Genomic DNA, 57,671 nt, shown 5'->3' on the forward strand with positions numbered 1-57,671 from the left:
TCCCGCGGTCTGTTAAAAGGAGCAGATTTGACATCCTTTATCAAACGAAGCGTGAATATGATTTAATTGGTAACCAATACCGATAATTTTTATCCAATTCGGGAGCAAAAAGAGAGGTGTGAAAACATCTCTCTTTTTGCTTAGGATAGATTATACCCCATTAATTCAATCTTGCTTCAATTTCTTTGGTAATATCCTCTTTTGGAGCATTATGTAGTAATATCTTTCCTGTGGGATCCAGTAATGTGTAGGACGGTAAAAAAGGAATCATATATTGCGTTGCAATACGAGCAGGCATATTCTTCACTGGAAAATCATCCGCCACCTGTATCCACGGCATATTTTCTTGTTCTAATGCTTTTCGCCAATCGCCCCAACGGCTATCGTTTGTTATCCCCACGATCTCTAACCCCTTATCCTGATACTTGTTGTACAATTCTTTCCAGTGGGGTATAGCTTGTCTACAGGGTACGCACCAACTTGCCCAGAAATCCAGCAGTACATATTTTCCGCTAGTAGAGGAAAGAGTAAACTCGGTGCTGTCCGGTTTTAATGCCGTAAAATCTGGTGCGATGTTTCCTGGTTTCAGTGCAACACGTTGTTTGAGATTAGTATCTAGCAATTTGTAGTACGGTGAAGACAATGCTTCTTCTCGGAACCTACCGATGATGGACTCCATTTTTTCCAAGGAAATATCTTCATTAAATTGATAATGATTCCAAAACAAATACGCACTCACCACAGAAGAAGGATTGATGTTTACAAAACTATCAATGGCGTTCTCTTCCCACGCGCGAAATAGCGTACGAATGGAATCACTCTCGTTACGTAAAACCGTCTGTTGCTCTTCCGTCGCCTTTCCAAATCGTTTATTCAGGTCTGCAAACGCCGCTTTAAACGCTGCATTTTTTGGGTTTTCTTCAAAAGAACGATAGAGATCATGGCTCTTAGATCCTTGCACAGTGTAGTTCTTTATGCCAGCTCCTTTGTCGCCTCCATACCCTGTATAATCCCAATATTCTGCTCCGGTAGTATCCGCTATGATCTTTATATCATTGTTTTCCATAAAGAGGTTAAAACGCCAGTTTCCGGGCGTAATAAGAATAGTCATCATTTCCGGATTATCCAACTTCCCGCTCAATACAAAGGAACCATCTGTAAATTCCAAACTATCAACAGTCGTAGACGTACGATCTTCTCTGTTTGATTTTATCAGTTTAACCATTCCACTGTCGACACCACTTATCGTGCCGGTTACGTTATACTCGTTTTTTTTCTCCGGTGTACAGGCAGCAACTGCCAAGGCCAGTAACGTCATTAAACCGACTCCCTTCACTAATTGTTTGTTGATCATCATATTAGTTGTTTGTATTTTAAATAGCTACAAGCATACGCTATAAACCGTAAGCTTATTGCGTATGCCCATAGCTTTATTTTAATTAAACAGTTCTTCTAATTTTCTAGACAGCATCGCTCCACGGAGGTCTTTGGCAATAATTTTGCCCGCTGGATCCACCAATAGCGAACTTGGAATGGCGCGTATACCATAATAGGTGGATACCTCGTTTTCCCATCCTTTCAAATCAGAAAGTTGTGTCCATGGCATCCCATCGTCTTGGATAGCTTTTTTCCAGCGGTCACCATCATTATCCAACGATACCCCAACGATTGTAAAATTTTGATCCTTAAATTTATTATAATCTTTAAGCAAATTCGGATTTTCTGCACGACAAGGACCGCACCAGCTCGCCCAGAAATCAATTAATACATACTTTCCTTTAAAATCAGCAAAATGGACCGGGTTCCCGTCCGTATCGTTTTGAGTAAAATCTAATACCGTTTCTCCTATGGAGCTACGTTTTAATATAGACAGTCGTTCTGCCAATGCCTTTCCTTTATCAGCTTGCTGCATAGCGGGGTCTAATAGGTCATAAAGGGGTTTCACCTTTTCATAAGATCCCATACCTGCACGATCATCAACCATATCCAGGCTGAAATAACTTTGAGGATAAGCCGCAATATACTGGGTTGCCCGTTCTGCTTTTGCCTCACGGATTTCCGCTAACTTTTCTTCATTTTTTCGTTGTTCCTCCAGTGAAACCTTTCCCCATTGTCGATAGATGGGTGCTTCTTGGTCAGTAAGGTCTTTGATAGATCGCTCATAGGCATAGGCCTCATCTTGTAGCGAAGAACCGGTCACGTTCAACTTATGCAGCGAATCTGCTGTTCCTGTTATGTTAATATTACGGTTTTCAGCAAAGAATGTTGCACGGAAGTTAGGAAACCAGACAGCTACTTTCTGCGGTTCCCGCAGTTCTGCCTCCCAAGTAAACTGTCCATTCTTAGTCTGTACCGTATCCGCCTTGTACTTTTCCCCCGAGCGATAATGGAATACCAACTCACCATCTTCCAGACCGGTGATGTTTGCATTTACGGTTGCTTTTTGGGCAAAGGTACTACCAGCGACTACGAGCAGCGCTATTGTCATTTTAATTTTGTTGTTCATCTTTTTTGTGTATTTGTGATTCAAATATCTCTTTCAACTTTTTGTCCATGGCGATATCGTCTTCGCCATCTCCGCCATATCTGCCGATAATGATACCATTCGGATCAACCAGAATTTTTGTGGGTAGTGTACTGATTCCAAACTGATCAGAAATTGAATTGGAACGATCAAACTTTCCGTTTTCATGTTTCAATCCCCTTAAGACATGTTTCCAGATATGGATCTGATCTTGCTCTACCGCTTTATGCCAGGCATCAGGGTTACGATCGTCATCGGAGACGCCTATAATCTCAAAGCCTTTGCTACTGTATTTATTGTACAAGCTTATGAGGTGAGGATTACCTTTTCTACAAGGCACACACCAGCTTGCCCAAAAATCCAACAGCACATATTTTCCGCTAAAATCTGTCAGTGCTAAAGGGTTGCCGTTAATATCAGTACTGCTAAATTCAAAAGCTTTGCTCCCGGGCGATCCACCTTTTATCTCTTTTATTTCTTTCGCTATTTCCTTTCCATAGCCGCTGTTTTTAACTTGATCCGACAGGCCTCCATACAACTCTTCTAATTCGTTTAGTTTTGAGCCGGCAATCATAAACCTCAATAGATAGGGGCTAATAAAAGAATCCGGATTTTTCTTAATAAAATCCAGATCGATCTGTTTCATCCTATTATTAAAGGGAGTGAAGTTCTCTCGGTAATCATACGATGCCTCTTGTAAAGTTTTTACTTTTTCTTCCAATGCTTTTAGCTCTTTTTCTGCAGCCTTGTATTGGTCAAATAGACGACTGTACTCTTTACTAACTGCCTCCATTTCCGATCTAATTGGTGCTTTATCAGCATGCAGTTTAGTCCAATCATTCTGCGTTTTTGAACCTTTTACAATAGCATCTCCAAATTTATCCTTTTCCAATTTTACGGTCAGGTTCTTCGGCTCTAAATAAATACTGGTCAAATTAGCATTATCTGAAGTCATCGGACCTTTATACAAATACAAATTAGCCATGATCGGTTCGCTAATCGTGCCATGGAAAGTGAATTTGTTCTTCTCAATCCTAGCACTATCCGTCAGGCGTGTACCTTGTGCATCGTTGTAGCTTATGTAGATATAGGGTACATCGGCATTTTCTATTTCACCCTTTAGTTGGAACTTCTGCTGTGCTTTTGCCGTGACAAGGATTAAGATAAATGGCAATATTAACATGACGTTCTTCTTCATAAACACTGATTTTATTTTCGACTTTTTCATCTATAAATATTAATTCTTTTTGTAGTTCAGATTTTTGACAATTTTTAATAGGTATTTTGTTCAAATTCTCCTCTTGTTTTATTTACTTCCAGCTGATTTATCGGAACAGCATAGCGACGGCTCTTTAACGGTAATGTGTAGGTTTTAGGTACTGCTTTATTGGCAACACCGTTTTCATATTCATAGAAATCTCTTGAAACGATTATATCATCGATGGTGGTGGCGGTATAGGCAAAGCGACGAATATCTCCCCAACGAAGAGAGAATGGAAATTCCCGACGACGCTCTGCCAAGACTTTCAAAAGCGCATCTTCTGCATTCTCAGCTGTCAATGTACGTCCGGTATGTGCCTGCATCCTGTTTGTCCTTAATTGATTGACGAGGGTCATAGCACCAGCGACATCGGGAGAAGACTTTCGTACCAATGCTTCAGCTTTATTCAGCATCACTTCCTGAATCGTGACACCTGCCAACATAAACCAACCGCCAAATGCGTTGGTGTACGAACGAACCTCTTTGGCATAAGTCGGTGCGTACCTCCGAACTTCATTCAGAAAAAACCATTTATAGCGTACGTCATTCGTTTTGTCAAACATATCCAAAAGAGATGGAGATGCTATCAGCATACTCGGATGCTTATAAATCACTCTTATAAAGAATGACTCATTCCAGTTAAAATAGGTAGGCGCAGCGTAGTCCGTGATCTCGCTGTATGCTATCGTATATGGAGGGTTATCGAAGATAACAGGCGTGCCCGGTCCTAGCGTGTTATAATCTTTTAGTTTAATGATTCCGGTATTATCTAGTGCCTGATCGGCTGCGGCAATCACCTTATCCCACTCTTCTTGGTATAAATATAAGCGGGATAGCAGCGCATTCACAGTAGCCTTGTTATCCGCACGATAAGTCGTGGTAGGCTTATTTTTTGTAGTATTTAAGGCTTCAGCGAGATCCGATTCAATCCAATTATAGGTGTCTTTGAGCGACATTCTTGCCATGCTTTGCTCCGGTGACGTCGATGTTTTATAGGGCAATCCTAATTCGTCGAAATGATCAGAATGATAAGGTAGGCAATAGTAGGTTGCCAGCATAAAGTTACTATAGGCTCTTAAAAAGTATGCTTCAGCTTTTATCTGGGCTTTCAAGGCCGCATCTCCGCTTACTTGATCCACATTTTCAAGAATCAGGTTGGCTTTGTAAATTTCACCATAACTATTATTCCAGTGCATATCGCTTGGCCTATTTGCCACTTCCTCGATACCGAATACGTAATGGGGAAGTCCGGATGATGCCGTAAGTGCACTGGGATATACCTCAAACAAATCGAGTGGCAGATCGTAATTATCCGTAGATGTAAGATCGGTAAACCGAAAGTTTTCCGTGTAATTTGGAGCATCGAGCAATCCGACTAATTGCTCGATACGTTCGATTGGTTCACTTGTACTCTTTGTCGGAGACTCACTCAAAAATTTTTCACACCCCGTAAAAATTATCATCATGATCCCGGCAGTTATAATAGGGAAAATATAATTTTTCATCATTTTTCTTTTTTAGAAGTTAACGTTAAACCCAAGTAAATACGTAGTTGTCGGAGGAAGCGTGCCAGGCAACCATTCGGGGTCATAGCCTCGGCTATTTGACTGCCATATACAGCCTAAATCTCTCACCTGAGCAAATAAATTAACACTCCCTATATTAACCCGGTCTGTTAATGTTTTAGGGATTTTGTATTCTAAATTCAATTCTTTTAGTTTAATAAATGACGAACTTTCGACCAACGTATTCAGTGATGATGTATAGAAAGACCAGTTACTGAAATTTTCAGAATTGGCTTCTGGCCAAGCGGGGATATCAGGAGAGCCGTTTAACACGTCATTCACAAACATAGGAATGATATCTTTTCCCAGCGTCAACATCGGATAGGTGAATGTGGGATTGCGGAATTTACCTCCAAAGTTACCTACAAATAGAAACGAAAAATCAAATCCATATCCGCTTAATGTTCCTTGCCAACCTGCACTATGCGGGCCAACCATTGGACCGCTGTATACCAAATACCCATCATCATAGTTAGCAACAGCTATTCCTGTTCCTGTCATGGGATAGGTTTCGTCGTCGCCTATTCTACCAAGTTGTGGCTGGCCGTCCTTCATACCGGCATATATATACGACCACATGGCTCCTATAGGATAGCCTTCCGTAAAAGCCCGGCCGGCAGCAGCGTTCTGACTTTGAATACTCGGGTTATACAAACTAGTTACCTTATTTTGATTGTATGCATAGGTCAATTTAGTGTTTAATGAAATTGCAGATTCACCAGGATTAGTGTTTACGCCAAGTTCAACTTCAAACCCTTTGTTGGAAATGCCGGCTTGATTGATTCTTTGCGTTACCAAGCCACCATTGATGGTCGGTTGAGGGACGTCTCCTAGAATATCTATTCCTCTTTTATTATATACATCAATACTACCGTATAAGAGGTTGCTAAAAAGAGCAAAATCGACCCCCGCATTAATCGTCTTTGTGCGCTCCCAACGCAAAAGCGGGTTACCTTGACGGAAACTTCCCGTATATGTACCTGTATTTAAGGAGGGTGTTTGGCTCATGGTAATAAGTGTTAGCGGAGAGGTGCTTTTTTCCACATTTCCATTGAATCCATAGGTAAGACGTAAACTCAGGCGACTCAGCCAATATGCTGTTGACTCCATAAAATCTTCCCTAGAAGCATGCCACAAACCACCTATTGACCATAGTGGTGCCCAACGGTATTTTGGGTCGTTAGTGATCAGGTTGGAAGCATCACTTCGGGCGCTTCCGGATACACTATACTTATTGTCGTATGTATAAGATGCGTTTCCAAACACCGATACATAACGATCATTGCGGTAGTCAAAAGAAGTTTCATCTATATTATAGTCTGTCCGTTGACGGGATTTTGGGGAACCTACAGCTTGATCGATATACCAGAAAGCACTTTGGTTGAGTTGAGGCAGATTTGTTCCCATAATATTTTTCAACTGTACGACGCCTGCAACAGAACGCCCGCCAAAGGGTAGTGGTGACATCCGGTTTGTCTTATCATCGTAGCCCCAAACCCAGGGATGGTTTGTTCCTTCCATCCCGTATTCAGAAATTTCAGCCCCTGCAAGTGCTGTTACCACATGTTTATTAAATGATTTATTGAAATTCAGTTGATTTCTCCAAGTATAGTTGCGATTAGATCGGTCGGTAGTTTGCAAGATACCACCTTTGGGAATAAACTGTTTGTTCACCTGTTGATTTATCTGATCATAATCTACAATAAAATTGACCCAGTCGCGAGCATAATAACTGTCTTCCATATAATAATGTCTGGTTTTACCCAAGTTATATTCATATTGGAGCTTTGAATCCAAGGTAAACCCGTCCAAAAGCTTGAAAGTCAATCCAGTTTGAAAGCGCGAATTTAGCTCTGTGGCAGCTAATGAGCGCGCTCGTGTCTCCCGAAGAATATTGTAATCCCAATCTTCGTATGGAAGTGTACCTCTTATTTTGTCATATTGTTCCCTATTTACGCCCATTAATTGTGTGGCGTAACTCCCATCTTCATTTAATATTAACTCGTAAGGTGATAATAATCGTAATTCGTTCATCGTGGGGCCGTTATTCTCCGATTGTACATAGTGTATATTCGTTGCAAAATTAAAATCCAACCATTTGAATATTTTGGCTTGGGCGCTGTAATTCATACGCCAACGATTAAGGTTGTTTTCAATCACGTTTCCGGTGTTACGCTCGTACATAACCGAAAATACATTTTGGATACGGTCATTAGCAGATGAAATACTAAGATTGTATTGCTGTAAAACGGGATTTTGCAAGAGGTGATCTTTGATCTGTTGCCGATTATCGGACCTGCTCAACTCGTTAAGTCCCGCCTCCATTTCTTCCATAGATATGGAACCTTTTTCATAGTGTTGGAACAGATATTCCTTTGCCAGAGAGTACGGCCTAGCCAATTCACTAAAAGAATTGGAATAGGTATTTGCGTACCATTGATTTTCGTACGCCATGCGTTCCCACGCCACCTGGTCTGCAGCAGATGCAGTAGTAAGTGCTGTAGATAAATCTATCTTTCGACCAATACGGGTCATCACATTCGCATTCACATTTAATCTTTCTTTTGCTTTTTTAGTCACCACGACGATAACACCATTGGCCGAACGCGCTCCCCATATGGAAGCAGCCGCAGCATCTTTTAAGACAGTAACGCTCTCTACATCATTTGGATTAATATCTCTAAAACCATTTTCTACAGGAAAGCCATCTACCACGACGAGTGGTCTAGCGTCCGCATAAAGCGATGTTACTCCGCGAATGGTATAATTTATAGAACCATCTGCATTTTCGCTTCCTTGCATACCGGCCACGGATCCAAGCAAAGCAGTTGAAAGGTCAGGGGCATGTCTCCTTTGAATAGTTTTGCTATCAATGACATCATAAGAACCAGTCACTCGTTCTCCAGAAATGGATTGATACCCTGTATTGACTACCGTCACTTCATCTAGATCATTACTTACTGGCGTTAGCTTTATGACCAGATTATTATTTCTACGGAGTTGGGCATCTGTTATCGTAATCTCGTGTACCTCAAAACCAAGATAAGTCGTGGACACAACATCACCTGATATTACCCCCCTCAGTATGAAGGTTCCATCATCTGAAGTCAACATGACCACCTGCTTTCCTTTTATTTTCACCGTAGCCCCTACTAGTGGGGCACCCTTATCATCTAGTACCACGCCAGATATTACGTTTTGCTGCGATATAAGTTGATCATCTTTTGATCGTTCCGAAGAAGATATCGTCTGTTTGGTCAACACCACCGAACGCCCCTCGATCGAATACTGTAAATCTCTCCCTTTGACAATTGCTTGGATAGCCTTCTCTAGCGAAACATTCTGCACCTGCACATTGATATTTTTCACTTCGCGCAGTATATTCCCGTCCAAAAGGAAATCATACCCCGTTTGTTCGCGAAGCTGTTTAACCACGGTTTCCAACGAGACGTTCCTTTGGCTTAAGGTCACCCGTTGGCCAAAAGTATGGGCAGAGACCTGGACGAAGGCGATTGTCATCAATACAATAGTTAATTTCATAATGTGTAATACTTTAGGTGGCAACAACCAACGCGATGCCCTATTATGAAAAGTATATTTTTTCATATATTTGATATGGTTAAGTAATTCTATAATATAAATTGTTAGTTCGTCACGACAATGGATCCGGATACTTAGCTGATTAGCCGTAAGGTGGGGGTACACTTTGCGGCCTTTTCATATCCTGTCCTGAATGTTATTAAGGTTTATCTCTTATCTTCTTCATCTGTTTTTTTAGTTTAGGTTTTCAAAAATATCTGTCTCTTATTTTATTAATTTGCACGCCTTACGACAATCTTACGCCCTTGGATGGCAAAAGTTACCTTATTGGTTCGCTCAAGTTGTCGTAAAACCATGTCGAGCTCGTTGGAGCGGGACACATAGCCCCATAATATAATTTCTTTGGGAGCATTTGGTTCAAAGTCCAATTCCAAATCATACCAGCGTGCGATTGTTCGCATAACTGTTTCCAGACTACCATTAAACTTAAAGTATCCATTTTTCCAAGCCACCATTGCCTCCAAATCTACCTCTTGAACAGTCAATTTTCCTCCGGTATTCACTGCCTGCTGACCGGGAGACAGCTCACGTGTTCCTTTTGCCGTTATGATCCGAACTCTACCCTCCAACAGAGATGTCTTTATCTGGTCTTCGTCACTATATGCATTGATATTAAAATGTGTACCCAAAACCTGAACCGTTTGATTTTTCGTTTCTACGGTAAAAGGTCGCTTGTCTTTGGAAATCTCAAAGTACCCTTCACCTTCCAGCTTTACTTTTCGGTGCTGTGTAGAAAAGGTAAGTCGCGAAGATGCATTCAGCCATACTTTGGATTTATCCGGTAGCACGATCATATAGGTTTCGCCTTTGGTTGTGGTCAGGATATGGGTGCTTTCGGAGGACTCATGGGCTGTTTCTCCCTTTACTTCGTATACTACAAATCCATCTTCGGATTTGGAGATACTGATGCCCGACTCTTTGGCAAGCTCACCATCGGAAGCAGCGGTCAGTTTGATCTGCTTTCCGTCCGAAAGGGTCAGCGTAGCCCCTATACCCCCTGGCTTGATCATGGTCGTACTATCCCCAGTAGCAAGTTGGAAATTGTCTGGAGCAGAATAGTTCAAGGCGTAATAGACCGCTGTAAACGTGAGCAATACCACAATGGTTGCAGCTACCTTGACCCAGGCATAGCGATATAAAGATTTAGGCGTATCAGTTACCGAAATCGCGTCCCATATTTCAGATTTTATCCGTTCATAATCTTCTCCTTTGGCTTCTCTCATCTTGTCCAGCGACATGCCTGCATACCACTGCTCGACCAGCGATTTCTCCTGTTCATCGGCTGTACCCTTTAGGTATTTGGTCAAAAGTGCCTTTCCTACTTGTTTGTCCATATCAGATCTGTAAAGTGCTTTTCTAAAGGCACTTTATTGTAATACCTTTTAAACAAGGGTATGGGGTAGAGGAAAATAAAAAAAACTTAATTTTCCCTAAAGAGAGCTAAGAGTAATATTCCTAAAGAACTATAGTTAGCCAGCTTACTTTTCAAGATACGTAGTGCATATTGAATTTGTTTTCTGACCGTAGCTTCACTGATCTGTAGCCTTGCAGCAATCTCTTTGTGAGAAAGGTCTTCCAAACGGCTTAATTGAAATACTTCGCGCATCTTGAGAGGAAGTTTGGCGATTTCTTCCATCACGAGCAGCATCAGCTCTTTCTCGTCCAGCTTATCCAATGTATCATAACTGACTGTAGAACTGTATTTGCCGAGCTCGGCAAGGTAATCACTTTTCGTTTTGCCTTTTTGGATCAGTTTCAACACCCGATTTCGGGACGCCACGTACAAGTAACCACTTAGATTGGCATCGTCCCAAAGGTTGTCGGCGTGCGTCCATATTGCGGTAAACAATTCTTGTACCAGGTCCTTGGACATCTCCTCATCACGAAGTATTTGATTGACTTTGTAATAAATTGGCATGGCATATCGATCGTAGATTTCAGCGAAGGCTTCCTTATTTCCCTCTTTTAAAAGAGAAACCAGTTCTTTGTCTGTTGCTTCTTTGTAGTTTGCCATATTTAAGTATCAGACATTCTTTGATATAGAACGATCTTTAATAACGATGTTTTCTTTAACCACATAGAAAGATAGCTTTTTTGTCGTATACGGAGAAAATGATCCTATCAGCCTTATTTATGTGATAGGTACAAAGATTAGAAAATAATCGTTAAACACAAAAAAGCCAGACATATCTTGGGGCCCTATTATCCCTTCAGCATGTCTTTCCGAAAAGCAGTTGGCGTTATCCCAAATTGTTTCTTGAAAGCTGCAGCGAAATAAGCAGCCGAGGAAAAACCTACTTTTTCAGCCACCTCGTTGATATGCAAACCATCCAGCAGGAGGTGCTTGGATTTGGTTAAACGACGTTGGAGAAGATATTCGTTTACACTACTGTTTAATAGATTCTTGGTCTTGCGATATAACTGTACGCGCGAGATATTCAGCACTTGTGCAATATCTTCTACACTGAGTGATTTTTCCCCGATACGTTCTTCGATAACCATGTCTAAACTTTGCATAAACCGTTTATCTTGTGCGGTATGTTGTTTTGCATCCGTTGCCGTTTCACCCCGTTCTAAAATACTCGTGTAATGATCTTTCAGTTGTCGCCGAGAAGTGATAAGATTGGTAATCACTGCCTTTAGGTGATCGACACGGAAGGGTTTAGTGAGGTAGGCGTCCGCCATCATACGCATTCCTTCGATTTTACTTTCTTCCGTATCCAGCGCACTGAGCAATAGCACCGGGGTTTTATTAAACTGCGGACTGTTCTTGACCATTTTTAATAGCTCCAAGCCACTTCCATCGGGCAACATGATGTCACTCACAATTAAATCGGGATAACTTTTCTCCATTTTTGCTAGCGCATCTACATAGCTTTTGGCAAATAGCAGATTATATTCTTTCTCCAGAATATCCCTCAAGAACAGACGGATATCCGGATGGTCGTCAACAACCAAAATATTAGCCGCTTTACTAGAATAAAAAGAAGCAGTTTCCTCCTGAAGTTCCTCCACATTTACGATGGTCTCTCCGCGTTCCGTTTGTCGTTCGGAAGCATGGTCTAATAACCCTTTCTTTTCGTCATCTAACAAATGTAGATGTCCCGTTGGCAAACGTAACGTAAACGAAGAACCTACTCCTTTTTTACTGCTTACGGTCACTTGTCCATGATGAAGTTCGACAATCTCTTTCACATAGGCCAAACCAATACCCGAACCAGAAAGGTGTTGTTCGCCTTGATAAAAATTGTCAAAGATATAGTCTATATCCGTAACGGATATACCACTTCCATTATCAACGACCCGAATGTATAGATAATCGCCGAAAGTATTTTCTTCTACGACGACGCTTATCTTTCCACCCGGTTCCGTAAATTTGAACGCGTTTGATAAGAGGTTGGAGAGTGCCTGCTCCATTAAATATTCATCAATCCAGATCTCTTTGAGTGGTGTTTTGCTGATATAACTTAACGATATACGTTTCTTTTGTGACAGCGGTTTAAAGCTTGCCAATACCTGCTGAACAAAAGCATCAATCTTTACGGGGGCAGCCCGCAGCTTTCTTTTGGCGTTGTCCAGGCGGTGAATGTCAATCAGATCGGTAACGAGGTTTTGAAGTTTCTTTGCATTCCGTTTGATACGTGCCAGTTGGTCTGCGCCATTAGAAGATAAGTTTTTCTCTTTTTCCAACTCCTCCATAGGGGCAAGAATAAGCGTAAGCGGTGTCTTAAATTCGTGGGATACATTCGTGAAAAACTTACTTTGCGCTTCGGAAGCAGCCCGTATCTGTTCATTCATCTCCACAATCTGTTGCTGTTGCGAAAGTATTTCCTGGTTTTGTTTTTCAAGATGCTTGTTTTTCTCCCAGTTGCTTTTGATAACGATAATCGAAATTCCTCCAAACACCACTGCTAGCACCAGACTTGTTATCAGAACATTTAGCGTTGTCTGTTGATTTCTATATATTTTATTCTGTTCAACAATAAGCTCTTGCCGCTTGTCTATATCCTTTTGTTGTTCCTGTATCTTGTTGGATTGCAACATCATGAGTCCTGCATTATCTTGATTGATGACAACCGTTCCTAGGATATTATCTCGTTTATAGGGTTTACGTTGCAAAATAGCCATCGCGGTACGAATAGCTTCCGTGCCACCGGTAGGGTAAAGCATAGAAGCGAATAAGGTTCCCTTCACAATCTCCGATAATCCATTGCCTTCGCCGGGAAGTGCATCAATGCCAATCACCCTTTTGTTGTATTCACCTGCCTCTTGAAGCGCTTGGGTAACACCAAAGGCCATTTGGTCATTAAAAGCCAGAATAATATCCTGTTCGAGAAGTTGCTCAATATGTTCTTTAGCTTGTGTATAGGCGGTCTGTCTTTCCCAGTCACTTTGTATTTCGACGCCCACACGAACAATACCCGAGCTATCCAACGCATCGAGTAACCCCTTCCTTCGCTCGATAGATGCCGATGTACCTTTCAGTCCCGTGACTATACCTACTTCTCCTTTTCCGTTGAGTGTATGTACAATAAACTGTCCGGCGAGTTTACCAATGGCGAGATTATCCGCACCAACATACGCATTGTATAAACTAGAGGATGTTTTACGGTCGGTGACAATCACCGGAATATTTTTTTGAAAAACAGAATCAACAATTGGCGTTAATGGTTCGGCTTCATTTGGCGAAACAATGAGCAAATCAATGTCGTGTTCGAGCAACTCTTTGATTTGCTGTGCCTGCATTTGGTTATCCCCGCCAGCGTCGCGGTAGATAAATTCGATGTCAGGATAAAACGAAAGTTCTCTTTTCATCTCATCCAACATCGTTTCCCGCCATGCATCATCACCGATACACTGTGAAAAAGCAATGGTAAACTGCTTATTATTTTCACTTGGCCGACAGGCCTGGCACGATAGAAACACCATGACAGCAAAAAAAACGTAAAGCTTCGACATTCCCCTGTTTTTGAATTTTCTTGACAATATACATCATTTTGTTTTTTCCTTAACAAAAGAACAAAGCTTAGTGTTTGAAATACACATTTTGTGAGGTGTTGAGATATGAAACAAAATCTAAAGAATCGGTTTAAAATTCATATAATCAAGGATTCGTTTTTTTTATAAACTATTGTAATATAGTTTTTTATGTTATTTTTTCTTCTGATACAAATTTGATGTAATTTGTTAGCTATTATTTTAAGCAGAGATAAGGTTCATGTTAATTTTGGATTAATCAGTTGTAAATAAAGTAACATGAACAAAAACACAGTTTTGGCCTGGTCATTCGTCGTGGCCTTAGGCGGATTTTTATTTGGCTTTGATACAGCCGTTATCTCCGGCGCGGAAAAAGCCGTTCAGATATTCTGGTCTCTCAGCGAATTTCAACACGGTTTAACGATGGCTATCGCCCTGATTGGAACCGTTATGGGAGCGGCAATGGGTGCTTATCCCTCTGATAAACTCGGTCGTAAAACCACTTTATTCCTAGTAGCAGCACTCTATTTCTTCTCTGCCATCGGTACAGCGTTGGCGCAAGATTGGAACACTTTTATCCTTTTTCGCTTTTTGGGTGGGATAGGTGTAGGGGTGTCATCCGTGACAGCTCCTATCTATATATCCGAGATTTCTCCTGCTAAATCCCGCGGGAAATTGGTAGGATTATTTCAGTTCAATGTCGTATTGGGGATATTAGTGGCTTATTTATCTAATTATTTTATCGGCCAAGGCGGCGAAGAATCCTGGCGTTGGATGCTTGGTGTACAAGCGTTCCCAGCCCTCATTTTCTTTATCTTAATTTTCTTCGTACCAGAGAGTCCGCGTTGGTTGTTGTTGCACCGTGGAAAAAAAGCGGAAGCAATGACTATTATGCAGAAAGTAAGTGGTGAGCAAGCAGCGCACGATATTGAACTGATATTGAAAAATCAGCAAAAAACGCAGACAAAAGGAGAGGGGCGTTTGTTTTCCAAAGCCAACAAGCTTCCTATCATATTGGTCGTTTTATTTGCCGTATTCAATCAAGTATCGGGTATCAATGCCATTATTTATTATGCGCCTCGCGTTTTTGAAATGGCAGGATTGGGTGCGCAAAGCTCCCTATTGTCTACCGTTGGAATTGGTTTAGTTAACTTTGTTTTTACCCTGCTGGCCATCAATTTTATCGATAAGGTCGGACGACGTAAATTAATGTTTATTGGGTCGATAGGAATGATTGCAGCCTTATCGCTGGTATCGTATGCTTTTTTCTCTGGGGTTATAGAAGGCATGACCGTAACCATCTACCTGATGCTGTTTATAGCTTTTTTTGCGTTTTCACAAGGGGCGGTAATATGGGTATTTATATCGGAGATTTTTCCCAACGATGTACGAGCCAAGGGGCAGACATTGGGAAGTTTAACCCATTGGATTATGGCGGCGATTATCACATTCTGTTTCCCTGCACTAACTGAATTACTAGGAGGAGGTTATACGTTCTTGATTTTCGCCGGCTGTATGGTTTTACAGCTCCTGTATGTGTGGAAACTGATGCCGGAAACCAAAGGAAAATCGCTCGAAGATATGGGAGATACCATGCCGTTGCATTAATTGGAAAAAACAAGATGAAACACGAAATATTAAATATCAAAGGTGTATGTTTTGGAGAAGTGCTCTGGGACAATCTACCTACTGGCCGAAAATTAGGTGGTGCACCGTTGAACGTGGCGTATCACTTAAATAAGCTGGGTATCCATACCGATATGCTTACACGTGTAGGTGATGATACTGACGGAGAAGACATTATCGCGCTGTGCGAGGAATTGGCTATTCCCTTAACATTGTTCCAAAAAGACAGTAAATATCAGACATCGACTGTAGAAGTTCATATCGATGAAAACAAGGATGTGCGTTATGAAATCGTTTTTCCTGTTGCCTGGGATAACATTGCGTTAGGAGAAAAGGAAATAGAAGCTGTGTCTAACGCTGATTTTTTCGTGTTCGGTAGCTTATCGACACGTAATAATATCAGCTACCAAACGCTTCAAACGTTAATAAAAGCAGCGAACTATAAAGTGTTGGATGTGAACTTACGTGCGCCGCATTATACAAAAGAGCGCATCTTTGAATTACTCTATTATGCTGATCTGGTGAAGATGAACGAGGAAGAGTTGGGCTTTGTAGCGACGTGGTTGGGATTACCGGATATGGATACCGACGCCATAAAAGCCGAAGCTGTCATGACCACATTTGGTGTCAACGAGCTTATCGTGACGTACGGGGCCAAAGGGGCTATTTATCATTCATGGTTGGGAAAATTTTCCTATCACTTTCCAGCATTAAGAGTCGAAGTGAAGGATACGATTGGTAGCGGCGATTCTTTTCTGGCAGCTTTTCTGTCGCAGCGTTGCCGACAGGATAAACAGGCAACGCCGGAGGAAATGTTGGAATTCGCCACGACGCTAAGTGCCTTTGTTACGCAAAGCACGGGAGCATGTCCGAGTTATGATGCATCGACTATCAACAGGTTTGTATGGTTGAATTCATTAGACAACATCAAATATTGAACACACTAAATAAACAATAAACTTAAATATTTTATCTATTAACAAGCAACCGATTATATGTTTACAAAAAAGAAAGCAATCCTGCTTTTGTACATGGTTCTTTTTTCTGTTGCCGGCTTTGCACAGCAGGTAACACTTCAGGGAAGAGTGACAAACAGCAGTACAGACGTGCCCATAGTGGGCGCATCTTTAGTGGTCAGTGGAACGGAACAGGCCACACAAACGAATGAAAACGGGGAGTTCACGTTGTTGCTAACCGGTAATAACGTTTCTCTGGAAGTATCTTATGTGGGATATGAGACGCAAACCGTTGCCACAGGAAACACTAGATTTATGGAGATTCGCTTGGTCAGCGTAGAACAGGGATTGGAAGAAGTCGTGGTGACGGGTTACCAAACCGAACGTAAAAAGGACATTACCGGGGCGGTAAGCGTGGTGAATTTGAAAGATATCAACCAACAAGCTACCGGTAATGCGATGAAATCTTTACAAGGCAAGGTTCCTGGCGTTTATATTACATCCAATGGTAGTCCTCGTGGAGCGGCGACAGTACGCATCAGGGGAATTGGGACTTTAAACAATAATGATCCGCTCTATATCATTGACGGGGTGCCGACGAAAGCCGGCTTGCATACGATTAATCAGTTGGATATTGAAAGTATGCAAGTATTGAAAGATGCAAGCGCTGCCAGTATCTACGGTTCCAGGGCGGCGAACGGTGTCATTATTATCACGACCAAAAGAGGGAAGAAAGATGAGGCACAGGTGGATTTCAATTCATACGTGTCGGCATCAAGCTTTGTAACCAAATTGAAAATGCTGAATACACAACAATATGCGGAAGTTTTGTGGAGAGCGCAAATCTCAGGGAATGCAGACCCTAATGCTTTAAACCTTCCTTTTCAATTTGACTACCATCAGGACGGTGGGGGCAAGCAAATATTGGATAACATAACAATAAAGGATTTCCTAGATCCGGCAATGACTCTTAAAACGTCCAATACAGATTGGTTTGACGAAATCACGCAAACGGGAATTACGCAAAATTATGATGCCAGTGTTTCAAAAGGTAATGCTTATGGAACTTCTTTGTTCAGTTTGGGATATTTTAAAAATGACGGTTTAGTAAAAGAAAGTAGTTTTGCAAGAACTTCGTTACGGTTTAATTCGGATTACAATCTCTTTGATAATCATTTAAAATTAGGAGAAAACTTTAGTATTGTACATCTTAATGAAGGCGGTTCTGTCCCATTGAACGAAGCTATCCAAGCGGCGCCGATGATTCCAGTAAGAACTGCTGATGGGCTAGGTTGGGGAGGGCCTTTTGGTAGCATGAATGATCGACATAATCCTGTACGTATTATTGAGGACAATAAGCAAAACAGAGATTTGTATGTGCGTCTGCTGGGAAATATCTACGGAGAGTTGAAGGTTTTTGATTTGCTTACATATCGTTCCAATTTTGGTCTTGATTATGGACAGGACTATATTCGGAACTGGCAAAAATCGTATGTTTCAGGATATCTGGAAAATCCGCTCAACAAAGTCACTATGCGACAATGGCATGATCTGAAAACGACATGGACCAATACCTTGCATTTTACGAAGCATATCAAGGATGTCCATAATATAGATGCTTTGGTAGGTATAGAGTTATTCAACAGTAGATATGCCACGTTTTTTGGATCTAGAGAGGATTATGTCACAGAAAATCCTGAATTTATGTATTTGGAGTCAGGTACAGGACAGAAAGATAATGATGGCTCTGGTTCGAGGTATTCTTTACTGTCTTATTTTGGGAAAGTCAATTACACTTTTAAAGATCGTTACTTAGCTTCCGCTACCTTACGATACGACGGTTCTTCTAGGTTCGGGGAGAACTACAAATTCGGCGTTTTTCCGGCTTTTTCATTGGGATGGCGAATAAATGAGGAACGGTTTGTGAAAGAGTTAGGATTATTTGACGAGTTGAAATTGCGGTACGGTTGGGGAATCACCGGTAATCAAGAAATTGATAATCACGCTATATTTGATATTTATAGTGTCGACTATAATACAACTGCCTACGATATAAGTGGCGCAGGATCAGGGACATTGCCCAGCGGATACGTACAGACGCAGACCGGAAATAAAAATTTGAAATGGGAATCTACTATCCAATCTAATATTGGATTGGATTTTAGTGTCAAGAATCAATTGGTATACGGAACTATAGACTACTATGTTAAGGATACAGAAGATATTCTTTTGAAGCCTGGATACTTAGCGGTATATGGTGAAGGTGGGGGACGTTGGCTAAATGGCGCATCTATGCAAAATAAGGGACTAGAAATAGCATTTGGTAATAGGACACAGGTCAATAATGCACTGTCATTTAATGCAAGTGTAAACTTCGATTTTGTACGTAACAAAGTGACTTATCTACCCGATGAAGTGGTCAATTCCTATGGTGGAGATGCGAGAGTGGAAGAGAACATCTTGGGAAGGACCCTTGGATCATATTATGGATATGTGGCGGACGGACTGTTTAGAAGCCAGGAAGAAGTTGATGCCCATGGAGCTCAACAAGGTAAAGCTGTCGGAAGGATCCGCTATAGGGATTTGGACGGAAACAATATTATCAATGACTACGATAGAACTTGGATAGGAGTTCCTCTTCCAGATTTTACTTATGGATTGAACTTGGGAATCAATTATAAACAGTTTGATTTATCTTTATTTATCCAAGGTGTAAGTGGTATTGATGTTCATAACGAAATAAAGGTATGGACGGATTTTTGGTCCGTAACAAATGTCATGTCCAATAAAGGAGCTCGTCTTTATGACGCTTGGTCTATCGATAATCCAACTTCGGATATCCCTGCAATTTCATTAATCAACGCTAATGATGAAGGACGTCTTTCTACTTACCTAATTGAAAATGGCTCCTATATGAAACTGAGAAATATCCAACTGGCCTATAACCTGAATGAGGGAATTAATCTAGGCAAATACAAAACGAAGTCAGCTAGATTTTATGTAAATGTAGATAACGCCGGGATTTTGTACAAGAATAAAGGTTTTACGGGGATAGATCCGGAATCTCCTGCTTTTGGATATCCGAACCCACTCGTTATGACAGCAGGTATTAACATCAAACTATAATCACAATGAAAGTATTTAACTTTTTCTGTATATATATCATATCTATTCTTTTTTCCTGTAAGGGTGAATTAGATATTCCAGCGCAGGGTGTTTTGAGCCCTGATCAGATCAGTACTTACGAAGATGCGGAAGCACTAGCTATTGCAGCTTATTCGCAATTGGGGAATGACCACTATAATTATCCTTTTAGTTTGTGGCCATTTGGAAATGTGCGCTCGGATGATGCTTACAAAGGTGGAAATAACATTAATGATATTGGTACATACAATGAGCTGGAAAATCCCCAGATCATGACCGTAAACAATGCGCGTTTTGATCAGCTTTGGTATCGTATCTATATCGGTGTCCGAAGAACCAATGAAGCTATTAGAGCACTCAAGAAATTTGATTCGTCTGTTAGTAGCAATTACGATTCAAGATTGGGTGAAATGTATTTTATCAGGGGGTATTGGTATCTCAAGTTGAAAATGTTATTCAAACATGTGGTTTACTTAACGGATGAGACGCCAATTGATGATTACGAAACGATCTCCAATAGAGTATATAGTGATCAAGAACTTTGGGAGCTGATAGCTGATGATTTCAAGCGCGCTATCGATTTATTGCCATCAACCCAACCGCAAATAGGACGAGCGAACAAATATGCAGCATATGCTTACTATGCTAAAACAAGGTTATATCAGGCGTATGTTCAAAATGAAGATCATGAAGTCATCAATATTGATAGAGATCTGCTTAACGAAGTTGTCGACGCCACAGGAAAAGTCTTAGAATCATCTTATGAATTGGAAGACGACTTTGCTAATAATTTTATTTACGAAAAAGAGAATGGTAAAGAATCCATATTTGCTGTTCAGTTTTCTACGGATGATGGCGTTGGAACAGCGGGGAGAACGGATAAAGGATATTATATTACCGCTCCACAAGGCATGGGTTGTTGTGATTTTCATAAGGTATCCCACAATCTCATTAATGCTTTTAAGACAGAAAATGGGCTGCCGATGTTTACACATTTTAACGATGATCTTGCGGATTTTTCTACAGATAATTTTGATCCAAGATTAGATCATACTGCCGCTAGACCCGGAATGCCGTGGAAATACAATGCCAATGAAATTTTCACCAACTCATGGAGCAGAACCCCCGGTGTATACGGCTACTTTAATTCTTTGAAAGAAAATGTCTCCCGTACCTGTGATTGCTATAAGATTGATGGCTCGTTTCGAGGTAATAGTAAAAATAGGATTGAAATGCGGTTTGCAGATGTGTTGCTGTTTAGAGCTGAAGCATTGATAGAATTGGATGATTATGAAGGCGGAATTACGCTGATCAATAGATTAAGGGAACGGGCGGCCAATAGTATAGCTTTATTAAAAGATACAGATGGGAATCCTCGACTTAATTACCAGGTTGAACAATATGTTCCGGGACTAAATATAACGCTAAATAAAACGAGCGCACGCCATGCGTTGCGTTTCGAGAGAAGGTTAGAAATGGCGATGGAAAACAGTCGTTTTTTTGACCTGGTACGCTGGGGAATATCAGCTGAAGTAATCAATACATTTTACCAAAAGGAAAGAGTGCGGATGCCTAATCTTTATACGGAGAACACCGTGTTTACGGCAAAGAGAAATGAGTACTTGCCTATACCACAAGCTCAAGTAAATTGGAGTAAAAATTTATATATTCAAAATGTTAATTATCAATAATAAATTTAATATGAAAATCAGATTAGAATTGTTTGCCATTGCTGCACAGGCGTTATTTATTTGCGGTACAAGCATCGCCCAAGATTATACATCAAAAGTTCCTTATTTTAGGTTTGATGATGTTAAAGACGTCCAAGATAAGAAAATACAGAATAATCCACTGGTAAAGCGGTTTAATTTATCGAGAGATGTTCAGAAATCGAACTTATTAAGACCAACTTATCATTATATTAATCCAGAAGGACGCCTCAATGATCCTAACGGTTTATGTTATTGGAATGGGAATTGGCATCTATTTTATCAGGCTTATCCGCCGGAAGATACAAGACAACATTGGGGACATGCGGTGAGTAAAGATTTGGTCCATTGGACTGATCTTCCTTATGCTATCTATCCAAATCCAGAAGAAAAGGTTTATTCGGGTGCTACGATGGTCGAAAAAGATCGTGTGATAGCGATGTATCATGGGACAAAGGTAGGTACCATGGTGGCGATATCATCAGATCCCCTTCTTTTAAATTGGGACAAAACACCGGAAAGCCCAGTTATCAAAATGCCTAAGCCGGATGAAAAATTGCCGTATAATGTTTTTGATCCCAATATATGGAAGGAAGGTGATTCTTACTATACTGTTTTGGCTGGCACTCGCCCAGAAGGTCCTGGTGGGAAAAATATCAGAGCAAACTTCTTGTTTAAGTCGAAAGATCTGGCGAGTTGGGAATATATGCATGAATTTATCGAAAATGATCTGTATTCTTTTGTAGGTGATGATGGCGCTTGTCCTTATTTTTTACCAATAGGCAAAGAAGGAAAGTATATATTCTTACATTTTAGTCACATGACGGGTGGTAAATACCTGATCGGAGACTATGATACGCAAAGGCACAAGTTTGTTGTTACGGATGGAGGACAGTTTAATCATGGTCCAGTTGGTTTTGGCGGAGTACACGCGCCTTCCGCATTTACAGATCAAAATGGGGATGTCGTGGTCATGTTCAATATGAATTCAGGTAAGAGAATACATGAGGGAAACTATACGGAGACGATGACGTTGCCGAGATTACTGTCTTTGGACGATCAAGGTCGATTATCGCAGAGACCAGTAGCCGCTTTAGAAACTTTACGATACAATAAGTTTGAACGCAAAAATATTCTTTTGCCAAAGGAACAATTTGTACTAATTCCAGAAGCTGCAGGAAGTGCAAAAGAAATTGTAATGAAAGTTGATTTAAAGGGGGCATCCTATTTAGAGCTCAACGTATTATCTTCTCCCGATAAAAGCGAATTTACACGAGTAATGTTCTATAAAAATGGCGGTGTACCAGAACGGGATATAAAAAATGGAAGGGGTAGATACAGTGCTATTGCAATTGATAATTCAAATGGTTCATTGGCCAACGACGTAACGCCGCGAGTAACCGAAACGGCTGATGTCTTTATCGGTAAAGAGGAGCTGGTTGAATTGAGGGTGTTTATTGACAAAAGCATCGTTGAAGTATTTGTTAATGGACGACAATGTATTGCTGTAGGAACCTATCCGACGCTTAAAGAAAGCGACTTGTTTTCTGTCAAGGCTCACGGCAAGGATGCGGAGATCGTTTCTTTCGAGTCATACAATATGAAGTCCATCTATTAGGCTTTCAAATTATACTCTATAACACAGGATAATAAAAGACCTTTATAAACAAATTATTAAAGGAATAACGATGACGAATGAATTAACAATTGGCTTACTAGCCCTTGCTTTAGTTGGATGCGGACCACAACACCCCTCCACGGAGCAAAACCAACAGATCGATAGTTTGGAAGATTATCGCCCGGCTTATCACTTTTCGCCAAAAAATGGCTGGATGAACGATCCCAACGGTCTTGTTTATCTGAATGGAACATATCATTTATTTTTCCAACATAATCCGGATGATACAAAATGGGGGCCGATGCACTGGGGACATGCTACGAGTACGGATTTACTACACTGGGAGGAACAGGAGATTGCACTTTTCCCCGATAGCTTGGGCACCATCTTCTCCGGAAGTGCGGTTATCGACAAAGATAATACAGCAGGTTTCGGCGCCAATGCGCTCGTGGCTATTTATACTAACCATAGCCATGAAATTGAAGATCAGAAAACCGGATTGCACCAAACACAAAGTATCGCTTATAGTCTAGATCAAGGCAAAACATGGACGAAGTATGACGGTAATCCGGTATTACCTAATCCGGGTATTTGGGATTTCCGCGATCCTAAGGTGATGTGGCATACCGAAACAAAGCAATGGATCATGACACTTGCTACAAAGCAGTCCATTACCTTTTACGGTTCCAAAAATCTAATAGAGTGGGAAAGATTAAGCGAGTTTGGCGAGGGGATAGGTGCACATGGAGGCGTATGGGAATGTCCGGATTTATTGCCGTTCTCTACAGCCGAAGGGGAGAAATGGGTGTTGTTGGTCAGTATCAATCCCGGTGGACCGAACACTGGCTCGGCTACACAATACTTTGTTGGAGACTTCGACGGTAAAACCTTTACAACTACACAGAACGATATCCGTTGGATGGATTATGGCCCGGACAACTACGCGGGTGTTACGTTTTCGAATACCGGCGACCGAAAGCTGTTGATCGGTTGGATGAGCAACTGGGAATATGCAAACGATGTTCCGGCATCCACTTGGCGAAGCGGAAATACGATTGTGCGGGAATTAGGATTGGCAAAAGAAGGTGATAAATGGTTACTAACATCTACACCTGCGCCGGAAATTGATAAAGTAAGCGAAATAACAACCAAATCCAAGTCAGTAGAATTAGCCAATGAAGCCGATCTAAGTGACGCTATCGCTTCACTCCAAAATACCTTTGACGCATCGTTTACGTTGAAGAAAGCTACCGGCTTCCAAGTAACGTTATCAAATGAAGAGGGGGAGACGTTAGTATTCGGCTATGATGCGGCAAAACAACAGTATTTCATTGATCGTTCGAAAGCGGGTGACGCGAATTTCAGCGATAAATTTATCCATCGTCCGGTTGCCCCACGTTTGATTCAGGGAGATGGTTTAGATATTCGTTTCTTGTTGGATCGCAATTCCATCGAATTATTTGCTGACGGAGGAAAAAGCAATATGAGCGCTTTATTCTTTACGAAGAAACCGTTCACGAAATTGCAAATAGCAGCGGACGAAGCGAACACACTGGATGCTTTTAAAGTGAAGGCTTTATATATTGGTTTTTAAACATACTAAAAAAATACGGTAAACTAAATATCCGACCTGCACGTGAGCAGGTCGGATAAATAAAATCATACCACGACACAGCGCACGGTGTCGCTGTAATTGGGTGTTGGAATGGTGCCAAGATAGGTTACCCGGAATTCGTATTCCTGTAGGTAATCTAAATCTGAAATGCCCAATTTGGATTTTGTACTAAGTACCGTTGTCCATTCGTTCATACTACCGGCCTTGCGGTATTCAAACTGATAGAACCTTGCCTGGCGCCATGGGTTGACGCGCAACTGTACCGTGTTAGTTCCCGGATGGGTAACTACAGCACGTAGGTCGTTGGCCTTGGGTGAAATTCCTGCGCTAGGCGCATTGTTTTTGCCTGGTACGAACCCCGCCGCCAACACGATGTTGGGGTCGCCTTTAGCAACAGACTCTACATGCAACGACAGGTCATAGAGCAGTTGTCTGACCAAAACTGCCTGCTGGTTTTTGATGACCACCTGCCGCATGTCTCTAAACGCTGCTTCGGATAAAGAATCCGTGTAATCCGCTAACGCAGTTTCCAATAGTGTTACTTTCTCCGTGGCCTCCGGAAACAGATCTGCATTCTCCTTTGATTTTTTGACCACGTTCGAGGCGTATTGAACCAACCTTGATTCCGTACGCGTTTTTGATGTTAGTACTGGCTTTGCCATAATGATAAAATTTAAATTGTTTATAAAAAATTAATTAACGCCTCAAATATAGGGAGAGGTGTTTCGTAGGAGGGGGGCTATTTGGGTCAACTTTTCCGCCAACACCGGATAGTTGTGACCCGATTAGCCCCCCTGTCTTTATTTTTGTTTCAAAAACGGCGTTTTCGATAAATAAAAGCATATTTTATGGTGAGCGTTGACTTACTGTTGTACATCAACAATGCCCCATTGTGCTTCAACAATAAGTCATGTGTGTTCACCGATAAGCTAAAGGTGATGTATTTTTGCCCGTTGGTATAGTACAGCGGACTACGGGAAATGACAGCTAGACTAAAGTATACGTGCACCAGGTCATCACTCATGTAAGCGGTGTCATTGGTGATGTCCATAGCCTTGTTGGTGTGTATCGTTACGGGGTTGTTCTATTCATATGGCACAATGGTATAGCGCAATGCGTCAAAAGCGGTTTGCGTTGAGCCATTGATCATGACCGATCAGATAGGACACATGTAAGCAGAGAGAATAGTCAGTACCAGCGTCGATTAAAACAATCGCTTCAACCGCATGCTATCCCGATATTGCAGGGGACTTAGCATAAAGCGTTTGGTAAAAAGACGTTTGAAATTTTTGGGGCAGGCAAAATTTAAAGAAGATGCTATTGTTGCTATTGGTTTATTTGAGTCTCGGATACATGCTCTTGCTTCCTGGAGCCTAAATTCCATTATCTGTTCGGTTACCTTAAAAGGTTTGTCTTGGAAAGCTCTTTTTAATGTACTTTCACTTACATGCAGTGCGCTAGCAATGGTTTCGATATTGGTTTGGTCATCATAGAAGTTGTCCCGGATATATGCCACGGCTTTATAATACAGCTCGATTTCGTGATCTGTCCCGTCAACAGCAGGTGGTTCCATTTCTTGGAATACATGCCGGAAGAATCGGATGTTCCAATTGGCCAATTGGTAATACGTACTAAATGGTCGAAATTCCATCTGTTGAAGTCCGTCCAGTATACGTTTTAGCTTCGCATGGAGACTTATCGTTCGATGATGCGATGCGAGATATCGTCTTCGGCTGTTGTAGCAAATAGCGGCTTTAGCTGTGCATATTCCGCTGTCAACTCTTGAAGCATATCGCCATCAATTCCTAACAGCAAAAACCAGGAACTGTTGGTACTTAAAGAAATCAAATGATCATCGATCATTGTTTGATAGCAGAGTAGCATATCGGTAGGTACCCGGTACAGACTGTCCAATGTCAGCGAAATTCCTGTTCGCATATTGATAAGAAGCCAGAGATAGCGACCCGGAGCAGTAACCTGCATGGATAAGTCGGCAGACAGCTTCGTATCTTTGAATTCAAACCAACAGAAATCTTTCCCGTTGAAATAGCGATAAGATAAATTCGTTTCTAACGAGGGGGTAAGAGTCGTGTGATGTACAGTAGAAGCATTATTCAATACAGGTTCTGGAAGAAAGGCTAAATAGCCGTCAAAGTGCTGGCTATTATATATAACGCGATCATCTGAAAATTGTACAAAACTGGCTTTAAACATGCTTATTATATCGGTTTACCTCTAAGATAATAAAAATGGTGCAAATTTGTACTTTTTCATGTATATAGTTTGTAGATACATTAAATTGTCTAACGTTAAAAACGGCATCAGAAAAATAAAGTATATTTCCTCCATAAAATAGCCCTTGATGGCAGAGGAGAGCGAAATCAATTCATTTTATATTATGCGCAAATAAATTGCATATAAAAATGTATTTATTTAGGTTTAGCTTCGTTTTTTATAACAAGAAATGATCAACACAAGGTAGTATGAGCGAATTTGACAAAGATGCATTTATTAAAGTGCTATTTAACAGGAATGAAGACACACTCATTGATTATTTAAAAACACCACATGGTAAACTGCCCGAAAGCGAGGTAAACCGGCTCTTTCAAACCATGTTACAGAACAGATTCTGGGAAGCATTAGCTTATGGTGTGGATAGCAATTTGGTGGAAACCGATTTATTTGAATACGAGTCCATTAGCCGAACACCCTTAGAATACCTCTTAAAGCCCTACCTTTCCAAGGAAGAAGATTGGGAGATATATCTTCCTATATTTAATCGTTTTCTGGCTAATGTAGACGATATCAATGAAGAAATAGAGGGGCACAACCTGCTCTCGTATGCTATCGACAATAAATCATCCATACACATTTTGAAAGCCCTTGTCGATGCCGGTATTCGCATGGATTACCAGGATAGGTATGGGTTAACGTATTTACATCAATTTTGTAAACAATTGCGTATGCCGCCGCCACATACGGAAGAAATTGTACAACTTTTATTAGATGCTGGTGTGGATATAAATGCGCAGACCATAACACAAGAAACGGCTTTGTTTACGGCAATAGAAACGGGAAATTTGCCCACCATTAAGATCTTGTTGGAAGCGGGTGCTGACGTAAACCAGGTCAATGCAAATGGATATAGTTTATTCTATATAGCAGCCGCACATCGACAGGACGTCAATTTACTAAAACTACTATTAGATTATGGTTTGCCGGATTTCAGTCAGTTGAACAAAGAGAAAGAAAACTTGCTGAACGGCTTTTTACGTTACCTACAGGGAGGAGAATCGGGGCTGGCGATACTACGCTTGTTGATGGACAATGGGGCGGTGCTTACGGATACTTCTGAATATTATCATCGTCCGAAAGCAGGTATCGACTGGGTAGCGGAAAAGCCTTCCGAAGTACTTGCATTTTTACTGGAACATCATTATATCGATGTAAACGGACAGGACGATGAGGGTAATACCATATTGATGAAAGTGTGTGCGCAGGATTCAAATCACGAAGAAACCAAAGCAAAACAAACCTATCGGAAAGTCAAGATGCTATTAAAACATGGAGCAGATCCAACGATCGAAAATACGCAGGATAAAAAAGCCCTAGATTATGCTATGGAGGACCAATTGCAAACAAAAGTAGTCGAATTATTAGTTGGTAAGTAAAAAAATAAATATGTCGCAATCATTTATGGTAGCCTGCGAAGGTGGAAAAAGAAAAATAGCGGAAATACTATTGGAAAAACAACAAGTGGATGTAAAATACACCGATGAACGAGGGCGTACTGCGTTGCATTATGCCGCATATCAGGGTTATACCGATATTGTAAAGCAGCTCCTCGGGGCGGGCGCAGATATTAATTACGAAGATCATCATGGTGAAACACCGTTATTTTTTGCAGTAATAAATAAACAAAAGCAAACAATATTCCACTTACTGAACAATGACGCCAATCCACAGATCAACGATTTTCAAGGAAATAGTCTGTTGCATGTCCTAGCAAAAACCGGACAGCAGGATGTTGCCGAAAAATTGATAGGGTTGGGGTTGGATGTAAATGCCTTGAACAAAGACGGTATCCCGCCGCTATTAATAGCGACGCGTAATAAATTCCTACCTATCGTAAAGTTGCTGACGCAGAACCGGGCAGATGTCGATTTTACGGACAAAATGGGAAATAGTGCTTTGCGTATTGCCGTTGAAAACAATGTGATTCCCATTGTGAATCTGTTACTGGACAATGGAGCTTCGGTGAATCTTTCGAATGACTCGAACGAAAGTCCGTTGTTAATAGCTGTCCGTTTAGGAAACCGTATTGTTGCGGAGAAATTAATCGAACAAGGTGCAGATATTTTTGCAGAGACCAGGGAGGGGATTTCTCCTGTTTGGTATGCAGTAGGTGCCAATCAAAAAGAATTAGTACATGTTTTTCTACAAAAGGGATTATCTGCAGACTATGCCCGGAGCGTAGATGCGTGGGATGGAAAAGATGGAAGCTATATGGAAAAACTGATTTCCAATACAGGTGGTCGCACATTCGTTCTAGGCTTTGAATCTCATTATGCGGGAGAAACCTTATTACAAACAGCTACGAAATTCGGTTATCTATCGATGGTAAAATTACTATTGGAAAATGGTGCGAACATCGATAAACAGGATGCCTCGGGCAATACGGCACTACATTATGGTGCGGCGTACGGTAAAAAAGATATTGTGCGCTATCTGCTAAGCCACGGTGCAACAACAGATATAGCCAATTGCCTGGAGCAGAAACCCATCGACTATTCGAATATGAAGGGACTTAATGAGATAACCGCATTATTGATTGATTTCGGAGCCAAAACCAATACCATTGAGGATGGACCAATTCAAGAAAAGAAACCAGAACAGCCTGTGCAAACAGGAACATTGGACATGGAACAAAAGAAAAAAGCATTATTTGATTTGAAAGAGCTATTAGATGCCGGTATTCTCTCTGACGAGGAGTTTCAACAACAGAAGCAGAAGATTTTAGAAAATTAATATTTACCTAATATTCGACAAAAGATAAAATTGTAATTTTGGCTTGTGATTATTTTTTTGATATGGATAAACTTTTCCTAACTTTAACAAAACTGATCAAAAGCCTTTGTCTTGAACGGTTATAAAACATATACGGATACAGAATTATTAGCCTTGTGTAAAGCAGGAGATAAGCTGGGGTTTTCGGAAATATACGACCGATATTGGAATCCGTTATATCGGCATGCTTATAGGCTTCTCAAAGATAAGATCGCCGCACAGGATGTGGTTCAAGAAGTATTTGTCAATCTTTGGGATAAAATAGCGACGTTAGATCTACAAGGCTCCCTGAGCTCTTATTTGTATGCGATTGTGCGGAATAGGATATTAAATCTTATCCAAAAAGAAAAGCTTCATGGAGAATATATCCATTCTTTTGTCCAATTCATGGAAACCTCAGAAGCAATAACGGATCATAGAATTCGTGAACAGATGCTTAAAGAAAAAATCGAAAAGGAAGTCGCGCATCTACCTGCTAAAATGAGGCATATTTTTGAAATGAGCAGGACACAGCATCTATCTTACCGCGAAATTGCTGAAGAACTGGACCTTTCCGATAAAACGGTAAAGAAACAGGTCAGTAATGCTATAAAAATACTTCGTTTAAAATTAAGCGGATTTATTTCTTAAAAAAAATCTACTACCAACTACGCCAAAGATTGTCATACCCTATATAACAGGCCAAGTGTTTATGGATGACAAAGAAATAAAGGAAATTTTAAAAAGATATCAGACAGGCTCATGTTCAGAAGAAGAAAAGGCATGGGTCGAATCGTGGTATTTGCGCCTGGGAGATGATGCAGATCATGATGAATTGCAGGAAGCTGAAATACCTTCTTTCAAGCAAGGAATCTGGGAAGGTATCATCTCCCAACGACCAGCTATATCTCCTAGACGTCGCCCTGTAAACTTATATTACAAAACGGCCGTAGCCGCCGCAGTGCTTATTACGATGTGTTTTGCTTTCTATTTTTTCAATGACCGTGCCGCTCCAACGATGAACACGACGCATACAATGGATAAGCAGGACGCTATTCGCCCGGGCAGCAATAAGGCTTATCTTACGCTTGCAGACGGTAAAAAAATTAATCTTAGTGACGAAGAGGATGGCATGTTATTGGAACAGCATGGAATGAAAATCGTTAAGAATCCGAACGGAGAGCTGATATATGAGGTTTCAGAAACAGCTTCTTCCAATGCAAGCTTAGTAGGAAGCAATACCATAGAGACGCCGATAGGTGGACAATATCAAGTTGTATTGCCCGATGGCACCAAAGTCTGGTTAAACTCATCCTCTTCGTTAGCATATCCGGTAAAATTTGACGCGAGCGAAAGAAAAGTTATACTGCACGGTGAAGGCTATTTTGAGGTAGCCTCCGACAAGAGTAGACCTTTCCGTGTGGTATCGGAAAACCAGACGATTGAAGTCTTGGGAACAAAATTTAATGTCAATACCTATCCAGATGAAAGCGCTATGAAAACGACGCTCCTGGAGGGTAGCGTGAAAGTTTCCTTGAGCAATAACATGTCGAGAATTCTCCAGCCGGGAGAACAAGCATCGGCTGTTGGTCAACATATCGACGTCCAGCGGGTGGATACCGACCAGGCTGTAGCGTGGTACACGGGAGATTTCGCTTTTGATGGCGTAGAACTCAGAAATATTATGCGTCAGATATGCCGTTGGTATGGTGTGGAAGTTGTATACCAACACGACGTAGGAGATATGAAGTTTGGAGGCTCGATTTCCCGGTCAAAAGACATAGAGGAAGTACTCAAAGTACTCTCGATGACCAAAGGTGTAAACTTTAAATTGGAAGGAAGGAGGGTAGTGGTTATGCAATAATAGTATCTTATTATTAATAATGGATGACCACAGAAAAAACCGGAAACGTTGGCGCGTTCCCGGTCAAGCATGGTTCTCCATAAAATACATCATGTGTCGAAACAATAAGTATGAATAAAGTAACCTTCAACAAATGTATAAAAATTATGCAATTTCTTTTCCTTGCCAGGATTTAAAATCATTGCTTATGCGGGTCAAATTAATATGTATTTTTCTTTTGCTTGCATTCTTACAAATCTCCTTTGCCTCCAAAGCACAATATATTACGTTGGCAAAGAACAATATAAGCCTCGCTGAGCTGTTTAAAGAAATAAAACGACAAAGTGGTTATGATTTTGTATATCCATATGACCTATTAAGTAAAGGAAAGACCGTCAATATAAACGTGAAAAATAAGCCTTTGCGTGTAGTATTAGAGGAGAGCTTCAAAAATCAGCCGTTTACTTACGAGGTGGAGAGCAATACGGTGATTGTTTCCCCTAAAACGAGGGTTTTGCAATCATCATCTTCACAACCAGGATTGACCATCAGCGGGCGTGTATTGGACCGAAACAACGCACCTTTGGAAAGGGTCTCCATCAGTGACGAGAACGGTGTTGTTTTGGGGATGACCAATACTTCAGGCGAATATAAGGTAAAGATTGATGATCGCAACGCGACGTTAACATTTAGCGCAATTGGATTTCAAAAGCAGCAAGTAGTCATCAACAACCGAACGACCATCCATGTTGTTTTACAGGAAAGTGTCGAAGAATTAAACGAAGTCGTGGTCACCGCTTTGGGTATACAGCGCGAAGAAAAGGCGTTAGGCTATGCGATAACCAAGATAGATAGTTCGCAATTAACAGATGCGCCATCTGGAAACTGGTTGGATGCCTTGTCTGGGAAAGTGCCCGGATTGAACATGGTACGATCCAATGGTGGTCCTACAGGATCAAATAAAGTTATTCTACGTGGCGAGAACAACCTTACCGGCGAAAACGAAGCGTTGATTGTCGTGGATGGCGTCGTGTTGAACACAAGTAGCGGACGTAGGACAGCTACGGGAGGAGACGCTGCAGCACCTTCCGACGGGGTGCAACCTACCGATTTCGGTAGTGGAATTAATGATATCAATCCCGAAGACATTGAAAGTGTGACAGTGTTGAGAGGCCCCGGTGCGTCTGCTTTATACGGGCAACGTGGTGCTAATGGTGCTATTATCATTACGACTAAATCCGGTAGTGGTAATCGTAAAACGGCTATGCCTAGTATTACATTTACCTCCAATGTGGCGTTTGAGGAGGCCAATCGCTGGCCTGATCTGCAGTACGAGTATGGACAGGGACTTAATGGTGCGGCAACTTATCATTATGGAACGAATAGCGCAACAAGTTTGACGTGGGGGCCGAGATTCAATGGTCAATCTTTTATACAGTATGATCCCGAAACGCAAGGAGCCGGAAGGGAACCCACACCTTGGGTACCGTATCGGAATCAGATCCAGGAATTTTTTGAAACGGGGCGTACGTTCACGAATTCCCTCAGTTTTAACGGAAACGTGAAAAATACAACTTATCGATTATCTGCGACACACGGCGAGAATAGCTGGATTATTCCCAATACAGGTTATAGACGTAGCCATGTTTCGTTGTCTACCAATAGCAAGATCACATCCAAATTGGATCTATCCTTAAAGGCTAACTATACCAATAAGTTTAGTGATAACCTACCCGGAATGGGTTATGGTAACCAATCCGTTATGTATTGGTATGTGTTCTGGGTGCCCAATGGCGATATTAATTGGTTAAGAAACTATTGGGTAAAAGATAAGGAATACGAAGAACTGCATGATGTTTTTACGACAGCACCCGAAAATCCGTATGCCATATCGCATGAGTTTATCAATGGTTCCAATCGCAATAGTATTACGGGTAATTTACAAGCAAGCTATGCCTTTTCAAAGGAGTGGAATCTACAAGTACGGGCCACGGTGGACAATTCGGGCGATGACCGGCATCAGAAACGTCCATGGACAGCAGCCCGGTTACCCTTAGGTTCCTACCGTACGCAGGATATCAATATTAGTGAGATTAGTGGGGACTTTTTGCTGAAATATGATAAACAGGTGCATGAAGATATTCGGATGACGACCTCGATTGGCGGAAGCATGCTGAGAAACCGCTATTATAAGAATGAAATACGGGCGGATGGTCTGACAGAACCCAACGTGTATAGTTTCGATAACGCTGCTTATGATCTCGTCACCATCCCCGATACCGCGCGTTTCAATATCAACAGCTTGTATGGATTGTTGTCGACAAGTTATAAAGACTATCTTTATCTAGACTTAACGGCGCGACAGGACTGGAGTAGTATTTTGGCTACGCCAACACGTAAAGATAGAGTAGGGTTCTTCTATCCATCTGCTAATCTAAGTTTTATAGCGTCTGATTATTTCGAAATGCCAAAGATTTTCAATTTGGCGAAGCTTCGCGTATCATTGTCGCAAACAGGCAGTGGTGGTACTACGCCTTATTTAACGGCTTATGCTTATCCATGGGCGGCCGACGGTATATATCCCGACGGTTCACTACAAAACCCCACTATCTTGCCCAACCCGGATCTGAAACCTTTAAAAACAACAACATTCGAAATAGGAACAGATATACGAATGTTCAAAAATCGTCTGGGATTGGACATTGCTTGGTATAGTGGAAATACCAAAAACCAGATCCTAAACAGGATAGTAGACCGTTCGTCTGGTTACACCAGACAGATTATCAACGCCGGACAGATCGATAATTCTGGATTGGAAATCGCATTGAATGGTACATTAGTGCAAACGGAGCATTTCCGATGGAAGGCATTTTCTACATTCTCAACCAATAAGAACAAAATCGTGTCTATGGCAGAATTGGACAGTACCGTTATTCTTCGGACCAGCCCTGTCGGCGGAACACAGATCGTAGCGAAAGTAGGAGGGAGTATGGGCGATATGTACGGGATTGGATTTCAACGCTCTCCAGATGGAGAGGTGATATACGATGCCAGCTCTGGGCTTGCGCAGCTGACTTCAGAACCTATTTATCTGGGCAATACGATTCCTAAGTATAGAGGTAGTATTGGTACAGAATTTACGTTTAAAGGATTTCGATTGAATGTCCTGTTTGATGGCCAATTGGGAGGTGTGGGGCATTCCTATACGCACGGACGTTTGGCAGATTTTGGGAAGTTGACAGCCACATTGCCCGGAAGATATAGTGGTATTATCGGAAATGGCGTGGTACAGAACCCAGATGGTACATTTAGTCCGAATACGACGATTACCCAGGACATTACCTCGTTTTACAATTTCACCATGGGGACCGCCAACGGCGAGGGAGCGACCTATAAGACTGATTTTATTAAATTCAGAGAGGCAAGACTAGATTATACGTTACCAAAATCGGTATTGTCTTCACTTAAACTGTCCAGAGCCACGATCGGTGTGTATGGTCGTAACCTATTCATCTGGTCCAGCTGGCCAATGTTTGATCCCGAGTTTGGTACATTGAGCGGTACCGATATTGTACAAGGATTTGAAGTAGGACAGTTTCCTTCGACCCGTACGTTTGGTTTTAATTTAGTTGTAGGCATTAAATAATCAGGAACATGAAAAGAATATTAACTGTTGCATTGGTTTTATGGACGATTATTTGTTTCACGGCCTGCACAAAAGATTTTGAGAAAATAAATACCGATCCAATTAGTATCACCAGTACAACACCCGAAAAGTTGCTGGCGCCGGCGTTAGTGAATATGCTGCGTACGAATTTGATACGTAACCGTAATTTCAATAATGAACTGATGCAGGTTACCGTAACCAGAAGCGAAGACGAAAACGCAGTATTCAGATATGATTTTAGACCCAATATGGCCGATTATACCTGGAATGGCTGGTATTCTGAGTTGACGAATTTTAGGGATATTTATGAAATTGCCTCTACGGAAGAATACCAAAATGATGCTTATAAAGGTATCGCTTTGATTTGCGAAGTTTGGGGATTCTCTTTATTGACAGACACCTATGGTGACGTGCCCTTTACGGAGGCCAACAAGGGAAAGCTCGGCATCGTGGAACCCACTTTTGATACACAAAAAGATATCTATATGGCCTTTTTTGATAAACTGGAAGAAGCAAACACGTTGTTGTCCAACAGTATGGCAAGCGTGGTAGAATCGAGTGATCCTGTTTATAAAGGCGATGTTGCTTCGTGGCGTAAATTCGGCAATAGTCTGTATCTAAGGTTACTTTTGAGAGTTTCGGGAAAAGCAGAAGTGTCTGCTGACGTTATTGCCAAAATCAAGGAAATAATAGAAGACAGTCCGGCTCAGTATCCAACTTTTGCTTCTAACGAAGAATCTGCTGTGCTTAAATGGACGGGAGGAACAGTGACGACAGATCCTTTTACCAATCCTTATGTCACTTCATTGCGCGAGATAGATTTTACTATCCCGTCATTATGTAACTTTTTTATCCTTAAACTGAGCAATTGGAACGATCCCCGGATCGATATCGACGAACCTTACGGTCTCAATAGCCGTAACCGACTGGGAATTGCCCCTGGCTCAGGAGGATTTATTGGGATAGAAAGTGGCTACGAACCGGGTGGAGCAGAAGATAAGCAAGCTTACTTCTACGCGTTTGGAACTTCTGATTTCTCCTTGCACAAAAATCCGCTGACGGGTATAATCATGACTTATGCAGAATTGGAATTTATCAAGGCGGAAGCGGCGGCAAAAGGTTGGATAAGCAGTTCAGCCGCCGATCACTATCACCGTGGAATGGCCAATGCTATCCATTATTGGGTACCGGCTTTTACAACGGACATTGCCGACGCGGAGTTTACGGATTACGTAACGAATGCAGGAATCGGTTGGGATGATGCACTGCCGTTGGATGCTTCTACAGGAGACAGTAAGATGGAGCGCATACATGTACAGAAATATATCTGCCTCTTTATGACGGATTTTCAACAATGGTTTGAGCACCGACGTACCGGCCACCCCATATTACCTAAGGGACCCGGATTGAGAAACGGTGGAAATTTACCGGTAAGGTTGAATTATCCCGTATATGTACAGTCCGCTAATTCAACCAACTACAGAAGAGCGGTAGCGAGTATGGGAGGCGATAGTATCAATACCCTTGTTTGGTGGCAGAAGCCGTAATTAATGGAATGTTCTATTTAAAAAATATTGATGTATATGAACAGATTAATAGTAAACCTGATATCGTTATTCGGCGTCCTATTGCTATTGGGGGCCTGCGATAAAACGGGAAATTTTCCCGGAGCGGAGGTCAACCCACATATTGCTATTTATGATTTGCGGAGTTTTTATAAGGATGCAGATTATTCGTTGACAGCGGAATCCATGTTGGGGGCGAAAGGGGTGACGGGCATCGTGGTCTCTGATCATAGCGGTCAGAATCTCCCCGCCGGGTTATTAATGGTACAAGATAAGATGCGTCTAAACGAGCTTCGGGGGATCGCCATCGATATCGGAGCAGATGCAGCAAAATATGTTCCCGGAGATTCCGTATCAGTCGATTTGGTTGGCGGCGTGTTGAAGCGTGTCGAGGGGCTTTTGCAAGTAACAGGCCTGGACGGTTCCGTAGTAACCAAAATTGCTTCCGAAAGACCCATAGCAGTCAACAGGATACCCAGTAGCTATATTTTAGCAGACCCGGACAAATACGAAAGTACGGAATTGGTCATTGTAAAAGGCGGATTTGATCCAATACCCGATCCGACGGATACGTACAGCGGCGATAGGCTTGTCAATGATGGCTTTGATAACTTTGTTTTGCATACGGAATCAAACGCCAGTTTCGCGAACGAACCATTACCGGGAATGGCTAATTTCTTTGGAGTGGTGGCCTATAGCAAAGACGATAACGGAAATTTTAAACCGCATTTACGAATTCGTCGGCTTGAAGATATCACCGTATTAAGTTCTTCCGTTATACGTTCGCCTATCGTAATTTCGGGTTACATCGGTGACGTACAAGGCACGGATCTGGACGGTGAGTATATGCAATTTCTGGCAACTGAAGACATCGACTTCTCGGTAACACCATTCTCCGTTGTAACCCATAATACGAGTTCTGGTTATCAGCCAACTGGAGTGCCCCTAAAAGGTTGGGCAACCGGCGGTCGACGTTCCTATAAATTTGATCTGACCAGCGGTAAGGTTAATCAGGGAGAATACTTTTATGTAGGCAATTCATCCAAGCTGGTCAATGGCGTAGGATCTGCCTCCATAGCACACGGTAAATGGATCGTGTCTAGAGTAACCGGCTCTATACCGGGTGACGGTATCGGAGATGTAAGTACCGATTTATTCCTCAATGCAACCAGTGCTTTTACAGATGCCATTGCTGTGTTTGAAGGGATAGAGGTGGATCAGTATGCTATTCCCATTGATGTTATCGTGACAGGTTACAACGGTGCTATCTTGAATATTGCACAGCAAGCCGGCCTACGTATTGCCAATACGGATTGGTACGATATCATCAATCCGGTTACCTTGGAGGAGCAACCTTTTTATAAACAAGGATCTAACACTATTTATCTAAGCCGCAAAGGAGCTGGTTATTTTTATAAATTGGGAGGAGAATACAATATCCGCTTAGGGCGTTGGGTAAAAGCGCGAATGGATAGAGCATTGCTTTTGTCGATGGAATCGACATTGGAAGAATTGGAAACAGAGTTTCCTGTGGCAGATGATACATCCGAAGGTTGGCTGCCAACACAGGTTGTGGAGTAGAATAATACATAAGCAAAAATGGAAATCTCCAACAACGTATTTTGTTGGAGATTTCATTAAATGATCCAAATCAAATGAAACAAACGCTGTTTATTATCTTTTTTTCCGTATATCTGATTGGTTTAGGGAAGACTTATGCGCAGACAAAAAACACATTACATATCATGTCGTTTAATATCCGGATGAATTATCAAGACGATGGTGTCAATAACTGGGAACATCGTCGCGTCTATATGACCGATCTTATTAAACGTTATCAACCGGACTTGCTTGGAATACAAGAAGCCTATTACCCACAATATGCAGACATGAAAGACTTACTTTCCGATTATGGTTCTTTCGGTCCGGTGGAGGGTAGACAGGGGGCCGAATCGGTCGCTGCATTTTATCGAAAAGATCAGTTAGCATGCCTCGATTCGGGGACGTTCTGGCTCTCGGAGACACCGAATGAACAAAGTGTAGGCTGGGACGCAGATTTAAGAAGAACGGTTACCTGGGGCGCATTCGACATCAAGTCCAATGGCCAGAAGGTTTATTTGTTCGTTACTCATTTCGATCATAAAGGAAAAAAAGCTATAGAAGAAAGCGCCAAGCTGCTACTACAAAAGGTTCAGGAGATCGCGGGGGAGAACCAGGCTTTTATTACCGGAGATTTCAATTTTAGGGAAGAAAGCCTGTGCTATAAGATACTCACCACGGAGAGGGACGTCGCAAAACTATTCTATGACACCAGCAAACTTGCCAAAAAATACATTGGCCCCGCTTGGACATTACATGATTTTGGTAAGATACCGGAAGAAAAAAGGCCGAAAATTGATTACATTTTTACGAATAAAAAAGTAGACGTAACCCATTTCAGGAATATAGATGAACATCAGGGGGATATCTATCCATCAGATCACAATCCCCAAATAGTGACGGTAAAAATGGATCATGATGCTATAAGATAAGGTAAGAAAATAAAAAAAGCTTCTCTTTTCAGAGAAGCTTTTTGGGTAAGCAATGGGGCTCGAACCCACGACCCCTAGAACCACAATCTAGTGCTCTAACCAACTGAGCTATGCCTACCGTGATTTTGATGACACAAAAGTAGGAGAATTCCCCTTATACTCCAAATATTTTTAAACAAAAAACAGCGGTACAAAGCGAATAAGTTCATTTATAATGAGATAATTTTTATCGTCCAGCTTTAGATAGGAATTACTTCATATTAATGACTTCATCTACGATATATCGGGTATTGCCACGCCATGGCAGTACCCCATGATATTCTTTGTAGTGTAGGTCGAAATATTTGCCGCTATTTAGTTCCAATATCTTAAAAATCGAATCACTTTCCACTGAAAACTCAAATTCGTTGCTCGATACGCCACTTCCGGTTTGGGTGCGTAATCCTTCTTGAATCAATTTGCCTTCATACGTTTTAAAGAGGTTTCCCTTTTTTACGGCAAAATTGAGATAGCCGGATTTCACACCTTCGCCAAATACAAAATAGTATTTATAGTAAACCCAGCCACCTACCGCAAGAAATATAATGATGAGTAGCCAAGCCAGCGCTTTTCCAAGAACTCCGGACTTTTTCTTTTCTGTGTTTTGAGATGTTGTCATGATGTTATATTTTCTATGTAGTGCATTATCTTTTATAACTAAACCATTTGATAAGCTCTTTTAAACTCGCTTTTTTGCCGTACATCAAGATTCCCACACGGTATATACGTGCCGCAAACCACGTTGTGAGAACAAATCCACCTATGAGCAATACAGCAGATAACACAATCTGCCAAGTAGGTACGCCAAAAGGAATCCGAACTAACATCGCGACAGGTGATGTAAACGGAATCATGCTTAACCATGTAGCGATACTCCCGTGAGGATCGTTGATCAGCACCCCAAATGATAAAATATAAGGTATCAATAGGGGCATCGTTATCGGCATGGTAAATTGTCCCGCTTCTGTTTCGTTGTCCACGGCAGAACCTACTGCTGCGAATAAAGCGCTATACAGGAGATACCCTCCAAGAAAGAAAACAAAAAAACAGATGGTAAGTTCTGTAAAATTCACAGAATCGAGTGCCGCCGTCCAATCAAAGTCCGCATTTGCTGTAGCAGCCTGCTCACCAGGCAATTCCGTCATATTGCGCCCCATAGCTTGTTGAGCCATCTCTTTATCACTGAATAAGGCGGTAGAGAAGACCGTCATCAAGGTTAAAGAGAGAAGAATCCAAAGCACAAATTGGGTGATACCGACCATGCCAATCCCGATAATCTTTCCCATCATCAATTGAAATGGCTTCACCGAAGAGATCACGACTTCCACAATGCGGTTTGACTTTTCTTCTATGACGCCACGCATCACTTGGGTACCAAAAAGCACGAGTGACAAATAAATCAAGAAACACAATCCCATAGCTATACCCATCGCAACTTCTGTATGACTATCTTTAGCATCTCCGGTTTCGGTGACCTCCTTTGCAGCGATCTGAATGCTGTCGTTAATGTTACGGATACTATCGACATTCAATCCCATTTTTCGATACTGCTCGTTGCGGATAATTTCCCGAAGTTGTGACCTCACCTCGTTTTGTGTGGCTATATTTGGCTTCCCGGATGATAACAGTTCGATTTTTCTAGCGGTATAAAAGTCAGCAGGTATAATCAATAGATTCGTGTTCTTAGCACCATTCTTTAAGTTTTTGATCTGATTCTGAAGATCCGTATTTGAAAGTGAATAGGTAATGTTCTTATTATTCTTTAATTGAGGGGAAATAGAACCCTCATCATCAACAATATGTATAATGGCGTGTGTGTCCTCATAGCTCTGTTTAGTGAGAAAAAAAATCCCGGCGTACATACCGATAAAAAGCATCGGAACAAAAAAGGTCACAAGTAAAAAAGATTTTTTCTTTACACGGCTAAAGTATTCCCTATTGATAATTAATAATATCTTATGCATGATGAATAAACTTACTGGTAGAGGCGTCTGTAACTTGGTCAATGAAAATATCGTGCATGGAAGGGATAACTTCCCTTACTTGGTGTATTTCAACTTGAGGTATAAGGTATAATAAAATGTCATTCAACGAATTATCTTGCTGTACACGAATAGTAATTTCATGATTGTCTATCGTTTTTTTCTGTTCAACAATATCAAATAACGCTGTCTTCGCAAAGGTTGGAACCCCATTATCCTGTTCTTTAAATTCAATTATATAAAGCTGATTTTTATACGAACGTTTTATTTCCTGGACAGGACCGTCCAATACTTTTTTCGATTTATTGATAAGCGCGATGTAATCACAAAGTTCTTCAACTGATTCCATGCGGTGCGTAGAATAGATAATGGTAGCACCTTTTTTATTCAGTTCCAGAATTTCTTCCTGTATCACCTGTGCGTTGACGGGGTCGAAACCGGAAAAAGGTTCGTCGAGTATAATAAGATCCGGTTCGTGTACTACTGTAGCCACAAATTGTACTTTCTGCTGCATACCTTTACTGAGGTCCTCGACTTTTTTGTCCCACCAGCTTTCGATATGCAATTTTTCAAACCAATTCCGAATGCGTTGCGCGGCATCACTTTTGGAAAGCCCTTTGAGCTGTGCCAGATAAAGCATCTGCTCACCAATTTTCATCTTTTTATATAGCCCACGCTCTTCGGGCAGATAGCCGATGCGTTCGATATGTTTAGGTTGAAGAAGTTCGCCATCGAAATAGATTTCTCCACTATCAGGAGCAGTAATCTGGTTGATAATACGGATAAGGGAAGTTTTCCCGGCGCCGTTCGGGCCTAAAAGACCAAAAATACTGCCTTTCGGCACACGCAGGGATACATCGTCCAAAGCGCGGTGGTTACTGTATTGTTTAACAATATGACGGATGTCTAGCATATCATGCATAATTTTCCGCTAAATATACCGATGATTCTAGAGATTTCCAGTTCTTTTATTAATCTAGGATTTCTTGCTGCGTAAAATACCTATATTCGTTATGAAAAATGTGGTATACGTTAAATGTTATGACAGTAGAAGAATTAAAATCCCGTTTGTCCCTTCCAGTGGTTGCCGCCCCGATGTTTCTCGTATCGGGAAGCCGATTGGTCATCGAATGCTGTAAGAACGGTATTATAGGGACTTTTCCATCTCTTAATGGGAGAACATCGGAAGCGTTTGAGCAAATGCTTATAGAAATCACGTTAGAATTTAAAAAATACGAAGAAGAAACGGGAATAAAACCCGCTCCTTTTGGTGTAAACCTAATCGTCAATAAAACCAATCCCCGTATAACGACAGACTTGCAGCTCTGTATAAAATACCGCGTTCCGTTAGTCATTACATCACTAGGCGCGGTTAAAGATATAGTAGATGCCGTCCATAGTTACGGAGGTTTAGTATTTCACGATGTTATAAAAAAACGTCATGCAGAAAAAGCTGCGGAAGCGGGCGTTGATGGTATTATTGCCGTTGCGGCAGGTGCAGGCGGACACGCAGGTACAGCCAGTCCTTTTGCCCTTGTAGATGAAATCAAAAGTGTTTTTAATGGTGTTGTATTGCTTGCAGGTGGAATCAATAGCGGAAAGGATATTCTCGCCGCTGAAAATATGGGTGCTGATTTTGCCTATATGGGCACACGGTTTATCGCAACAGAAGAAAGTCTGGCAAGCGAAGCCTATAAACAGATATTGTTAGATACACACATTGACGATATCGTTTATACGGATAAAATTTCAGGCGTAAACGCCAATTTCATTAAACAGACCATCGACCCAATAGATATAGATCCTTCGGAAAAGAAACAAGAAGATTTTTCACAACTGAATACGGAACATGCTAAGGCGTGGAAAGATATTTGGTCGGCAGGACACGGTGTAACAGGTATTGAAAAGAAAGAACGGGTAACGGATCTAATTGCAAAACTTAAACAGCAATATAAAACAGCACTTTTACAGAACGTAGAAAAATTAAAATCATTGAAATAATCAGTTCGACAGAAAAAGTACACAAAAGCCGCTCATAGATTATCTTTTGAATAGGATGTAGTCTGTCATTAGCGGTTCGATACCGTTTTCCCTGAATTCGGTGGCAATTTGAGCACGATGATACGTAGAATGGTTAATGACGTGAAAAAGGATATCCCCCACATGGGAAGCAAATGAGTCTCCTTTACTGTTTTTGTAATCCACGATCTGGTTTAGATCACAGTTTTCCAATAGAGAAATCGAATTCCTGTAATTCATCGTGTCGATCTTCTCGAAGTCCGCGATAGGATGAATTTGCCAAACTTCGAAAACCTTTTGCTTGGGTTCGATCCTGTTGTTCCAGATTTGATGGGCATTTAATATATGGCTATATAATTTTACTGCCTTTTCTGATATGAGATCTTGATTATCAAAGATAACGTCTGCCAGTCTTTGGTTGCACTGATGGCTATATGCAAATAGCTTTTCGAAAAATTCTTTCATTGGTCCGATTTATTTCAATTGTCAAAGTTATTAAAAAGCAAAGCCACCGACTTACCAAACTGCACTGGATTAAGTATCCACCAATCCACGCATCCAGTTATTGAAATCTGCGTCCGAAGGGATTCCAAATTTTTTCCGCAATCTGTTCTTTCGGATTTGTACAGCCCTGACCGTAACAAAAGTATACTCTGCAATATTTTTTGTTGAAAAGTTGAGAAACGCCATAGCACAAAACTCAAGCTCGGTACTTCTAATATTTTGATCAAGTGATTTTAATGTTTGTATAAACTGCGGATACAATTCTTTAAATAAGGTTAGAAACTCTGGATTATTGCTTTTGGCCAGTTCAATTAAATTATTAAACTTGTTTTCTCCGATCTGCTCTGTCAGCTCCCTGTTGACGGTTTCTGTTTCCCGCAAAACCTCTTCTTTTTTATCCAACGTCATACGGTCGCGTCTAGAACGCCATGAAAAAAACGTGATTGCGACAAAAAGTAATACCAGACCAATTATCGCAATCCTAATTGACTTTGAAACCTTGGTGGCAGATTCCTGATCTTTTGCTTTTAAAATCTGGTTAAGCACAATATCTATAACCTTTCGATTTTCCCTTTCCAAGGAATCATTGAGCCGGCTAAATGCTAACTCGTACTCGTCCGCTTTGGCCTTATCTAACTTGTTATTGATATAATAATTTGCTAAATACCTGTAGGTGTTTTTAATTGCGTTCTTGTTACCGACTTCCCGCATATTCGCTAAGCTCCTTTCATAAAAAGCCAGCGCTTTTTGGCGATTCCCTTTCCTATCCTCCAAATTGCCCAGATAGGTGAGCGTATTATAAAATTCAGGAATTTTATATTTCTCCACAATGACAACGGATTTATCGAGGTATCGTTGAGCTTTCGCAAAATCACCCTTCTTAACATATAACTGTCCGAGGTCATTGTAAGCTCCTAGATACATCGCAGCGGCATCCTTTTCATCAAAATCCTGCAAAACATTCAATTGGAGTTCTGTATATTTCTGCAAGGAATCAAGTTGCTCTGTTTGATCAAAAACAGTACTTAAATTCCCGTACGTATACAGATAGGAAATCCTTTGTTCGACCCCTGTCAGATTCTTGATACAGGTTAACTGTGCATGAAACTCCCGAATGGCTTGCTGATGTAACTTAAGTTTTGTATAGGCTCTCCCTTTCACCCGATGGACTTCGGATTGCATAAGGATTTTTCCCTTATAATATTTCGTACGCTCAACACGATCAAGATGTTTAAGTCCTTCTTTGAACACCCCAACATTTACAAGCGCGTTGGCTGCTGAAAAATGAGCTCTTGCTTTTCCTTCATCATAGTTATGTACATTGGACAGAGCCAGAGCGTTCAAAGCAGTTTCCAGCTGCAGCAAAAATTCACCTTTAGTCTCGAATTCTTTTGCTTTACTTAAGATGGAATCAATCTCTTGCTTCCGGCCATCACCAGCGATGGTCTTAAGCGTGAATAATAATAAAGTTAAAAATAAAGCCTGCTTCTTCATTTAATAGGTCATCAATTATTTATTAGGTAGCCGTTTATCACAGCTATTTCGGGCCCATTTTTCGGCCGCAAAGGATATTGCGGCCAAATTTAATCATTTTGAACATTAAATCGATATTAAATTGTTCTCCACTATCGTCCACTATTTTATTGAATTTAGTTGGTAATACCAGCAACTAAATTTGACATTTATGGAAGTACTACTTAGATTTATAGTAAAATACAAATAAAACAATATTCCCGCTTTGGATTCTTTTATCAAAATATCCGGCTTTAATGCTTCTGATTCTATTCCGAAACTCAATCAACCCTATTATTTCATTGTTTTGGTGGATGGTGGAGCTTCTCTTTCTGTAGATTTTAATAATTATGATATCCACGGAAAGCATATTCTTTTTTTATCCCCGTACCAACTATTAAAGTGGGAATCTGGAAATTTGAAAAGGATTCGTTTTCTGCGGTTTCACGGTGATTTTTATTGTATTGAGTATCATAAAGCAGAAGTTTCGTGCAATGGCATATTATTTAATAACATATATGATAAGCCTTTCATCGCTATTAATAATGATTTTTTTGATGAAATCATGGGGCTTTTTGATAAGATAGAAGCGTTTGGAGATGCTATATTGAATTACGATTTGTCTATAGTCAGATCATACCTTCAGCTTATACTTGCGCTGTGTAGTAAGGAGAAGCAGATTGAAAATACACACGTTGAAATAGCTATTGAAAAACCAGACATTCTAAATTTCAAGTCGATGCTTGACACCGATTTTGCTTCATCAAAATCAGTGTCTTTCTATGCAGACCAATATGGTCTATCCGTAAATGCATTTAGCAAAAAAGTAAAGAAACACTATGGGAAAGTACCTTCAAAACTTATCCGGGAGCGTTTAATACTAGAGGCAAAAAGGCTACTTCATCTTACGTATAAAAGTATCAAAGAGATTTCCGCGGAATTAGGCTTTGAAGATGAGTTTTATTTCAGTAGATATTTTAAAAAAGAGGTGGGCGTCTCTCCGAGGATTTTTCGCGATGAAGTAGGCATATCGGTAGTAGCCAAAAAATCTATGTAATATCCACATTTGTCCATTTTTAAGCAAGATTGTCTATTGTAACTTTGATAGCATTCAAAAAAGATTAGAAATGGAAAAAATTCTTAGACTATTTGACAGTTTTCAAAATAAATTTATTGATTTAATACGGATTGCTATATTTATAGTGATGGCATGGATTGGCGGATTGAAAGCCTTTCCATACGAAGCGGATGGCATAGTGCCGTTTGTTATCAACAGTCCTTTTATGAATTTCTTTTATCATAATACTGGTAACAAAGCAGTAAATGAGCAAGGTAAAGAGGTCGCAGAATATACGCTTCATAAAAATCCAGAAGGCAAAACAATTCAAAAAAATGTGGATTGGCATCAGCAAAATGGCACCTATATTTTTTCTTTTGGATTGGGATTGGTTATTGTTACTATCGGAATCCTCGTACTATTGGGTATTTGGTTTCCGAAAATCGGTTTCTGGGGCGGTCTTTTAACCGTTGGAATGTCCGTGGTTACACTTTCGTTCCTCATCACAACACCTGAAGTTTATGTACCTGATCTTGGTGGAGATTTTCCAACACCGCACTATGGATTCCCATATTTATCAGGAGCGGGAAGACTAGTCCTAAAAGATATCATTATGTTGGCAGGAGGTCTTATCATTGCCTCTGAAGCAGCAAAAAGAAGCTTACAGAAGTTTTGAAAGCGCTGTAACAGATGAAGCCTCCGATTTAAAAATGAGTACCTAATGATTCAGGAATGGATAATGTTTGCCAACATTAGACAAATGGGAAAAAATAGTACCTTTGTTCTATGCTTGTAAAAACTGCAGAATTTATCACTAGCAATACCGATGTGCGGAAGCTTCCGGAGCCAACATTGCCGGAATATGCCTTCATCGGTCGCTCGAATGTAGGGAAATCATCATTAATCAATTCGATGGTGAACAAAAAAGGGTTGGCAAAGACATCGCAAAGACCGGGTAAGACACAACTTATCAATCATTTTATAATCAATAAGGAGTGGTACCTTGTCGACCTTCCAGGCTACGGGTTTGCACAGACATCCAAAAAGAACCGTGCAGAATGGGAGCGCTTTATTCGAAGATATCTAACGCAACGTGAAAATCTGCAGTGTATTTTTGTGCTTATCGATAGCCGACTTGAACCGCAGAAGATAGATTTGGAATTTTGCCGCTGGCTAGGAGAAAAAGGTCTGCCGTTTTTGCTGGTGTTTACAAAAGCAGACAAGCAATCCGCGGTGAAATCTGATCAAAATATAGCTAAATTCAGAAAATCGCTCTTAGCATGGTTTGAAGAAATACCGCCTCTTTTTCTGACTTCTGCCGAAAAAAGGCAAGGAATGGAAGAGATTTTGGCTATGATAGACGACATTAATAAAAATTTTGTTTTGCCTGTTGTTGAGCAGTAGTAATACCATGAAGAAGTACATGTCTCTCGTGCTGTTTGCACACAGCATCTTCGCATTGCCTTTTGCTATTATCGGTTTCTTTCTGGCTATACAAACCACAGAAAACAGTTTCGATTGGAAAAAACTCTTGTTGATGCTAGTATGTATGGTAACGGCACGGAATGCAGCTATGGCATTTAATCGTTTTTTAGATCGTGATATTGATGCCAAAAATCCCCGGACGGCTATGCGCGATATTCCAGCAGGGAAAATTTCGGCCAACAGCGCGCTGATGTTCACCATCGTCAATTGCCTGATTTTTATAGCGGCAACCTATTTTATCAATACACTGTGTTTCTATCTATCACCCATAGCGTTATTTGTCGTACTGTTTTACAGTTATACAAAGCGGTTCACACCGTTATGCCATATTGTATTGGGTATAGGGCTGGGGCTATCGCCTATAGGGGCCTATTTGGTCGTGACAAACCAGTTCGATATCGTGCCGATATTCTATGGTATCGCCGTGATGTGTTGGTCTGGCGGATTTGATATTATCTATGCCTTGCAAGACGAAGAATTTGATAAAGCAAATGGTTTACGCTCTATCCCTGCCTATTTTGGAGCAAAAAGAGCGTTACGTATTTCGGAATTCCTGCACGTGATCTCTTTTGTATTCGTGTTACTTCCGGCGTTCTATATGCCTGTAGGATGGTTTTATTACTTGGGTGTCGCGTTTTACGGCTTTTTATTGATATACCAACATCGTATTGTTAGCCCTGCGGATCTAAGTCGTGTAAATAGAGCATTTATGACGACCAACGGTGTCGCTTCTGTGATATTTGCGGCATGCTATTTATTGGATATTGTTTTTTTTAGATAAGACTAGTGATTGCCCTTTCCATAGGGATCCGGTAGCGAACAGCGAATTATTACTATCTTTGAAATGAGAATAAAGATATGTCACAGATAACGATAGTTGATTTAGCAGAGACGTTAGGGCTGTCTAAATCTACAGTATCCCGGGCATTTCGGGATAGTAGCGATATTAGTCCGAAAACAAAAGAGCGTATTCTGGCAAAAGCAGAAGAACTGGGTTTTTCTCCAAATTTGTATGCGAGTAGTTTACGGGGAAACCGTAGCCAGACCATTGCTATTATTATCCCCGAATTTGGAAACAAGTTTTTTAGTCAGGCCATAAAAGGTATTGAACTGGTTGCCCGTTCGAAAAAATACCATACTTTAATATACGTAACGGATAACAACGTACAGAATGAAGCATCTATTGTACGTTCGCTGGTAAATGGCCGCGTAGATGGCGTGCTGATTTCTGCCTCGGGAGAGGGGAAAGATCATAGCCATCTGCAAACATTGGTGGACCATGATATACCTATTGTATTCTTCGATAGGAGTTATGACGACTTTCACAGTCACTTCGTCACAGGCAATGATTTTGAATCCAGTCGGCTCGCCACACAGCACCTCATTGATAGCGGATGTAAAAACATCGCTTATCTCGTTATTAACCAGAAGGTGTCTATTGGTAAGATTCGGATGGACGGTTATAAAAAAGCGTTGGAAGATAGCGGTATACCGTTCCAGGAAAAATTGGTACTAGACACAGAAAACGACGAAATAAAAAACAGGGCCGCCATCAAGACGCTTATCCAACAACATAAACCGGACGGGATTTTTGCTTCAGTAGAAAGGTTAGCTATATCTACAATCCGGGTTGCTCAGGAAGAAGGCATTCAGATTCCGGAAGATCTAAAATTGATATGTTTTTCCTGTTTGGATATAGCAGATCTATTGAATCCTTCCCTCAGTGTCGTGAAGCAACCCGCCTTTGCGATGGGAAAAGAAGCAGCCAACTTTCTTTTCCAGACGTTACATAAACCATTGGAATTGCGTCAACAGCAGACGACGTTACTGCAATCCAGCCTTATTTTTCAAGATTCCAGCCGGAAAATTTAATTTTTCTGAAAAAAAATATTTTTTTACTTTGGAATATTCCCGAAACATTTTACCTTTGATATGTTTCGGGAACATTCCCGGAACGCTATCAATTATCGAGGGATCACAAGAATAAGCTTTTCATAGTAATCTTTGTTCTTCCATAATAAAAGTTAAACAGTGCTTTTTCGGGAACATTCCCAATAGGTTTTGGCTAACCGTTTTGTAAATGAAAACGAACAAAAAATTAGGATATCTGCTAGTTATGGTATTTTGGCTCATCGCCTGTAAAAAGGAGGTGAAACCAGATGTAGACCCCATCGGGGAAGACGCGGAGCAAGGTTTAGTGGCTTTGTCCAGTGATTTTCTATATTGGGACGAAACGACCACGCTTACTTTTGATCTGGCAAAAGGCAACAACGAACTTCTTAACCATTCTGAAGACCTATATCTACATGCCGGTTTGTTATTGACCGGTAGTACATCAGAAAAGGAATGGAAAGAAGTAGCAACAGCATGGGATCAGAATCTTGATCGTTATAAACTAACACGGGAAGCGGATGGCAGATATAGTATCACGCTTCACCCCGAAAGCTTTTTTAAGCGTACTCAAGCAAATGATGTAACTCATATTGCTTTTTTGGTACGGAATGCAGATGGGAGTAAAGTGTTGCGTAATACTGATGGATCCGATATGTACTGGTCTGTTTCATCAAAGCAAAAACCGGATGTAATCTTTAAAGCGCCCACTGTACAGCCGACTTTTGTCCTGCAATCGGAAAAGAAATCATATGCAGTGGAGGAGGAGCTCCCGATTCATTTACAAGCATCGCAATCGGGGACATTAGCACTTTTCATAAATGGTAAACAAGTCGCGACCAGCGAAGGGAATGTGCTTCAACACAATTTAAAACTGAGTGGTATAGGGCAACAACATATACAAGCGCGTGTGGAAGCCAATGGACAGCATGCTGTTAAGGACCTGAACGTGTTTGTGGAAGGTGGAGTGGAGATAGCTGATCTGCCTGTAGGCATAAATAAAAATGGCGTAACAATCGATCGCGATAAGCAAGAAGTGTCTTTCGCACTTACCGCTTCGGATAAATCCTCTGCGTTCTTATTAGGAAATTTCAATGACTTTCAAGCCACGCAAGATTATGCCATGAAATGTACACCAGACGGTAACACTTGGTGGATTACGTTAAAGAATCTGGATTTCCAAAAGCCTTACACCTATCAGTTTTTGATTGATGGACAACTGAAGATTGCCGACCCCTATGCTCGATTAGTATTAGATCCCAATCATGATGGAGAAGTAGCATCCGACCCACATTTACCCAGCTACCCGCAAGGTGCAACAGGTGGTATTGTTTCTGTATTATTATTAACCAACACGGCATATAGTTGGAATACCGGCACGTTCAACCGTCCTGATATATTCGATTTGGTGATATACGAACTGCATGTAAGGGATTTTCTGGACCAACGTAATTATAAAACGTTACGGGATTCGATATCCTACCTTAAACGATTGGGTGTAAACGCGGTTGAGCTGATGCCTGTACAGGAATTTGAAGGAAATTCTAGTTGGGGCTATAATCCGTCTTTTCATTTTGCATTGGACAAATATTACGGTACGACAAATGAGCTAAAAGCATTTATTGATGCATGTCACCAGGAGGGAATTGCGGTCATACTTGATATGGTCCTGAACCATGCCTTCGGACAATCGCCTATGGTGCGTTTGTATCAGCAATCGGGTTCGCTATCAACCAATCCTTGGTTTAATATCACACCTACCCATCCCTATAATGTTGGTTACGATTTCAATCATGAAAGCCCCCATACACAGCAATTTACCAAAGATGTTATCGCATTCTGGATGGAAGAGTTTAGGGTAGATGGCTTCCGTTTTGACCTTTCCAAAGGGTTCACACAGAAAAATTCCGGCACAGACGAAGGCGATCGCGCTGTACAGCAATGGTCTGCTCACGATGCAAGCCGTATCGCGATATGGAAAAACTACAACAATTTTATCCGTGAACGGGATCAAGACTTCTATGTCATTTTAGAACATTTCGCGGAAGACAGCGAGGAGCGTGAATTGGCAAGCGAAGGCATGTTCTTATGGAATAATCTAAACCATGCATTCAATGAAGCCACCATGGGTTGGAATGATAACTCTGATCTTAACCGCCTTTTCGCCGATGCACATGGCTTCGAGAAACCACAATTCGTGTCGTATATGGAATCGCACGATGAAGAACGGTTGATGTATAAAAACTTGCAGTATGGCAACACAAATGGCAATTATTCAACGAAAGAGCTGACGACAGCATTAGAGCGTATGAAGCAGGCGGCGGCATTTCTCCTTTGTGCGCCCGGTCCAAAAATGATCTGGCAGTTCGGAGAACTGGGATACGATATCTCCATCGATGAAAATGGTAGAACAGGTGAAAAGCCGTTAAAATGGGATTATTTAAAGAACCAGAAACGCTATAGCCTTTTTGCGCATTATGCCAAGCTAATTCGTTGGAAACAGCAGAACCCTATTTTTAGGAATGCAACTATCAATCATCAAGTAGCCGGAGCCGTGAAATACTATGTGCTGAAAGAAGCCGGGCAGGAAGTACTTGTTATCGGAAACTTTGATGTGATTGCACATGATTTTACTATTCCGACAAGTTTACAGCATAACTGGTATGATAACTTGGCAGAGACAACACGCGATTGGCGTACGACGAGTTCGATTACATTGACAGCAGGACAATATTACATATTAAGCATAAATAAACTGAACAATAAACAATAAATAAACTAATCACATGATGAACAAATTTACATTACGCAGGGTAATGGCCATTGGTTTTCTGATGTTGCTTAGTACACTTACTTTCGCACAGACGTCACGACTACAAGGTCGGGTGCTGGATAACGAGGGCAATGGTGTAGTGGGAGCAACAGTTCAGCTCATTGGACAACAAGATGCCACGTCTACAGGCCCAAATGGAGCGTATTCTTTTAGTAATGTTTCGCCTGGTTCCTACAAAGTGGGCGTATACATGATTGGATATGATCAAGCTGAGCAAAGTATAAATCTGACAGCAGGGGATAATACGTTGAATTTTACGTTAACATCTGTATCCAGTAGCCTTGATGAAGTCGTGGTCATTGGTTACGGTACCCAAAGGAAAGGAGATTTAACAGGGGCGGTAACAACGGTATCTTCAAAAGACTTTCAGAAAGGTTTGATTACCTCGCCAGAGCAACTTATCGCAGGTAAGGCTGCGGGTGTGCAGATTACCACGAGTGGTGGTCAGCCCGGTGGCGGGGCTACCGTCCGGATTCGTGCGGGCGCATCGCTAAATGCGAGTAATGATCCTTTAATTGTTGTCGATGGTGTTCCTTTATCGACAGGGGAAATTTCGGGCGTCGGAAATCCGTTGAGTCTGATTAACCCAAATGATATTGAAACATTCACGGTGTTAAAGGATGCTAACGCAACGGCTATTTACGGTTCGCGTGCATCAAATGGGGTTATCTTGATTACAACAAAGAAAGGGACCAGTGGTAAACCATCTTTCAATTTTAGCTCGCAAAATTCGTTGGCACAGGTTGGGAGAAAGGTAGATTTACTCTCGGCCGATCAAATCCGGGAATATGTCCATGCGAATGGAAATGATGCTCAGCGTGCATCACTGGGGGAAGCAAATACAGATTGGCAGGATGAAATCTATCGTGGAGCGTTTGCATCGGATAACAATCTGAGCGTAGCGGGAGCTATTCAGCCCAATCTACCGTATCGTGTATCGTTAGGTTATCTTAACCAACAGGGTATATTAAAGCGCGATCATATGAAACGCACCACAGCGGGAATTAATTTTGCACCTAAGCTTTTTGATAATAGCCTGCAAATTGATATCAATCTGAAAGGGTCGCTTTCCAAGTCGCAATTTGGCAATCAAGATGCCATTGGAGCAGCAATACAATTTGATCCAACTAAACCTGTACATACCGAAAACCGGTTCGGTAATTATTATGAATGGACGCAATATAATGAAGAAGACGAGCGTGACGATCCAAACCCGAATGCTCCACGAAATCCGGTGGCACTGATTGATCTGAAAGATGATAACGGCGAGGTGGCTAGAAGTTTTGGTAACATTCAATTCGATTATGCATTGCCCTTTCTTCCCGAGTTGCATGCCAATTTGAATCTCGGATACGATGTGTCCAGAGGGCAGGGCGGTGTATTTATTCCTGAATATGCAGCTTCAAATATTAATACGAGGGGAGAAGTTAGCCGCTATAAAAAAGAAATTACAAATACAGTAGGTGAATTTTATTTAAACTATACGAAGGACTTAACCGCTATTCAGAGTAATATTAACGCTACTGCTGGTTATGGTTATTACGATAATAGGTCGAAGGAGTACAATTTTGACCGTACAAGTGCTGATGGCACGGTATTGAGTACACCGATCTTTCCTTTTGACATTCCGCATAGCCGACTTATCTCTTATTATGGTCGCTTAATTTATACGTATTCTGACAAGTATATTTTTTCGGGTACGTTGCGTACGGATGGGTCTTCGCGTTTTAGTGAAGAAAACCGATGGGGGGTATTTCCTTCCGTGGGTGCTACTTGGCGCATCAAGGAAGAAAGCTTCTTAAAAGACAACAATACAGTTTCTGACTTGAAATTGCGCTTAAGCTACGGTGTGACCGGTCAGCAGGATGGTATCGCAAACTATGCTTATCTACCGAACTATGTTCGTAGCATGAACGAGTCGTTGTATCAATTTGGTAACCAATTTTATAATATGTACACACCGGTAGCCTACGATAAAAACATACGGTGGGAAAGTACGGCAACATACAACGGTGGTATCGACTATGGCTTCCTAAACGGACGCCTATCGGGTAGTGTGGATGTATATTTCAAAAAGACCAAAGACTTATTAAGTACGATACCTATTCCTGTGGGAACAAACTTCAGCAACCTACTCTTGACGAATGTCGGCAATATGGAGAACAAGGGTGTCGAGTTTAGTTTAAATGGTGCAGCCATCCGCAAAGATGATCTCAACTTGGATTTAGGTTTTAATTTTACGTATAACCACAGTAAGGTAACCAACCTAACGGCTGTGGACGATCCAAATTATCTCGTCGAGCAGGGAGGGATATCGGGTAGTACGGGGAATAACATACAAGCCCATGTGGTGAACCATGTGCCCTACAGCTATCGTGTCTATAAACAAGTGTATGCCGAAGATGGTAGCCCACTGGAAGGAATCTATGAAGATATGAACGGTGATGGCATCATCAACGATAATGACCGCTATTTCTATAAATCGCCGCTTCCGGTGTATATGTTGGGCTTTACGGCGCAACTGAATTATAAGAAGTGGACGTTGAACACGGTATTACGCTCTAACATTGGAAATTATGTGTATGATAATGTGTCTTCTAATTTTGCAAGCCGTTATAATGTGCTGGATCCGAACGGACCGATAAATAATGCACCGACAAGCTTTCTGGGAGCGCAATTCGAGCAAAAGCAATACAACAGTGACTTCTATATTCACAACGCATCATTCTTAAAAATGGATAACCTTTCGGTAAGCTATGCTGCTGGAAATATTTTCCGAAATGGTAGCGGCCGACTGACCTTATCTGCAAATATGCAAAATGTATTTACGGTAAGTAAGTATAAAGGGGTGGATCCGGAAATAGACGGCGGTATCGATAACCGTTTTTATCCAAGACCGAGAACGTATGTATTAGGTGTAAACTTAGATTTTTAACCGTTAACTGAAGAAAAATGAAACGTACTATATTTTTAGGGATAAGTGTAGCGCTAATCTTGACAGGTTGTAGTCAGAATCTAGATTTGGCGCCCACAAATGATATTACGGCGGATGTGGCTTACGGCTCGCCGGAGGGATATAAAAATGCTTTAGCAAAGGTGTATGGTAGCTTTGCTCTGACCAGTGGAACAGGCCCAGGGGATAGTGATCTAGGGGGAATTGATGCGGGAACATCTGATTTTTTGCGTCTTTACTGGAATGCACAGGAACTGACCACGGATGAAGGTATTTGTGCATGGATAGGCGACCCGGGGGTAGCTGATCTCAATTACCAGACTTGGAATTCGAGCAATATTATGCTCCGAGGGCTTTATACAAGAAGTATTTACCATATCACGGTGATTAACGAGTTTTTACGTGAAAGCACAGACGAAAAGCTGGCAGGGAGAGGCATTACGGGAGATGAAGCGACAGCTATTGCGCAATATCGTGCAGAGGCTAGATTTCTACGTGCTTATCAATATTGGGTGCTTATGGATCTGTTTGGTAATCCTCCTTTTATAACGGAAGAGAATGAAATAGGTGTTACGCCACCTAATCAGATTACGCGATCTGACCTCTTTACATATGTGGAAACCGAGCTTTTAGCTATCGAAGAGTTATTAGCGGCTCCTCGGCAGAATGAGTACGCGCGTGTTGACCAAGGGGCGGCTTGGGCGTTATTAGCGCGTTTATATTTAAATGCCGAAGTGTATCTTGGACAGGGAAATGGGAAGTCTACCGAAGCGGTGACTTATTCTTCTAAAGTTATTGATGCGGGCTATAGTCTAATGGAACAGTATCAACATCTTTTCTTGGCTGACAACGATCAGAATAACCCCGAGATAATTCTTCCGATTGCCTATGATGGTATACAGACGCAAAATAACGGTGGGACAACATTCATCATCAACTCATCTGTACATGGTTCTATGACACCGGCAAACTTCGGTATCCCGGGTGGGGGATGGGGCGGTAATCGTAGTCGCAGCACGCTACCCGGCACCTTTGACGATGTAAGCGGAGAGACCGATACGCGGGCGATGTTTTTTGGTTCGAATCCGAATATTGAAGATCCGGCGGTATTCACAGAGGGACTGGCGGTGACGAAGTTCAGCAACAAAACGTCCACCAATCAAGATGGTAAATCGATCAACGGTACTTTCGTTTCTACTGATTTTCCATTGTTCCGTTTGGCTGAACAATATTTGATATACGCGGAAGCGGTGTTGCGTGGCGGATCTGGCGGTAGCAATACGCAGGCCTTGGCTTACCTTAATCTCCTCAGAGCGCGTGCCTATGGCAACGCTTCCGGTAATTTGAGTACCATCTCGTTAGATGTGGTGTTGGACGAGCGCAGTAGAGAATTGTATTGGGAGGCTTTCCGCCGGACGGATTTGATTCGTTATGGACGGTATACGGGTGGAAGTTATCTATGGCCTTTTAAAGGCGGGCAAGCATCTGGAAGGGCTGTCGAGTCGTTTCGCACGCTTTTCCCTATACCTGCGGCGGATCTAATCGCGAATCCAAATCTGGAACAAAATACAGGGTATTAATACAGTATATATTCAAATAAGAAAATAATGAGAACGTTTAATATAATGGCATGTATTGCTGTACTTTTTGGATTACTGGGTGTATCCTGCAGCAAAGATGAAACCAAACTGGTGGCGGTGCCGGGTAATGGTGCTTCGTTACAGGCTTCGGTATCTTCGGTGGTACTTACGAGAGAGAATGCGGATCAGGAAGCATTAGCAATACAATGGGAACCTGCTGATTTTGGATTTAATGCCGCTGTTAGCAATGCGCTACAAATTGGATTGAAAGGACAGAATTTTGAAGGTGCGAAAGAGATCGCTTTTTCAGCTGGTGATGATCGTTACAGTTTTAATACGCTTGAACTCAATGCATTGTTGCTCGCTATGGAGTTGCCTGTAGACGTAGCGACAGATCTGGAACTGCGGTTAAAGTCTAGTATCTCCACGTCGTTTACGCCTCTCTATTCCAATACGTTGCCTTTGGTGGTTACACCTTATGCAGCCATCAGCTATCTCTATGTGCCGGGGGCCTACCAAAAGGCTATCCCGCCAGGAGCCGAATGGGCGGTCGAAACGGCCGAAAGTTTG

42 protein-coding genes and 1 tRNA gene (2 of these 43 cut by a window edge) are annotated in these 57,671 nt (G+C 41.4%); 25 read left to right on the plus strand and 18 right to left on the minus strand.

From position 1 onward, the window contains the following. Window positions 1-66, plus strand: partial view of a molecular chaperone HtpG gene (gene htpG, locus FXV77_RS17290; RefSeq protein ID WP_148920497.1) — the 3' end only. The gene continues 1,821 nt to the left of window position 1, outside the view; only the last 66 of its 1,887 coding nucleotides appear in the window; its start codon lies off the left edge, out of view; it ends in the stop codon at window positions 64-66. Window positions 67-160: 94 nt separating this feature from the next. Here the strand turns inward: htpG and FXV77_RS17295 are convergent, their stop codons facing one another. The 8 genes from FXV77_RS17295 to FXV77_RS17330 all read right to left on the minus strand — a co-directional run bounded on the left by FXV77_RS17295 (window position 161) and on the right by FXV77_RS17330 (window position 13,909). Further along, window positions 161-1,357: a TlpA disulfide reductase family protein gene (locus FXV77_RS17295; protein ID WP_148920498.1), complete on the minus strand. Its 1,197-nt coding sequence runs from the start codon at window positions 1,355-1,357 to the stop codon at window positions 161-163. Between the two features lie 78 nt (window positions 1,358-1,435). Continuing rightward, window positions 1,436-2,506 (minus strand): TlpA disulfide reductase family protein, encoded by a 1,071-nt coding sequence (locus FXV77_RS17300; RefSeq protein WP_148920499.1) that lies wholly within the window; start codon window positions 2,504-2,506, stop codon window positions 1,436-1,438. Beyond that, window positions 2,490-3,722 carry a TlpA disulfide reductase family protein gene (locus FXV77_RS17305; protein WP_187444170.1) on the minus strand — a complete coding sequence of 411 codons (1,233 nt, stop codon included), beginning with the start codon at window positions 3,720-3,722 and terminating at the stop codon, window positions 2,490-2,492. The genes FXV77_RS17300 and FXV77_RS17305 overlap by 17 nt, the downstream gene beginning before the upstream one ends. A gap of 74 nt (window positions 3,723-3,796) precedes the next feature. Then, window positions 3,797-5,251 (minus strand): RagB/SusD family nutrient uptake outer membrane protein, encoded by a 1,455-nt coding sequence (locus tag FXV77_RS17310; RefSeq protein ID WP_187444171.1) that lies wholly within the window; start codon window positions 5,249-5,251, stop codon window positions 3,797-3,799. A 51-nt stretch (window positions 5,252-5,302) separates the two neighbouring features. Continuing rightward, window positions 5,303-8,890 (minus strand): SusC/RagA family TonB-linked outer membrane protein, encoded by a 3,588-nt coding sequence (locus tag FXV77_RS17315; protein WP_187444172.1) that lies wholly within the window; start codon window positions 8,888-8,890, stop codon window positions 5,303-5,305. 272 nt (window positions 8,891-9,162) lie between these two features. After that, window positions 9,163-10,284: a FecR family protein gene (locus FXV77_RS17320; RefSeq protein WP_148920503.1), complete on the minus strand. Its 1,122-nt coding sequence runs from the start codon at window positions 10,282-10,284 to the stop codon at window positions 9,163-9,165. 86 nt (window positions 10,285-10,370) lie between these two features. Next, window positions 10,371-10,964, minus strand: coding sequence for an RNA polymerase sigma factor (locus FXV77_RS17325; protein ID WP_148920504.1), 594 nt, complete (start codon window positions 10,962-10,964; stop codon window positions 10,371-10,373). A 188-nt stretch (window positions 10,965-11,152) separates the two neighbouring features. Further along, entirely contained in the window at window positions 11,153-13,909 is a 2,757-nt protein-coding gene (locus tag FXV77_RS17330; RefSeq protein ID WP_148920505.1) for a substrate-binding domain-containing protein, read from the minus strand. 297 nt (window positions 13,910-14,206) lie between these two features. Here FXV77_RS17330 and FXV77_RS17335 point away from each other — a divergent pair, with 297 nt between their 5' ends. The 6 genes from FXV77_RS17335 to FXV77_RS17360 all read left to right on the plus strand — a co-directional run bounded on the left by FXV77_RS17335 (window position 14,207) and on the right by FXV77_RS17360 (window position 24,574). Continuing rightward, window positions 14,207-15,535 carry a sugar porter family MFS transporter gene (locus tag FXV77_RS17335; RefSeq protein ID WP_148920506.1) on the plus strand — a complete coding sequence of 443 codons (1,329 nt, stop codon included), beginning with the start codon at window positions 14,207-14,209 and terminating at the stop codon, window positions 15,533-15,535. A gap of 14 nt (window positions 15,536-15,549) precedes the next feature. Beyond that, window positions 15,550-16,491, plus strand: coding sequence for a carbohydrate kinase family protein (locus FXV77_RS17340; RefSeq protein ID WP_148920507.1), 942 nt, complete (start codon window positions 15,550-15,552; stop codon window positions 16,489-16,491). A 57-nt stretch (window positions 16,492-16,548) separates the two neighbouring features. Then, entirely contained in the window at window positions 16,549-19,635 is a 3,087-nt protein-coding gene (locus tag FXV77_RS17345; RefSeq protein ID WP_222867816.1) for a SusC/RagA family TonB-linked outer membrane protein, read from the plus strand. Between the two features lie 5 nt (window positions 19,636-19,640). Then, window positions 19,641-21,344 carry a RagB/SusD family nutrient uptake outer membrane protein gene (locus FXV77_RS17350; RefSeq protein WP_148920508.1) on the plus strand — a complete coding sequence of 568 codons (1,704 nt, stop codon included), beginning with the start codon at window positions 19,641-19,643 and terminating at the stop codon, window positions 21,342-21,344. Window positions 21,345-21,354: 10 nt separating this feature from the next. Next, window positions 21,355-22,980, plus strand: a complete 1,626-nt coding sequence (locus tag FXV77_RS17355; RefSeq protein WP_148920509.1) for a glycoside hydrolase family 32 protein — start codon at window positions 21,355-21,357, stop codon at window positions 22,978-22,980. 70 nt (window positions 22,981-23,050) lie between these two features. Continuing rightward, window positions 23,051-24,574 carry a glycoside hydrolase family 32 protein gene (locus FXV77_RS17360; protein WP_148920510.1) on the plus strand — a complete coding sequence of 508 codons (1,524 nt, stop codon included), beginning with the start codon at window positions 23,051-23,053 and terminating at the stop codon, window positions 24,572-24,574. A gap of 65 nt (window positions 24,575-24,639) precedes the next feature. Here the strand turns inward: FXV77_RS17360 and FXV77_RS17365 are convergent, their stop codons facing one another. The 4 genes from FXV77_RS17365 to FXV77_RS17380 form a co-directional block, all read right to left on the minus strand. Further along, window positions 24,640-25,257, minus strand: coding sequence for a hypothetical protein (locus FXV77_RS17365; RefSeq protein WP_148920511.1), 618 nt, complete (start codon window positions 25,255-25,257; stop codon window positions 24,640-24,642). Between the two features lie 149 nt (window positions 25,258-25,406). After that, window positions 25,407-25,646 carry a hypothetical protein gene (locus FXV77_RS17370; protein WP_148920512.1) on the minus strand — a complete coding sequence of 80 codons (240 nt, stop codon included), beginning with the start codon at window positions 25,644-25,646 and terminating at the stop codon, window positions 25,407-25,409. 153 nt (window positions 25,647-25,799) lie between these two features. Next, window positions 25,800-26,246: a helix-turn-helix transcriptional regulator gene (locus FXV77_RS17375; protein WP_148920513.1), complete on the minus strand. Its 447-nt coding sequence runs from the start codon at window positions 26,244-26,246 to the stop codon at window positions 25,800-25,802. Window positions 26,247-26,290: 44 nt separating this feature from the next. Beyond that, the gene (locus FXV77_RS17380; protein WP_148920514.1) at window positions 26,291-26,809 is read right to left on the minus strand and encodes a hypothetical protein; all 519 of its coding nucleotides are present in this window, start codon (window positions 26,807-26,809) and stop codon (window positions 26,291-26,293) included. A gap of 269 nt (window positions 26,810-27,078) precedes the next feature. Here FXV77_RS17380 and FXV77_RS17385 point away from each other — a divergent pair, with 269 nt between their 5' ends. The 8 genes from FXV77_RS17385 (at window position 27,079) to FXV77_RS17420 (ending at window position 39,247) form a co-directional block, all read left to right on the plus strand. Beyond that, window positions 27,079-28,266 carry an ankyrin repeat domain-containing protein gene (locus FXV77_RS17385; RefSeq protein WP_148920515.1) on the plus strand — a complete coding sequence of 396 codons (1,188 nt, stop codon included), beginning with the start codon at window positions 27,079-27,081 and terminating at the stop codon, window positions 28,264-28,266. Window positions 28,267-28,276: 10 nt separating this feature from the next. Further along, window positions 28,277-29,623 carry an ankyrin repeat domain-containing protein gene (locus FXV77_RS17390; RefSeq protein WP_148920516.1) on the plus strand — a complete coding sequence of 449 codons (1,347 nt, stop codon included), beginning with the start codon at window positions 28,277-28,279 and terminating at the stop codon, window positions 29,621-29,623. Between the two features lie 111 nt (window positions 29,624-29,734). Next, window positions 29,735-30,292, plus strand: a complete 558-nt coding sequence (locus tag FXV77_RS17395; RefSeq protein WP_148920517.1) for an RNA polymerase sigma factor — start codon at window positions 29,735-29,737, stop codon at window positions 30,290-30,292. Between the two features lie 61 nt (window positions 30,293-30,353). Next, window positions 30,354-31,505 carry a FecR family protein gene (locus tag FXV77_RS17400; protein ID WP_148920518.1) on the plus strand — a complete coding sequence of 384 codons (1,152 nt, stop codon included), beginning with the start codon at window positions 30,354-30,356 and terminating at the stop codon, window positions 31,503-31,505. Between the two features lie 187 nt (window positions 31,506-31,692). Then, window positions 31,693-35,130, plus strand: coding sequence for a SusC/RagA family TonB-linked outer membrane protein (locus tag FXV77_RS17405; protein WP_246162508.1), 3,438 nt, complete (start codon window positions 31,693-31,695; stop codon window positions 35,128-35,130). Window positions 35,131-35,138: 8 nt separating this feature from the next. Beyond that, window positions 35,139-36,698, plus strand: a complete 1,560-nt coding sequence (locus FXV77_RS17410; protein WP_148920520.1) for a SusD/RagB family nutrient-binding outer membrane lipoprotein — start codon at window positions 35,139-35,141, stop codon at window positions 36,696-36,698. A gap of 36 nt (window positions 36,699-36,734) precedes the next feature. Next, on the plus strand, window positions 36,735-38,297 hold the full coding sequence (locus FXV77_RS17415; protein WP_148920521.1) for a DUF5689 domain-containing protein: 1,563 nt from the start codon (window positions 36,735-36,737) through the stop codon (window positions 38,295-38,297). A 74-nt stretch (window positions 38,298-38,371) separates the two neighbouring features. Continuing rightward, window positions 38,372-39,247 carry an endonuclease/exonuclease/phosphatase family protein gene (locus FXV77_RS17420; protein ID WP_148920522.1) on the plus strand — a complete coding sequence of 292 codons (876 nt, stop codon included), beginning with the start codon at window positions 38,372-38,374 and terminating at the stop codon, window positions 39,245-39,247. Window positions 39,248-39,291: 44 nt separating this feature from the next. On the opposite strand, the gene FXV77_RS17425 is transcribed toward FXV77_RS17420, so the two are convergent. The 4 genes from FXV77_RS17425 to FXV77_RS17440 all read right to left on the minus strand — a co-directional run bounded on the left by FXV77_RS17425 (window position 39,292) and on the right by FXV77_RS17440 (window position 42,190). After that, window positions 39,292-39,365, minus strand: a tRNA-His gene (locus FXV77_RS17425). Window positions 39,366-39,497: 132 nt separating this feature from the next. Next, on the minus strand, window positions 39,498-39,905 hold the full coding sequence (locus FXV77_RS17430) for a tetratricopeptide repeat protein (RefSeq protein ID WP_148920523.1): 408 nt from the start codon (window positions 39,903-39,905) through the stop codon (window positions 39,498-39,500). 25 nt (window positions 39,906-39,930) lie between these two features. After that, complete coding sequence (locus tag FXV77_RS17435) at window positions 39,931-41,250, minus strand: ABC transporter permease (protein WP_148920524.1); 1,320 nt, start codon at window positions 41,248-41,250, stop codon at window positions 39,931-39,933. Next, window positions 41,243-42,190, minus strand: a complete 948-nt coding sequence (locus FXV77_RS17440) for an ABC transporter ATP-binding protein (RefSeq protein WP_246162509.1) — start codon at window positions 42,188-42,190, stop codon at window positions 41,243-41,245. Before FXV77_RS17440 ends, FXV77_RS17435 begins: the two co-directional genes overlap by 8 nt. Before the next feature lie 119 nt (window positions 42,191-42,309). Between FXV77_RS17440 and FXV77_RS17445 the strand changes: the two genes are divergently transcribed. After that, entirely contained in the window at window positions 42,310-43,269 is a 960-nt protein-coding gene (locus tag FXV77_RS17445) for an NAD(P)H-dependent flavin oxidoreductase (RefSeq protein WP_148920525.1), read from the plus strand. Window positions 43,270-43,308: 39 nt separating this feature from the next. Here FXV77_RS17445 and FXV77_RS17450 read toward each other — a convergent pair whose 3' ends face one another. Further along, window positions 43,309-43,752, minus strand: a complete 444-nt coding sequence (locus FXV77_RS17450) for a DinB family protein (RefSeq protein ID WP_148920526.1) — start codon at window positions 43,750-43,752, stop codon at window positions 43,309-43,311. Window positions 43,753-43,821: 69 nt separating this feature from the next. After that, a complete protein-coding gene (locus FXV77_RS17455) occupies window positions 43,822-45,285 on the minus strand; it encodes a tetratricopeptide repeat protein (RefSeq protein WP_148920527.1) in 1,464 nt (487 codons plus the stop codon). A 244-nt stretch (window positions 45,286-45,529) separates the two neighbouring features. Here FXV77_RS17455 and FXV77_RS17460 point away from each other — a divergent pair, with 244 nt between their 5' ends. The 9 genes from FXV77_RS17460 to FXV77_RS17500 all read left to right on the plus strand — a co-directional run. Beyond that, complete coding sequence (locus tag FXV77_RS17460) at window positions 45,530-46,360, plus strand: helix-turn-helix domain-containing protein (RefSeq protein WP_148920528.1); 831 nt, start codon at window positions 45,530-45,532, stop codon at window positions 46,358-46,360. A gap of 70 nt (window positions 46,361-46,430) precedes the next feature. Then, window positions 46,431-47,036, plus strand: coding sequence for a DUF417 family protein (locus tag FXV77_RS17465; protein ID WP_148920529.1), 606 nt, complete (start codon window positions 46,431-46,433; stop codon window positions 47,034-47,036). 110 nt (window positions 47,037-47,146) lie between these two features. After that, window positions 47,147-47,764 carry a ribosome biogenesis GTP-binding protein YihA/YsxC gene (yihA, locus tag FXV77_RS17470; protein WP_148920530.1) on the plus strand — a complete coding sequence of 206 codons (618 nt, stop codon included), beginning with the start codon at window positions 47,147-47,149 and terminating at the stop codon, window positions 47,762-47,764. Window positions 47,765-47,771: 7 nt separating this feature from the next. Next, complete coding sequence (locus FXV77_RS17475) at window positions 47,772-48,626, plus strand: 4-hydroxybenzoate octaprenyltransferase (RefSeq protein ID WP_148920531.1); 855 nt, start codon at window positions 47,772-47,774, stop codon at window positions 48,624-48,626. A 77-nt stretch (window positions 48,627-48,703) separates the two neighbouring features. Then, window positions 48,704-49,717, plus strand: a complete 1,014-nt coding sequence (locus tag FXV77_RS17480) for a LacI family DNA-binding transcriptional regulator (protein WP_148920532.1) — start codon at window positions 48,704-48,706, stop codon at window positions 49,715-49,717. Window positions 49,718-49,925: 208 nt separating this feature from the next. Further along, complete coding sequence (locus FXV77_RS17485) at window positions 49,926-52,508, plus strand: DUF4961 domain-containing protein (protein WP_148920533.1); 2,583 nt, start codon at window positions 49,926-49,928, stop codon at window positions 52,506-52,508. A 13-nt stretch (window positions 52,509-52,521) separates the two neighbouring features. Continuing rightward, window positions 52,522-55,503, plus strand: a complete 2,982-nt coding sequence (locus tag FXV77_RS17490) for a SusC/RagA family TonB-linked outer membrane protein (RefSeq protein ID WP_246162510.1) — start codon at window positions 52,522-52,524, stop codon at window positions 55,501-55,503. Between the two features lie 17 nt (window positions 55,504-55,520). Then, a complete protein-coding gene (locus tag FXV77_RS17495) occupies window positions 55,521-57,101 on the plus strand; it encodes a RagB/SusD family nutrient uptake outer membrane protein (RefSeq protein ID WP_148920534.1) in 1,581 nt (526 codons plus the stop codon). Window positions 57,102-57,128: 27 nt separating this feature from the next. Continuing rightward, on the plus strand, window positions 57,129-57,671 hold the 5' portion of the coding sequence (locus FXV77_RS17500) for a SusE domain-containing protein (RefSeq protein ID WP_148920535.1). 483 nt of this gene lie beyond the right edge of the window; 543 of the gene's 1,026 nt are visible here — the first part of the coding sequence; it begins with the start codon at window positions 57,129-57,131; its stop codon lies off the right edge, out of view.

It is taken from the genome of Sphingobacterium phlebotomi (genome assembly GCF_008180195.1).
GTDB classification, from domain to species: domain Bacteria; phylum Bacteroidota; class Bacteroidia; order Sphingobacteriales; family Sphingobacteriaceae; genus Sphingobacterium; species Sphingobacterium phlebotomi.

Excerpts from the sequence above, each read along its gene's own strand:
- FXV77_RS17295 (WP_148920498.1), bottom strand. The coding sequence starts at position 1,357 with ATGATGATCAACAAACAATTAGTGAAGGGAGTCGGTTTAATGACGTTA.
- FXV77_RS17300 (WP_148920499.1), bottom strand. The coding sequence starts at position 2,506 with ATGAACAACAAAATTAAAATGACAATAGCGCTGCTCGTAGTCGCTGGT.
- FXV77_RS17305 (WP_187444170.1), bottom strand. The coding sequence starts at position 3,722 with ATGAAGAAGAACGTCATGTTAATATTGCCATTTATCTTAATCCTTGTC.
- FXV77_RS17310 (WP_187444171.1), bottom strand. The coding sequence starts at position 5,251 with ATGATGATAATTTTTACGGGGTGTGAAAAATTTTTGAGTGAGTCTCCG.
- FXV77_RS17315 (WP_187444172.1), bottom strand. The coding sequence starts at position 8,890 with ATGAAATTAACTATTGTATTGATGACAATCGCCTTCGTCCAGGTCTCT.
- FXV77_RS17320 (WP_148920503.1), bottom strand. The coding sequence starts at position 10,284 with ATGGACAAACAAGTAGGAAAGGCACTTTTGACCAAATACCTAAAGGGT.
- FXV77_RS17325 (WP_148920504.1), bottom strand. The coding sequence starts at position 10,964 with ATGGCAAACTACAAAGAAGCAACAGACAAAGAACTGGTTTCTCTTTTA.
- FXV77_RS17330 (WP_148920505.1), bottom strand. The coding sequence starts at position 13,909 with ATGTCGAAGCTTTACGTTTTTTTTGCTGTCATGGTGTTTCTATCGTGC.
- FXV77_RS17335 (WP_148920506.1), top strand. The coding sequence starts at position 14,207 with ATGAACAAAAACACAGTTTTGGCCTGGTCATTCGTCGTGGCCTTAGGC.
- FXV77_RS17340 (WP_148920507.1), top strand. The coding sequence starts at position 15,550 with ATGAAACACGAAATATTAAATATCAAAGGTGTATGTTTTGGAGAAGTG.
- FXV77_RS17345 (WP_222867816.1), top strand. The coding sequence starts at position 16,549 with ATGTTTACAAAAAAGAAAGCAATCCTGCTTTTGTACATGGTTCTTTTT.
- FXV77_RS17350 (WP_148920508.1), top strand. The coding sequence starts at position 19,641 with ATGAAAGTATTTAACTTTTTCTGTATATATATCATATCTATTCTTTTT.
- FXV77_RS17355 (WP_148920509.1), top strand. The coding sequence starts at position 21,355 with ATGAAAATCAGATTAGAATTGTTTGCCATTGCTGCACAGGCGTTATTT.
- FXV77_RS17360 (WP_148920510.1), top strand. The coding sequence starts at position 23,051 with ATGACGAATGAATTAACAATTGGCTTACTAGCCCTTGCTTTAGTTGGA.
- FXV77_RS17365 (WP_148920511.1), bottom strand. The coding sequence starts at position 25,257 with ATGGCAAAGCCAGTACTAACATCAAAAACGCGTACGGAATCAAGGTTG.
- FXV77_RS17370 (WP_148920512.1), bottom strand. The coding sequence starts at position 25,646 with ATGGACATCACCAATGACACCGCTTACATGAGTGATGACCTGGTGCAC.
- FXV77_RS17375 (WP_148920513.1), bottom strand. The coding sequence starts at position 26,246 with ATGGAATTTCGACCATTTAGTACGTATTACCAATTGGCCAATTGGAAC.
- FXV77_RS17380 (WP_148920514.1), bottom strand. The coding sequence starts at position 26,809 with ATGTTTAAAGCCAGTTTTGTACAATTTTCAGATGATCGCGTTATATAT.
- FXV77_RS17385 (WP_148920515.1), top strand. The coding sequence starts at position 27,079 with ATGAGCGAATTTGACAAAGATGCATTTATTAAAGTGCTATTTAACAGG.
- FXV77_RS17390 (WP_148920516.1), top strand. The coding sequence starts at position 28,277 with ATGTCGCAATCATTTATGGTAGCCTGCGAAGGTGGAAAAAGAAAAATA.
- FXV77_RS17400 (WP_148920518.1), top strand. The coding sequence starts at position 30,354 with ATGGATGACAAAGAAATAAAGGAAATTTTAAAAAGATATCAGACAGGC.
- FXV77_RS17405 (WP_246162508.1), top strand. The coding sequence starts at position 31,693 with ATGCGGGTCAAATTAATATGTATTTTTCTTTTGCTTGCATTCTTACAA.
- FXV77_RS17410 (WP_148920520.1), top strand. The coding sequence starts at position 35,139 with ATGAAAAGAATATTAACTGTTGCATTGGTTTTATGGACGATTATTTGT.
- FXV77_RS17415 (WP_148920521.1), top strand. The coding sequence starts at position 36,735 with ATGAACAGATTAATAGTAAACCTGATATCGTTATTCGGCGTCCTATTG.
- FXV77_RS17420 (WP_148920522.1), top strand. The coding sequence starts at position 38,372 with ATGAAACAAACGCTGTTTATTATCTTTTTTTCCGTATATCTGATTGGT.
- FXV77_RS17430 (WP_148920523.1), bottom strand. The coding sequence starts at position 39,905 with ATGACAACATCTCAAAACACAGAAAAGAAAAAGTCCGGAGTTCTTGGA.
- FXV77_RS17435 (WP_148920524.1), bottom strand. The coding sequence starts at position 41,250 with ATGCATAAGATATTATTAATTATCAATAGGGAATACTTTAGCCGTGTA.
- FXV77_RS17440 (WP_246162509.1), bottom strand. The coding sequence starts at position 42,190 with ATGCATGATATGCTAGACATCCGTCATATTGTTAAACAATACAGTAAC.
- FXV77_RS17445 (WP_148920525.1), top strand. The coding sequence starts at position 42,310 with ATGACAGTAGAAGAATTAAAATCCCGTTTGTCCCTTCCAGTGGTTGCC.
- FXV77_RS17450 (WP_148920526.1), bottom strand. The coding sequence starts at position 43,752 with ATGAAAGAATTTTTCGAAAAGCTATTTGCATATAGCCATCAGTGCAAC.
- FXV77_RS17455 (WP_148920527.1), bottom strand. The coding sequence starts at position 45,285 with ATGAAGAAGCAGGCTTTATTTTTAACTTTATTATTATTCACGCTTAAG.
- FXV77_RS17465 (WP_148920529.1), top strand. The coding sequence starts at position 46,431 with ATGGAAAAAATTCTTAGACTATTTGACAGTTTTCAAAATAAATTTATT.
- yihA (WP_148920530.1), top strand. The coding sequence starts at position 47,147 with ATGCTTGTAAAAACTGCAGAATTTATCACTAGCAATACCGATGTGCGG.
- FXV77_RS17475 (WP_148920531.1), top strand. The coding sequence starts at position 47,772 with ATGAAGAAGTACATGTCTCTCGTGCTGTTTGCACACAGCATCTTCGCA.
- FXV77_RS17480 (WP_148920532.1), top strand. The coding sequence starts at position 48,704 with ATGTCACAGATAACGATAGTTGATTTAGCAGAGACGTTAGGGCTGTCT.
- FXV77_RS17485 (WP_148920533.1), top strand. The coding sequence starts at position 49,926 with ATGAAAACGAACAAAAAATTAGGATATCTGCTAGTTATGGTATTTTGG.
- FXV77_RS17490 (WP_246162510.1), top strand. The coding sequence starts at position 52,522 with ATGATGAACAAATTTACATTACGCAGGGTAATGGCCATTGGTTTTCTG.
- FXV77_RS17495 (WP_148920534.1), top strand. The coding sequence starts at position 55,521 with ATGAAACGTACTATATTTTTAGGGATAAGTGTAGCGCTAATCTTGACA.